This is a genomic window from Flavobacterium labens, assembly GCF_048286755.1.
In the GTDB taxonomy this organism is placed as follows: domain Bacteria; phylum Bacteroidota; class Bacteroidia; order Flavobacteriales; family Flavobacteriaceae; genus Flavobacterium.
On the sequence record NZ_JBLVPL010000002.1, the window covers coordinates 461,372 to 519,042 of the forward strand.

Genomic DNA, 57,671 nt, shown 5'->3' on the forward strand with positions numbered 1-57,671 from the left:
AAGACATCGATGAAGCAAGAAGAATTGCTGAAGATGTGAAGAACACGATAAGAGTGATAAGTTAATTAAAAGATTGAAAAAATTAAAGATTGATAAATTCAGAACATTAACTAAATTGAATTTCTCAAAAATCTTAAAATACTTAAATCTTTAAATCTTTAAATAAAAAACAATGAAAGTAGCCGTAATAATGGGAAGCATATCCGATATGCCAATCATGCAAGAAGCCATCGATATCCTAAAAGCATTCGAAATAGAAATTGAAGTCGATATCGTTTCAGCCCACAGAACTCCCGAAAAATTATTTGATTTCAGCAACAATGCACACACTCGTGGCATTTCTATAGTAATTGCTGGTGCCGGCGGTGCTGCACATTTACCGGGAATGGTCGCTTCAATGTCTCCACTTCCTGTAATTGGCGTGCCCATAAAATCAAGTAATTCAATCGATGGCTGGGATAGCGTTTTATCTATTCTTCAAATGCCAGGCGGAGTTCCAGTTGCAACAGTTGCACTTAACGGGGCGAAAAATGCAGGAATTCTTGCCGCTCAAATCATAGGAAGTCACGACAAAAGTGTGATGGAGAAAATAATTAAGTACAAAACAGGATTGAAAGAAGCCGTCAACATCGCTTCTGAAAGTCTAAATAAATAAAAAAAAGCTCCATTATGGAGCTTTTTTTTATTTATTTAGTTCTTGAAACAGTTATTCAGCATTAACTACAATTTCAAGAATTCCTTCAAATTCTGATGCAATGATATCGTCCTTGCTCATCCAATATTCAGAAGTCATAATCGTATAATTCACATTATCCGTAGTCTTAACATCCCATAAAATATCTTCGGCTTCTGGAAAAGGCGCGTTTTCCGTCATTTGGCTGTCAAATAGTCTTTTGATCAAATTACTACCAGACAATCCGTTGTTTAATAATTTTAAAATACTTTCTTTAGTCAATTCATTTTCATTTTCACCTTCTGCTGGCGCAAAACTACATTCGATAATCGTCGCTTTTGCATTTGGAAAAGTACCATTGTATGCTTTGAAAAGCAATTGATTAATATGATACAAAGTCGAGTGCAATCCTATTTCCGGATATTCTTCACATACTTTATCCAAAAACATATCATTTGAAATTTGCTGAATCTGACCGTCATTCAAATCTTCTGACAACTTATATTCTAATACGACAACAGCCGCGTCTCTGGGCTCAAAATCAGAAATTGCCATAAACAACAATTCTCTTAAACTGGCAGCATCTGCGTCCGCAGCATCCGGATAATCGAATTTTTCCAATAGCTTTATATAATCTTCACTTGTCCAATATTCTTCAACCTCATCAACAGTATTCGCTCTATTTATTGTAATTTGATAATTCATCTTTTCTTTTAATTTATTATATTTTTTCTGATTCGTCTTTTATAAAACCAATCATTTTTTTACAATTTAAGGCTTTATTACTGCCTAACGAAATAAATAACATTTAAATAACACTTTAGAATCCACTATTTTGATCCAAATCAATTCCCTCGACAACCCCATTTTTTTTATTAAATCCGTACCTTTGATTTCTTAAAACATCGAATTATTTTTATTACAAAATACAAATGAGCATCCTAACACACCATTTCAATACAAAGTACAATACTGCGCCTTTTTCGAAAATTAAAAACGAAGATTTTCTTCCTGCTTTTCAAAAAGGTATCGAATTGGCAAAAGCCGAAATCGATGCTATTGTACGAAATCCTATAAAACCAACTTTCGAAAACACGATTGAAGCATTAGCGTTCAGCGGCGATGTTTTGGACAGAATTTCAAGTATCTTTTTCAACTTGAATTCAGCAGAAACTAATGATGAAATTCAGAAAATCGCTCAGGAAGTTTCACCTTTGCTCTCTGAATTCGGAAACGATGTTCGTCTTAATCCGGATTTATTCGCTCGAGTAAAAACGGTTTATGAGCAACGAGAAAAACTAAATCTCAATCCGGAGCAAACCACGCTTTTGGACAAAAAATACAAAAGCTTCTCCAGAAACGGAGCCAATTTGCCGGAAGACAAAAAGAATCAATTGCGAGAAATCGACAAAGAATTATCAAAATTAAGTTTGCAGTTTGGCGAAAATGTTTTAGCCGAGACCCAAGCCTATGAATTGCATATTACAAATGAATCCGATTTAGCCGGTTTACCCGAAGGAACTATCGAAGCCGCTCGCTCGTTGGCTAAAAGCCAAGAAAAGGAAGGTTGGATTTTCACTTTGGATTATCCAAGCTATGTTCCGTTTGTGACCTATGCTGATAATCGCGAATTACGCAAGAAAATGGCAATCGCTTTTGGCGCCAAAGGTTTTCAAAACAATGAATTTGACAACCAAGAAATTGTACTTAAAATCGCAAAATTGCGTTTTGACAGAGCACAAGTTTTAGGTTATGCTACTCATGCTCATTTTGTGCTTGAAGAACGAATGGCAGAAAGTCCAGAGAAAGTAAAAACATTTTCGAATGATTTATTAGAAAAAGCCAAACCGGCTGCTTTGAAAGAATTTGCACAATTGACTGCTTTCGCAAAAGAGTTACACGGAATCGAGCAACTCGAAAAATGGGATGGCGCCTATTATTCCGAAAAATTGAAGCAGCAATTATTCAATTTGGACGATGAAATATTAAAACCGTATTTTCAATTAGAAAAAGTTTTGGACGGTGCTTTTGCAGTAGCGCAAAAATTATTTGGAATTACTTTCGAAGAAATTTTTGACGTAGATAAATACCACGAAGAAGTAAAAACATACGCAGTAAAAGATGAAGAAGACCAACTGGTTGCTGTTTTTTATGCTGATTTTTTTCCAAGAAAAGGCAAACGCAACGGTGCTTGGATGACGTCTTTTAAATCACAATACATCAAAAAGGGAATCAACGAAAGACCGCATATTTCAATTGTGTGCAATTTCACGAAACCTACCGAAACAAAACCATCATTATTAACTTTCAACGAAGTAACGACTTTGTTTCATGAATTTGGTCATGCTTTACATGGCATGTTAGCTAACACAACTTATCCAAGTTTATCCGGAACAAGTGTATATTGGGATTTTGTGGAATTACCAAGTCAGATTCTGGAAAATTGGTGCTACGAACCGGAAGCATTGGCTTTATTCGCATATCATTATGAAACCGGCGAAATGATTCCGATGGAATTAGTCCATAAAATCAAAGAAAGTGCGAGTTTCCAAGAAGGAATAGCAACGATGCGCCAATTGAGTTTTGGATTATTGGATATGGGATGGCACGCACAAGACCCTTCGAATATCAAAGACATCAAAGTTTTTGAAACCGAACAGTTCGCCGCGACACAATTGTACCCTGAAGTAAAAGAAAATGCGATGAGTACTTCTTTTTCACACATATTTCAAGGCGGTTATTCATCCGGTTATTACAGCTACAAATGGGCTGAAGTTCTAGATGCAGATGCTTTTGAATATTTTCAGGAATGCGGCATTTTCAATAAAGAAGTTTCAACAAAATTTAAGGAGAACGTACTTTCAAAAGGCGGAACCGAACATCCAATGATTTTGTACAAACGTTTTAGAGGACAAGAACCAAAACCGGAAGCGCTATTAAGAAGAGCGGGATTGCTTTAGAAACATATTTTTTGGAAACCCGAAGTAACAGACTTCGGGTTTTTTAATAAACTTACAATACCGTTACAAAAATTTAAACCCAACAAAAAAAATGAGTTTCTTAAAAGCCGAATGGAATAATTTAGCAATGATTAATTATGAAGTCAATCCCGAAATCCTGCAAAAGTATGTTCCTGCAGGAACGGAAATAGATTTCTGGAACGGCAAATGTTATGTTAGTTTTATTGGATTCCTATTTGAAAATGTTCGTGTTTTGGGAATGAAAATACCGTTTCACTCTGATTTTGAAGAGGTAAATCTTAGGTTTTATGTGCGACGATTTGAAAACGGAGCTTGGAAAAGAGGTGCCGTTTTTATCAGCGAAATTGTTCCAAAGTATGCAATTTCATTTGTGGCCAATACCTTTTACAATGAGCATTACCGAACTTTGCCCATGAAACATACTTTGAAAGTAAATGAAAACTCCCGAGAATTTATATATCAATGGAAAGTGAATAACAATTGGAATACCATACAGGTAGAAACTAATAAAAACCCTACTGCAATTGAACCTGATTCTGAAGCTGAGTTTATCACGGAGCATTATTTTGGCTATACCAAAATCAACGAAAACGAAACTTTTGAATACCAAGTCACGCATCCCAGATGGCAACAATATGAAGTAACCAACAACGAATCTATTATTGATTTTGAAGGAGTTTATGGAAAAGAATTTGCTTTTATTAAGGACTTAAAACCAACATCCGTATTTCTGGCCATAGGCTCGAAAATCACTATTGAAGACAAACGAAAAATAAAAATTTAATGACCAGAATAAAAATTCGGACTAAAATAAATGCACCCATACAAACAGTTTTTGACAATTCCAGGGACATCGATGTACACCAAGAATCTGCCAGTCGTACAAACGAAATCGCTATTGATGGCGTTACATCTGGATTGATAAACTACCTCGAAACGGTTACATGGCGTGGGAAACATTTTGGTTTTTATCTGACACACAAAAGTAGAATAACAGCGATGAACCTGTATGATTATTTTGTAGATGAAATGGAGGAAGGGAAATTCAAATCCTTTCGTCATGAACATATTTTTTACGAAAAAAACGGATTAACCGTTATGAAAGACAAAATACATTACGAAGTACCATATGGTTTTTTTGGAGAATTATTTGATTTCTTGTTTTTGAAAAATCACATGATTAATTTTATTCTCGAAAGAAATAAAACACTGAAAGCTTTATCAGAAAATGAGAAGCAATAACCACCAAAAAATCGGCACACTCTCTACCCAAAAAGAAGTGTAATATTTTGTCCGTTTTTCATTAGCAAAAAGGATAAAACACGAAATGACAATCACTAAAATCAAGTTGATAATCAATTGATTTTTGTCAAAATTACTTTTAAAAATTTCCAAAAAATAAAATGGAACTAAAAGTAGTAATCCTACTATTTTAGTGCATTTCACTCCTATTTGTTGCGGCACAGTTTTTAAATGCGGATCGTCTTTCGCTAAATCAATAATCTCAAAAATGAGAATCAACACAAAAATTAAGATAAAGCGCTGTATGCATTTTAAGTAAAAGTCTGAAGTAATTGGGACATTCGCATTAAAAATCGGCAAAACCAACGTAACTCCTACCCAACACAATGCTACAATATAAATTTTAACACCAGCCCAGTTTCTTGCATTTTTCTTATTTGGAAAAAAGGAAAGTGTATACAATAATGTAATACTCAAAAAAACTACTGCAACTATTTGAGTTGTCCTTTGGAGTTGAAAAAAATAATATCCGACCAAAAAAAGAGCAAAAAAACTAAATAAAGCAATCGTTTTTAACTCCTTGCGCATTTGTAATCTTTGAACTCTGGCCAGCGCATCATATTTTACAAAATTATATCCTACAATTGTTCCAAAAAAAGCAAAGTTAGCAACTGGCTCATCAATAGAAATGTGGAACATATGTTGCGTCATTCTCACCAAGGCATAACAAGACAAACCCACGTGAATGCTACTATTAATATAAAAATCGAATATTAGTTTCAAAAACCTCATTAGACAAAATTAATCAAAGTGTTAACAAGAATGGCTTTTAGTTGAAAAATTCACAGAAAATCAAGTTAAAAAAGTCTTTTAATAGCAGATTAATATTTATTTTTACAATCTTTTAAAACAAGAAACACACAACCCATTTTATATATAATGAAAACAGACGCTTTTGCATTAAGACACATTGGCCCAAGAGAAAATGATCTAGAACATATGTTGAAGACAATTGGGGCAGCAACACTTGACCAATTGATCCATGAAACTATCCCAAGTGATATTCGTTTAAAATCTGATTTGGACTTGGAACCTGCAATGACTGAATATGAGTTTGCAAATCACATTCAGAAATTAGGGAATAAAAATAAAGTTTTTCAATCGTACATTGGTTTAGGGTACAATGCAGCAATTATTCCTGCAGTAATCCAACGAAATGTATTTGAAAACCCAGGATGGTACACTGCTTACACACCGTATCAAGCCGAGATTGCTCAAGGACGTTTAGAAGCAATTTTGAATTTCCAAACCATGGTTATCGAATTAACAGGGATGGAAATCGCTAATGCCTCTTTATTAGATGAAGGAACTGCTGCTGCTGAAGCAATGGCGTTACTTTTTGACGTTCGTTCACGTGACCAAAAGAAAAACAATATTAATAAATTCTTCGTTTCAGAAGAAATATTACCACAAACTTTATCGGTTTTACAAACACGTTCTACACCAATTGGGGTTGAATTAGTAATAGGAAACCATGAAACATTCGATTTTTCATCAGACTATTTTGGAGCAATCCTTCAATATCCTGGAAAATTTGGACAAGTTCATGATTATACCGATTTTATTGCTAAAGCAGCTGCAAACGAAATAAAAGTAGCCGTTGCTGCAGATATTTTAAGTTTAGCAAAACTGACTCCTCCGGGAGAAATGGGTGCTGCAGTAGTTCTTGGAACAACACAACGTTTCGGAATTCCGTTAGGTTATGGTGGTCCACACGCCGCTTTTTTTGCTACAAAAGAAGAATACAAAAGAAGTATGCCAGGAAGAATCATCGGTGTAACTGTTGATACTGACGGAAATCGTGCTTTGCGTATGGCATTACAAACACGCGAGCAACACATTAAACGTGATAAAGCAACTTCAAATATTTGTACTGCACAAGTTTTATTATCCGTTATGGCAGGAATGTATGCCGTTTATCATGGTCCAAAAGGATTGCAATATATCGCTGACAAAGTCCATGCATCTGCAGCAACATTGGCAAATGCATTAGAAAAATTAGGCTTACAACAAACCAATACCGCTTTTTTTGACACTATTGTTGTTAAAGCTGATGCCCAAAAAGTAAAAGTGATTGCTGAACAAAACGAAATCAACTTTTACTACATCGATGAGAATACCGTTTCAATTTCATTAAACGAAACAACAAGTATTGCCGATTTAAATAAAATTGTAACCGTTTTCGCTTCCGCAAAAGGTACTCAAGCAACTACAATTGAAGGTTTATCAGAAACGAATCATTTCCCGGAAACGATAAACAGAACTTCAACGTTCTTACAACATGATGTTTTCAACAAGCACCATTCAGAAACCGCTTTGATGCGTTACATCAAAATGCTGGAAAGAAAAGATTTAGCGTTGAATCACTCCATGATTTCATTGGGTTCTTGTACGATGAAACTAAATGCAGCTTCAGAAATGCTGCCTCTAAGTATGGCTCAGTGGAATAATATTCACCCGTTTGCTCCACTTGATCAAGCACAAGGATACCAAGAAATGTTAGCTAAACTAGAGCAACAATTAAATGTTATTACTGGTTTTGCAGGGACAACATTACAACCTAATTCAGGTGCTCAAGGAGAATATGCCGGATTAATGGTTATTCGCGCGTACCACCAATCTAGAGGAGATCACCATAGAAACATTGCTTTAATTCCATCATCAGCTCACGGAACAAATCCAGCTTCGGCAGCTATGGCAGGAATGAAAGTTGTGGTTACTAAAACATTGGAAAACGGAAATATTGACGTTGAGGATTTACGCGAAAAAGCAATTCTTCACAAAGACAATCTTTCTTGTTTGATGGTTACCTATCCATCGACTCACGGTGTTTTTGAAAGTGCCATTAAAGAAATCACACAATTAATCCACGATAATGGTGGACAAGTATATATGGATGGTGCAAATATGAATGCACAAGTTGGATTAACAAATCCTGCAACTATTGGTGCTGATGTTTGTCACTTGAACTTACACAAAACATTCGCTATTCCTCATGGAGGTGGTGGACCTGGTGTAGGACCAATATGTGTTGCTCCACAATTAGTTCCATTTTTACCTACAAATCCTGTAATCCCAACTGGTGGAGAAAGCGCTATTACTGCAATTTCTGCCGCACCTTGGGGTTCTGCTTTGGTTTGTTTGATATCGTACGGTTACATCTGCATGCTTGGTGCTGAAGGTGTGAAAAAATCTACTGAATATGCGATTTTAAATGCAAACTATATTAAAGAGAAACTAAACGGTCACTATGATACGTTGTATTCTGGAGAAATGGGTCGTGCGGCACATGAAATGATTTTGGAATGTCGTCCATTTAAAGAAAAAGGAATTGAAGTAACTGATATAGCAAAACGTTTGATGGATTATGGTTTCCATGCTCCTACAGTTTCGTTCCCCGTTGCCGGAACTTTAATGATTGAACCTACTGAAAGTGAAAACTTAGAAGAGTTAGATCGTTTTTGTGATGCTATGATAGCCATCAGAAAAGAAATTGAAGCCGCTACTTTAGACAATCCAAATAATGTACTAAAAAATGCTCCACATACTTTGATGATGGTAACCACTGATAATTGGAATTTCCCATACACTCGTGAAGCAGCAGCATTTCCATTAGAATACATTGCCGAAAATAAATTCTGGCCTACCGTTCGCAGAGCAGATGAAGCGTATGGCGATAGAAATTTAGTTTGTTCTTGCGCGCCAATTGAAGCGTACATGGAAAGTTAATTTTTGAATATGTTTAAAAAAAATGTCTCGAGAAATCGGGACATTTTTTTTGTTTTTAAAATTTTACAACCTTCAGAAAATAATTTAATCCAAATTCTCGAAATATCAATTTTATCAATTACAAGAATTACGAAATAAATATCGCATCATTTTTTACGATTCGTAATAAAATAATCAATATTTTTGCCAATAAATTATTATTTCACAATTATATGCATGCATAGTAAATTTTGTGAGTCTACTAATTTATTTATCATTAAATTAGCGTGAATTTTTGGAAAAACAACCCGATGAAAATAAAAATAACTGGAATAGGAAGTTATATTCCTGAGAAAAAAGTAAGCAATACTGACTTTAGTGAACATGTTTTTTTGAATGAAGACGGAACAGCTTTTGGTTACCCTAATGAAGTAGTCATAAATAAATTTAAAGGAATTACTGGTATAGAACACAGACGCTATGCCGAAGATCAATACACCTCATCTGATTTAGCTTTCTTTGCATCTCAAAAAGCAATAGAAAATGCTGGGATTGATAAGGAAACAATTGACTACATTATCTTTGCTCATAATTTTGGCGATGTAAAATGCGGAACAAATCAATCCGATATGATTCCTAGTTTAGCCACACGTGTTAAAAATAAACTACAAATAAAGAATCCAAAATGCGTTGCTTACGATATCCTCTTTGGATGTCCGGGTTGGATTGAAGGTGTACTTCAAGCCAACGCATTTATAAAATCGGGAATGGCAAAACGATGTCTGGTAATTGGAGCTGAAACGCTCTCGAGAGTAGTTGATGCGCATGACAGGGATTCGATGATTTATTCGGATGGTGCTGGTGCTTCTATCATTGAAGCTTCTGATGACGAAACTGGAATGCTGGCTTACGAAAGTGCGACTTATGCTAATGATGAAGCTAATTACTTGTTTTTTGGAAAATCATACAACCCAGATTTAGACCCAGACATTCGTTACATAAAAATGTATGGGCGCAAAATCTATGAATTTGCATTAAGCCAAGTTCCTGCAGCAATGAAAAGTTGCCTGGATAAAAGCGGATTAGGTATTGATGATGTAAAAAAGATTCTTATTCATCAAGCCAATGAAAAAATGGATGAAGCCATAATTCAACGTTTTTACAAATTATACGACAGACCCGTCCCAAAAGACATCATGCCCATGAGTATCCATGAACTGGGAAATAGCAGCGTAGCCACCGTTCCCACTCTTTTTGATCTATTAATTCGCGGACAAATAGAAAATCAATCCATACAAAAAGGAGATGTTCTTATCTTTGCATCCGTGGGAGCAGGAATGAACATCAACGCATTTGTTTACAGATATTAATCATTCGAGGAACACAACAATCAGGAGCTAATCCGGCTGTACACTACAATTCCTCACTTCAAAACTTGTTTTTCTAAGGTACAAGAAAGCTTCTTTCAGTCGCTTTTTGTACCTTGAAAAACTACATTTTAAAGCTCCGGGATTTTCATTCCCATCCGGGCTAAAAAACAATGCCCAAAAACACATTTATTACTATATTTGTGCCTTCGTGCCCTAGTGGCAAAATCAAAAAAACATGTACGAAAAAACGTTTCCCAATAAAAGATTCAAACATACTTTAGAATTTCTAAAAAAACACGTCTCAATTTCAGAGACGATATTGGATTTAGGTGTAGAAAATCCTTTCTCTAAAATCATGAAATCTGAAGGATTTGCAGTTACAAATACAACTGGAGAAGACTTAGACAAAGACCAATCCGTATTTTCAACAGAAAAAAAAGATGTGGTAACCGCTTTCGAAATCTTTGAACATTTATTGAATCCCTATACTATTTTAAGCGAAATAAAATCGGATAAACTTTTTATCTCTATCCCAATGCGTTTGTGGTTTTCACCAGCTTATAGAAGTAAAACCGATATGTGGGACAGACATTACCATGAATTTGAAGATTGGCAATTGGACTGGTTATTGGAAAAAACAGGCTGGAAAATAATCGACCGTGACAAATGGACAAATCCCGTAAAGAAATTTGGCCTACGTCCCTTATTAAGAAAGTTCACCAACCGATATTATATTGTTTACGCTGAAAAAATAAAATAATGAATTATTACATTGTTATTCCGGCTCATAACGAAGAAGCTTTCATCGCTTTAACTTTAGATTCTTTGATTTCTCAAACTGTTTTACCAAAAAAAGTAGTGATTGTCAATGATAACTCTACGGATAAAACTGCCGAAATCGTTACGGCTTACGCCAAAGAAAATCCGTTTATCTCTTTAGTAAACAAAACTTCAAGGGCGATACATTTACCGGGAAGTAAAGTTATACAGGCTTTTCATAAAGGATTCGAAACATTGGACGATGAGTATGACGTTATCGTAAAACTAGATGCCGACTTAATTCTACCCAACAATTATTTTGAAACTATTTTAAACATTTTCGAAAAAGATGCAACGATAGGAATGGCTGGCGGATTTGCCTACATTGAAAAAAATGGCGAATGGATTCTGGAAAATCTAACCGATAAAGACCACATTCGTGGCGCATTCAAAGCGTATAGAAAAGCATGCTTCCAACAACTAGGAAATTTAAAACCAGCTATGGGTTGGGACACCGTTGATGAATTATTATCAAAATTTTACGGATGGAAAGTAGTTACTGATGCCTCACTAATCGTAAAACACCTAAAACCAACTGGTGCTAATTACAACAAAACTGCCCGTTATAAACAAGGAGAAGCGTTTTATACTTTAGGCTACGGATTTTTAATCACTTCCATAGCTTCGGCAAAACTGGCGATGATGAAAAAGAAACCATTACTCTTTTTAGATTATATCAAAGGTTTTTGGAAAGCAAAAGCAGCTAAAACACCATTATTGGTAACAACAGAACAAGCTAAATTCATTCGCAAGTATCGTTTGAAGAAAATGAAAGAAAAAATTTTCTAACGAAAACTACGAACGCAAAACTTATAACTCATAACTATTTTTGTAATTTAGCCCATATTCACAAAACTATGATGCTCATTCGATATATAACGCAGATAGGAAGATACTTCTTAATGCTAAAAGAAATTTTCAATAAACAGACAAAATGGTCTGTGATGAAAAATCTAATTTTTAAGGAAATAGACGATTTAATTATTGGCTCCCTTGGTATTGTAGCATTCATTTCTTTCTTTGTTGGAGGCGTTGTTGCCATACAAACCGCATTAAACCTGACCAATCCATTAATACCAAAATACCTTATTGGGTTTGCTACAAGACAATCTGTAATATTAGAATTTGCTCCTACGTTCATCTCGGTGATTATGGCAGGAAAAATGGGTTCTTTTATTACGTCAAGCATTGGAACCATGCGAGTTACAGAACAAATTGACGCTCTTGAAGTGATGGGAGTAAACTCGCTAAACTATTTAGTTTTCCCTAAAATAATTGCCTTACTTCTTTATCCTTTTGTTATTGGAATCAGTATGTTTCTTGGTGTTTTGGGCGGCTGGATGGCTGGAGTTTATGGTGGATTTACTTCCAGCGATGAATTTATAAATGGCGCACAATTGGATTTTATTCCATTTCATATCGTTTATGCTTTTCTTAAAACTTTAATTTTTGCTATGTTATTAGCAACTATTCCTTCTTTTCACGGATATTATATGAAAGGTGGTGCACTCGAAGTAGGACGCGCAAGTACGGTATCCTTTGTTTGGACATCAGTTACCATAATTACTTTTAATTATATATTAACTCAATTGTTACTTGGCTCATGATAGAAGTAAAAAACATAGAAAAATCATTTGGCGGTATCAAAATTCTTAAAGGTGTTTCCACTATTTTTGAAACAGGAAAAACGAATTTAATTATTGGACAAAGTGGATCTGGAAAAACAGTTCTGCTTAAAAGTCTTTTAGGAATACACACTCCAGAATCTGGAACCATTTCATTTGACGGAAGAATTTATTCTGAATTAAATCCGGATGAAAAACGAGATCTACGTACTGAAATAGGAATGGTTTTTCAAGGAAGTGCCTTGTTTGATTCCATGACAGTTGCCGAAAACGTAGGCTTCCCGTTGAAAATGTTTACCAAAGACAATAATTCAAAAATTCAGGAACGCGTAGACTTTGTATTAAAAAGAGTCAACCTTACTGACGCCCATAAAAAACTACCTTCGGAAATTTCAGGAGGAATGCAAAAACGAGTTGCGATTGCGCGTGCGATTGTAAACAACCCAAAATACCTATTTTGCGATGAACCAAACTCTGGTTTAGACCCAAACACGGCTATTTTAATTGATAATCTTATCAAAGAAATCACTGAAGAATATAATATCACGACAGTAATAAATACGCATGATATGAACTCTGTGATGGAAATAGGAGAGAAAATTTTATTCTTAAAAGATGGTTTAAAAGCTTGGGAAGGAACCAAAGAAGAAATTTTCAGAACCGATAATGAGGCTGTTGTTGCCTTTGTTTATTCTTCTAATTTGTTCAAAAAAGTAAGAGAAGCGTATTTGAAAGAATAGAAGGCTAACTTGATTTCAACAATTCTACCTCAGCATTAGGATTGAATAAATAAGTCTTTCCGGAACTCATTTCCAAGCATTCAAAACGCTTGGTTCTTATCGCTATTTTCTTGAAAATCTTTCCGTTTTGTATTCGAAAAACACTGCCGTACGGAATTTCAAAAACATAATTCTTATCATTTTGCTGATCAAATTGTTTCAAGGCTAATGCCAAAGTAGCATCTGTATCGCTGCTGGCTGTGGGATTTTTGAAATGCCTCGCTAATAAAGGCAACAAGTGATTCGGGAAAATTTCTGGTCGAATGTAAGGAATCATCAACCGTTGAAAAGAATATTTCCACTCGTTTCCATGAGGTTTAATGTTTCTTCCAAATTTTTCAAACGCCACTAAATGCGAGATTTCATGAATCAACGTAATCAAGAACTTGTATTTATTTAGATTTGAATTCACCGTGATTTCATGCTTCCCATTCAACCCTTTTCGATAATCACCATGACGCGTCTGACGCTCGTTTACAATCTTAAGATGCACTTGATTGGCAACAATAAGTTCGAAAACGGGTTTTACCGCATGCTCTGGAATGTATCTGGCTAAGGTTTCGCTCAAAGTAATTATGAATTAAGGATTCGTAGAAGAAACTTGCAATACTTTACCGTTGAAATATTTATTTCCAGTCAAAGTGAAATCATAAATATAATTTGCCATTTCGCCCGCAGTTATTGGAGCTTGATAGCCTGGAAAAGCTTCAGCCAGCATTTCTGTTTGCACGGAACCCAAAGCTAAAACATTGAAAGAAATCCCACGCTCTTTGTATTCTTCAGCTAACAATTCAGACAAAGTAATAACTGCACCTTTACTCGAGCTATACGCTGCCAATCCAGCAAACTTTAAACTTCCTTGAATGCCACCCATAGAACTTATTGTTACTACGTGGCTTCCTTTTTGTAAATAAGGCAGGCAAATTCGAGTCAAATTAGCAACTCCAAAAACATTGACTTTATAGATATTTTCAAAATCTTCCTGAGTGGTTTCTGAAAAAGGTTTTAGCAATAAACTTCCTGCGTTATGAATGACTGCGTCTATTTGTTTCCAAGACTTGGAAAGGAAATCGCTTACTTTCAATAATTCGGATTCAGCAGATAAATCAACTGAAAGACAGGTGATATTTTCGTTACCCAACAAAGCTTGAGGAATTTTTCTGGAAATGGCTAACACTTGGTGTCCCTCATTGGCAAATTGCAATGCCAACTCAAATCCTATACCTCTACTCGTTCCTGTGATGATGATATTTTTCATAGAGCAAAAATAAACAAAAACCATAAAAAACTAATGCTTTACGCAAAGGATTGTTGTCACAATAAAAATTAAAGATTCCTATAATTTTGCTTATTTTTGGTAAATCAAATTAACACCTGAATTTTCATAAAATGACAGAAAGCATACAATTCGAAACTGCAAAAATGAATGACATCGATGGTGTATTGGCATTACAGGAATTGTATCTTGTAGCTAATTTATCCGAAGAAGAAAAAGCTTCCGGGTTTGTTACCACGCCATTTACTATTGAGCAACTAACCGAAGTCATCAATGAAAATAACTTATTTGTTGCCAAAGACAATAACAAAATCATTGCTTATATTTTTGCAGGAAGTTGGGATTTTTTCAAACAATGGCCTATTTTCAATTACATGAGTTCATTGTTTCCGGAACTAACCTTTTTAGATTTTGACATCACCACCACCAATAGTTTTCAATACGGCCCCATTTGCATTCACAAGGAATATCGTGGCAAGGGATTGATCACACCACTGTTTGAATTCATGAGAACACACATGTTGCAAAAATATCCATTGGCCTTGACATTTATCAACAAAGTAAATATCCCGTCTACAAAAGCGCATACCGAAAAACTAAAATGGATCATTATTGGGGATTTTCAATTCAACAATAATGAATACTTCATTTTGGCTTACGATATGAAAAAGGCAGTTTCTTCAACTACTTGAGCATTATGATTTCTTGTGTTGGCGAATTTGCCATTTGCGTTACAGCCGGTAGTAATTCCTGAATAAACGAAGTCATGTGCGGAATATCCATCGCTTTGAAATCATCAGAAACATGATGGTAGAATTCAAAATTTTCAAAATCAAACGTACTCACAGATTGACAAGGTACTTTGAAAACATCATAAAAAGAGAAGTTGTCTGATCTGTAAAACAATTGATATTCGGCTTCTTTTGGAAGAAAACCAATCGTATTTTTCCCGGTATATCCATTGATTTTATCTGCCATATTAGATTTCTCAAAACCGGTTATATAGGCTAGGAAATCTCTTTTCATAGGTACACCAATCATTTCAATATTGAACTGAGCATACAATTTAAAATCTTGTGTTTTTAGTTTTTTGGCTAAATGTTTAGAACCTAACAAACCTTTTTCTTCTCCTGAAAAAAATACAAAAAGAATACTGCGTTTATTGTTTTTAGCGGTACTGAAATATTTCGCCATTTCAGCAACTGCAGTAGTTCCTGAGGCATCATCATTGGCTCCATTGTTTATGAAATCTCCATTCACCCCTTTTTTATCCAAACCAATATGATCGTAATGTGCACTTAGAATTATAAATTCATTTTTAAGAACTGGGTCATTTCCTTCAACAATACCTACAACATTGAAGGCAGTTTCCTTAAAAGTTGATAACGTATCGCGATACGATTTGAAATACGGTTTTACATTATTATCCCTGAAAATTTGTTCTAAATAATCAGCAGCTTTTACCATTCCTGCTTTTCCGGTTTCCCGTCCTTCCAGTTCATCCAAAGCTAAATATTTCAATGTTTCGGCAACATTTTCTTCTTTCACTTTATATTCAATATCAACTGTTTTTAATTGCGTCTCACTAGTTGTTTGGGCAATTACAACTGAATTTGATAAGCAACCAAAGAAAACTAAAGAAAGAGATAGGAATGCTTTTTTCATGACATTGAGGTTTCTATTTTATAATATGGCTTTATTTCGATAATATTTCTTGTACACTTTAACCATTTGAACAAAAGCTAAAATCACAAAAAATGACGGAATTATTACGGGCATTACATATTTAGAAAAACTGGTTGTGTTTTGAGATAAGGTATTCAAAATCAAAACTAGAGTTAGCATCCCAAAAAATGTACCCATCAAAGTCCCTGAAACATAATACAGTTTTAGCTTTTTTACAATGGAAATATAATTCCCATTCATCAAATAAAGATTCCAACCGGTCCAAAACGGCAATTGAAGAAAATTGATACAATTCAAAAACACACCGATAAGGAAAGGAGAATACATTGCATATTTCTCCAAAACCCCTTGTTCTTCAACTGTTTGATTGGAATTAGCATAAAAAGAATACCCTAAAATTAACAGAAAGAAAACGGCAAAAAAATCAATAATTTTCATAAGTTTTTTATTATTGACTAATTGCTTTGCGAAAACTAAAGTGAAATAAATCACAAACATCTCCACGAAAATTACTCCTAATAAAAAGAATACCAGACTGTTCATTCCTAGCTTTGAATAGATTTCAAAACCTACAACATTCAAATATCCTAACGGTATCGAACCGATAAAACTCACTAAAAAACCAACGAAAATGTTTTTTAATGCCTTCATAATTTTAGAAATTTACAATTCTATTGCTTTGTTCCAAATGCATTCTGTATTCCTTCATCCCATCTTTATGTTGTAAATATGGAGCGCCATTTTTATGGTTTGCCACACTTATTTCATACATATACGTAATGTGACGCGCAAGTTCTTTCCATGCAAAAAACAAAGAATGTTTTGGGTCATAAATATGTGTAGGCTCACTTGCAGCACCATTCAGTTCCACAACTGAAAAATGTAATCCTTGTTCTAATTCTTCAATTGTATTATACATCACATCCAATCTACCAAAGTAGAAACCTGGAATTTGCAGACACATTTCGTTGATGGTTTGTGTTAATTTGGGTGTAATCCAATGACTTCCATCAATGAATTTTGCACCTCGTGCATGATTTCCATAAGGCACCAAATTTAATTTTTCCCCTTTAGGAAGAATATCGAGTAGTTTTTTTCCGTATTCCTGTTTCAAAACCTTTAATTGCAGTTCGTACCGAGGATTTTCTTTGATTAATTCCTCTACGGTAGAGAATCCGTTTCCGGTAATAATCAAAAATTCTTTGGAAACTATTCCTGTAATTCTGCCCACTTTTTCATGAGGATAACGCACATAAAAAATTCCAACTTCATTATCAAACGGAATTAAATCCTGCACTACATAATCGAAATTTGCTTTTTCAGCATATTCTTTTAAATCTTGAACGGCATTGATTTTTTTGACCCCAGACCCTCGCAGTCCAATATCTGGTTTTGCAATCAAGGGATATTTTATTTTTGATACTTGAATCGTATTTAAAATTTCTTCAAGAGTGGTTCCTTCTTTTATTAATTCTGTTTTTGGGTAATACTGTTGTGGAATCAAATTGTAGATTTCTTTTTTGGACTCCATCATAAAACCGCCATTTTTTATGGTTGGATTAGAGGCATTGAAGAAAAAAATAGATTTTGCTTTGATGGAATAATAGGACCAAAGAAAATAAATTGGAATATAAACAATCTGGAAAGGCCAATATTCCCAATGGGTAATTTTATGAAAAAATAGTTTCAAATTAAGTTCTTTAAACGGTGATAAATGAGGTCGAAAAATCCTGTTGCGCAATCAAATCGTAATGCAATATAGCTACTTTATTTTTTTCAATAACCGCTTGCGTGATACTTAACGTTTTAATCTCGTCATTTCTATTAATGACCAAGCCATTTTCATCATTTCCTTCTTCGGTATAGCGATGAAAATCGTGCATTTTTGATTCGGAAATTTCAGAATTTCCATCCATAAAAGTATGAAACCAGTCGGCACGCTTTTCACGAATCGATGAGGAATACAAAGTCGATGAAGACCAAATATGATTTTGATGAATATTCAAAGGAGTTGTTCGCTTTTCTATTCCGTTCCAGCGCAATTGAAAAAGAGCGTTATCTTGAAATAAAACTAACGTAAAAGGTTCTATATTTTCCAAATCAATTTCGCTCCAGAAATCCTTTGGCGATAAGCTGCTGATCATATCTAAAACAATCAAGCCACGGCTTTTTCGATACGGTAGCTGTACTTCATGCTTTTCATCGGCACCATTTAAAAGCACCAAAATTACTCCATCTGCATTAGCAACAAACCAAGTTCCTCCTGCTTTTGGATCCTTTGGAAAAATAAGATTTTTTCCATTTACGGTATAACTTCTTGGTGGTATTGCACTCGGTCTTACTGTTTTTTCATCCCGATTTGAAGTAATGATAATTCTATCATTCGTTTTAACAAAACTTACTGTGCACATTGATTTCTATATTCTATGGTAGATCGAGCAACACCAAAATTAGGATCAATTGTTACTGTTTCACATTGCAAAATAGCTACTTTTATAAGCGCCTGATGGTGAATACAATGCTCCAAATTATATAGTAATTCTCTAAAGTAATTGCTTTCAATTCGAATTTCCTCTCCATCAATAATTTGCAACAACTCGATATTCTTATTTTTTTTATCTAAATTTTGTTGAATCAAGACGATGTTTTCAATGGCAAAAGCAGTATCCTTTTGAATACGAATATTTCTTTCTCTTTTGTCATAATTCACAATGCCTAAATCATATTGATTTTCTAAGCACTGAAACATTTCAATAATATGCCTTGTATGCTCACCAATAGTTGCATTACTTAATTCCGCACAAGAATTTGAATATTCATTTTGTGACAATTGCTTCAGCAAATCAATCAGTTCGTTTAAACTATTATTAATAGAAGGTATTAGCATATTTAAGTTTTAATTCAACAAATTCATCACTTTAGTTCTATCCTTAAAAACCAAAGTAATACAACAAAGAAAGGTAATTAGTGCCAAAATAAAAAGTGTACCACCATCATTTTTTACTTCAATCTCAAGCACAAACAGATGAGCAAAAATCGCACCAACCATGATGCCGCAACCCATTATAGCACCAAACAACGAAGTTCTTGGTATTAAAATCAAAATTACCGTAATCAACTCGGCAATTCCAGTACCAATTCTTCCATACGGTTCTATTCCCAAAGCCGAAAAAATATAAACCGATTCTTCACTAGCCGTAAATTTAAAATATAGTGTTTGCACTAAAATTACTGCTACCGTAAGTCTCAGCAACCAGAAAAACAGAGATAGTTTCATTATTTCTATTTTTTTATTTAACTATTTTATTCCAGTTTGTATCAGCCTTCATCATCAATCCAGATTCATTCTTGTTCCAGCTTTTCAATGTATTATTAAAGAAAGCATTGTAAAACAAATACAATTTTCCATTACTGATTTTGAAAGTCTCCGGATTTACTGACACTTTTTCATTAGAGTCGCCCATTGCAAAAGCGCACCAACCTCCATATTGCGGTTCAAATTTTGAAGGATTCTTCAAGAAATATTCTTTATTAACTGGCATCGAAAAATAATAAACCACGCCTTCATGCAATGCTGTTATTTCTTTTTTCCCTTTGACAGCTTTTCCTTGTTTGAAATAAGCCACAGGATCATATCCTTGAATAGCCACATTTTTTTCAAGATTAAAATGAGTTAGACGCTTGCTTTCTTTTTGTGCAAAGCCAGAAAGAGCAAACAATACAATTAGAACAAACAGTAGCTTTTTCATGATTATTTATTTAAAGATTTTGCAACAGCAATCAACAAATCATTTGAAATTCTATTTTTGAAATTTGGGGCGATGTGTTCAAATTCAATTTCAGCATTTACATTTAAAATAAACACCGCCGGAACAGGCAAAAAAGAATTATTCATACCATCAGAACCTTTAGCTATTGTAGCCTTATAATTTTCTGGAGCTTGAAATGCAATACCAACGGATTTCGATAATTTGCCTATGCTGTCAGATAATAATAAATAATTTAATTTTTCTTTATCATCTGTAACCTTCAAGTTTGCTGGAGCATCAGGACTTATAGCAATGATTTGATATCCTAAAGCTAGTAATTCTTTTTCGGCTTCAGCTAACGCTGCTAAATGAGCGTTACAATACGGGCACCAACCGCCACGGTAAAAAACTAAAACCGTCCTTTTTTTACTGATTAATTCCATTAAATCAACATCTGTATTATCTACAGATTTTAAAGTGATTGAAGGAATTTTTTCTCCAATAAGTAATGGAGCGATTTCTATTGCCTGTTTTGGTAAGTCATTTTGAGCATGAACTGATAATCCAATTGCAAATAAAGCCAGATAAATTATTTTTTTCATAGTGTTACATTTTGAAGTTGTAAAACTACTGTGCTATTTCGAAATGATTTGTCGGCTATGTTACAGTTCTACAAAAATAATTATAATTTACTGATGTCTGTTATAATGATTTCTTTCCTGTTGTAAATAATTGCACCATGCGTTTCCATTTCATTGAGTAATTGAGTAGCAGTTTGTCTCGAAGTACAAATAATTTGTGCAATATCGTTTTGGGTTAGGTAATTTTCAATAACCACGGTATTTTCAGTTCGTACCCCTTCTTTCTCCGCCCAATCTTTTAAGAATTGAAACAATCTTGTTTTAGCATCCTTAGAAATCAGATTAGAATAACTGTTCTTAATGCGTTTCATCTTTAGACCTACAAACTTGGTGTACGACAATGCCAGACTTGGATTTCTAAGTAATAAATCTTCAAAATCCGACATTAGAAAACTACAAATAGCCACATCATCAGAAAGCACTTTTGCATATTCATTGGACTGGCTGTCTGCTTCCAAAGTCAGTTCCCCAAATAAATCTCCTTTTTGAATAATATCTTTTATAGTCTCGTTTCCGTCTTCATCAACTGCAACAATCTTTATGTTTCCCTTTTTCAGTAAAAAAATTCTTGGTAAATCCGATGAAGAAAAATAAATAATTTCGCCTTTCTGCGCTTTTTTAAAACCGGTAATAATACACAATTGTCTGATTTGCCCAAAACTCAACGTTCTAAACAATTTGTGATCGCGCAAATACCAATATTTTAAATCTTCGTACATAAAAATTATTTTAGTAAATGTATTAAAAAAACAAAGCCCTTTCTAACCGAAATTAGAAAGGGCTTAAACAACTATTTTGTTCTCTTTACGAAACCAATCCTCTTGAAATCACAATTCGTTGAATTTCAGAAGTCCCTTCATAAATTTGCGTGATTTTAGAGTCGCGCATCATACGTTCCACATGATATTCAGCTACGTAACCATTTCCACCGTGAATTTGAACGGCTTCATTGGCCACTTCTAAAGCGATTTCTGACGCATATAGTTTTGCCATTGCTCCAGAGTGCGCAATATCCTTACCTTCATCTTTTTCGCAAGCCGCTTTCATTACCAATAATTTTGCGGCAGTAACTTTTACATACATATCAGCCAGTTTGAAAGCAATCGCTTGATGATTGAAAATTTCTTTTCCAAATGCTTTTCTCTCGTGCGAATATTTTAGTGCAATTTCATAAGCACCTGTCGCAATTCCTAACGCTTGTGATGCAATTCCAATTCTTCCGCCATTTAGCACATTCATTGCAAAAGCAAATCCAAATCCATCGGCACCAATTCTATTTTCTTTAGGAACTTTTACATCAGTGAACATTAAAGAATGCGTATCGCTTCCACGAATTCCCATTTTTCTTTCTTTTGGTCCAATATCAAATCCAGCCCAACCTTTTTCTACGATAAAAGCATTGATTCCTTTGTGTCCTTTTTCAATATCAGTTTGAGCAATTACAATGTACGTTGAAGCGGTTGATCCGTTTGTTATCCAGTTTTTAGTTCCATTTAATAAATAATGATCCCCTTTGTCTATCGCTGTTGTTTTTTGCGAAGTAGCGTCACTTCCCGCTTCAGGCTCTGACAAGCAAAATGCTCCAATCACTTCTCCTTTTGCAAGTGGCACTAAGTATTTCATTTTTTGCTCTTCATTGCAATATTTTTCAAGACCTGCACAAACCAAAGAGTTGTTTACAGACATGATTACAGCCGCAGAAGCATCAACTTTTGCAATTTCCGTCATTGCCAAAACATAGGAAATACTGTCTAAACCAGATCCACCATATTTAGGATCTACCATCATTCCCATAAAACCTAAATCGGCCATCATTTTCACTTGCTCCGTTGGGAATTTTGAATGTTCATCACGTTCAATAACACCCGGTAATAATTCTGCTACAGCAAAATCTTTAGCGGCTTGCTGAATCATTAAATGTTCTTCGGTTAGATTAAAATCCATATTTTTATTGTAAATTAAATGTTCTTAAATTTGTGCTCAAAAGTAATTATTAAATATCAGATTTCAAACGATTTCGTAAATTTAGCCTATGTTTAAAGAAAAGTATACCACAATAGGGGTCATGTCCGGAACTTCGCTGGACGGCGTAGATTTGGCACACATTGTTTTTACTGTAAAAAACAATAAATGGGAATTTCAAATTCTAGAATCTGAAACTATTTCTTATACAACAGATTGGTTAAACAAATTAAAAATAGCCGTCGATTTTTCTGAAGGGCAACTCGAAAAATTAAACCAAGACTATACGCAACATCTTGCTTCGATTATTTTAAGTTTTATCGAAAAATACTACATAAAAAATCTCGATGCCGTTTGTTCCCATGGCCATACTATTCTGCATCAGCCCCAAAACGGATTCACACTTCAAATTGGTAATTTGCCTGAAATCGCGGCTGTAATTAATCAAACCGTAGTTTGTAATTTTAGGGTTCAGGATGTGCAACTTGGCGGACAAGGTGCGCCTTTGGTTCCTATTGGCGACCGAATTTTATTTTCTGAATACGATTATTGCATGAATTTAGGTGGTTTTTCGAATGTATCTTTTGAAAAAAACAAAGAGCGAATCGCCTTTGATATTTCGCCTGTAAATACCGTTTTGAATTTTTATGCCAATCAATTGGGATTGGATTATGATGACAAAGGCAATATTTCGAGAACTGGAATTTGTAACGAAAATTTATTACAGGAATTAAACACTTTGGATTTCTACCAAAAGAAACATCCTAAATCATTGGGTTTCGAATTTGTAAAAGAAACAATTTTGCCTATTATCGAAAGCCACTCCATTTCCCTTGAAGATAAACTGCACACATTCACGGAACACGTGGCTTTGCAAATTGCTTTGGCTTTGCCCAATAAAAACGGAAGTCTTTTTATATCCGGCGGTGGCGCTTACAATGATTTTCTTATCGAGAGAATTCAGTACCATTTACCCGAAATGAAAATTATAATTCCGTCTGCAAAGATTCTGGAATTCAAAGAAGCGTTAATTTTTGCACTACTCGGCGTTTTAAAATTACGTGGAGAAATCAATGTTTTGAGTAGCGTTACAGGCGCAAGAATAGATCATAGCTCTGGAATGATTTATTATCCAAAATAAAATTAAAAATACATATTTCACATTATTCTATTTTTTATATTTGCCAAAATTAAACATATCGCAACAAATGAAAGATTTATTAAAGAAATTCGAAAATAAAGAACCTGAGATAGTTTTCCATTGGAAAGATGCTGAAACAGAAGCTGAAGGATGGACAGTCATCAATTCGCTACGTGGTGGTGCTGCCGGTGGTGGAACACGAATGAGAAAAGGGTTGGATATGAATGAAGTTTTGTCTTTGGCAAAAACCATGGAAGTGAAATTTTCAGTTTCTGGACCTGCTATTGGCGGAGCAAAATCTGGAATTAATTTTGATCCGAACGATCCAAGAAAAAAAGGCGTTTTACAACGTTGGTATAAAGCCGTTTCTCCATTATTGAAAAGTTACTACGGTACCGGTGGTGATTTGAACGTAGATGAAATTCACGAAGTAATCCCAATGACAGAAGAGTGTGGTGTTTGGCATCCACAAGAAGGCGTTTTCAACGGTCATTTCAAACCGACCGAAGCAGATAAAATCAATAGAATTGGGCAATTGCGTCAAGGTGTGGTGAAAGTGATTGAAAATCCAAAATTCTCACCTGATGTTTCCAGAAAATATACTGTTGCCGATATGATTACTGGTTATGGCGTTGCCGAAGCCGTTCGTAATTACTACACAATTTATGGTGGAGATGTAAAAGGAAAGAAAGCAATCGTACAAGGTTTTGGAAATGTAGGATCAGCTGCTGCTTTTTACTTAGCCGAAATGGGTGCTAAAGTAATTGGTATTATCGACAGAGATGGTGGATTAATCAACGAAGAAGGATTCACTTTTGAAGAAATAAGAGCTTTATTTCTTGCCAAAGACGGGAACAAACTGGTTGCCGAAAACATGATTCCTTTTGAAGAAATCAATCAAAAAATATGGACCATTGGTGCTGAAATATTCACTCCATGTGCCGCTTCCAGATTAGTAACTCAATCGCAAATTGACAGTTTAATCGCTAATGGTCTTGAAGTAATTTCTTGTGGTGCGAATGTTCCTTTTGCAGACACAGCAATCTTTTTTGGTCCAATTATGGAAGATGTAGATCATAAAGTGAGTTTAATTCCTGATTTTATTTCTAATTGTGGTATGGCTCGTGTTTTTGCTTACTTCATGGAAAAGAAAGTACAAATGACAGACGAAGCTATCTTCCAAGACACTTCAGAAATTATCAAAAAAGCAATTGAAAAAGCACATGCTTTAAACCCAAGTAAAACAAATATTAGTGCTACTGCTTTTGAAATCGCATTAAAACAACTTACTTAAAATAAAATAGTACTATTTCTATTTATCGGAACTGGGATTAAGCAGATTTAAAATCTATTTAATCCCTTTTCTTATTTCTAGTTTTAAATAAAAGCAAACTTATTTATATTCTGTCCGTAGCTTTTTACTCTTGACAATTTTTAGTACTTTTCAACGTTTTTTAGTAATACACTTTTTTAAATTTAAAATACAAATGAGTTCCACCATTTCATCAGATCAAAAGAAATCCTTAGCACTATCCATTCTTTTGTATGCGACAATGTTGTTAATTTTATTTTTCATCCGATTTTGGCCTCCTGCAAACATGGATGAACTTGCCGGTGGTGGAGGTGGCGGTGGCGTTACGGTAAATTTTGGCGACAGCGATTTCGGTTCGGGCGCGAATTATAAAAGCGAAGTTTTGGAAGTAAAAAACCAAACCAAACAAACGCCTGCAAAATCAACTCCAGAGGAAGCTATTTTATCTCAGGAAAACAGTACCGAAGAAAGTGTTGTGATTCCGACGAAAGAAAAAACTAAAAAACCAACAGTCGTTGTAAAAGAAGAAACGAAACCAGTGGTTGTAAAACCTAAAGTTTCTAACAATACAAATGATGCTTTATCCAGCATATTAAAAGGTTCCAATAAAGGTGGTGATGGTGATGACAAAGCCGCCGGAAACAAAGGGAAATCTAACGGAAGCTTGAGTTCTAACGGTTATTATGGAACTGGTGGTTCTGGTGGAGGAACAGGTGGCGGAAATGGTACTGGAACCGGAATAGGAACTGGCAGCGGTTATGGCTCCGGAAGCGGTGGCGGAACCGGAAGTGGTTCTGGCGGAGGAGTTGGATATTCTTTAGGAAACAGAAAAGCACTCTCTAAACCCGCACCAAAATATACGTGTAATGAACAAGGAAAAGTTGTTGTAGAAGTTTCTGTAGACAGAACCGGAAGAACCGTAAATGCAGTTGCCGGCGTAAAAGGAACAACGAATACTGCAAAATGTTTGTTAGACCAAGCCCGAATTGCAGCAATGAACACTAGATGGGATGCCAGTAGCGATGCACCGGAAAAGCAAGTCGGTAAGATTGTTTACAATTTCAATTTGAATTAAAAATTATATATTACTAAATAAAAAATGCCTCGATAATTCGAGGCATTTTTTATTTTTAAATCAGTTCAACTAGCACGATTATTTTGTAAAAACTCTTAATAACTTTTACTTTGGAGAAGTAGCTATTACAAACTTCAGATTGTTCTTCACTCCTATTTGCAGTACGTCAACTAAATCCTGTACTTGTAAATTGAACGGAATGCGAACAATAACCGTTTGGTCTTTCGATGAATCCATCTTAGACATCAAAGTTGTTTCGAGTTCTTCAAATGAAACAGGTTGCTTGTCGATATAGAATTTTTTATCTTCTGTGACAGATAAACTAATGTATTGCTTATTTGTTTTCTCATTGGACTGTGCTTTTGGCAACGTCATCTTGATAACATTAGGATTAGCCAACGTTGAAATAATCAAGAAAAACAACAACAGGAAAAACATAATATCACTCAATGAAGAAGTCGCGACCTCGGCATGAAATCTTCTTTTTCTTTTTATAGACATATTATGATCTTTGAATAATATTTACAAATTCTAATATTTGTTTTTGAATTTTTAAAGCAAAATTATCAATTTTGCCGTTTAATAAATGGTATCCGCTATAGGCAATAATACCAACGATTAATCCAGCACCACTACTGATCATTTTCTCATATAATCCTCCAGAAATATTACCGATACTAATATTTTCAGTTACCGAAATACTATAAAATATTTTAATAACTCCAGAAATAGTTCCAATAAATCCGAGTGTAGGCGCAATTCCGGCAATAAGTCCCAAATGACCTAAATGCTTTTCCATTCCTCCTATTTCGATATCTGCAGCACGATCCATATTGGATTCAATTTCAATGATGGGTCTACCAATAACCAGAATTCCTTCTTTGATGATATTTCCTGAAGCTGTACTATTTCTTTCAGCAATAGAACGAGCCAAATCGAGATTTCCTGAATTTAAATTATCGCGTACATCACGCATCAAAAGACTATCAATTTTTGATGCTTTGTTGATATACAAATAGCGTTCAATAATCAAATAAAAAGTGTAAAACAATAGAATCCCGATTGGAATAAGCCACACACCACCTTTTAAAAGGAATCCTAAAGTGGATATTTCGGCATTTGGATCAATTTTTTCGATAACTACGTTTGAAGCAGCGTTGGTAATGGTGTCGGCCTGTAATTGTATAAAACTAAACATATAATATTATTGTATTTTAATCATTAATTCTAAAAATTATTTCAATTTTGCACTAAAGATACTTTTCGATGTACTATTAAACTAAAAAAATCGAAAAATATTTTAAACAACTACTATTTTATTACAAAAATGAACTACCAGGAAACCATAAATTGGATGTTTAACCAGCTCCCGATGTACCAACTTCAGGGCGCTTCGGCGTATAAAAAAGATTTAACTAACACGCATTTGCTACTAGCGCATCTTGAAAATCCACAGGAAAAATTAAAATGCATTCATGTTGCAGGAACTAACGGAAAAGGTTCCAGTTCACATATGTTAGCATCGATTCTTCAGGAAGCGGGTTATAAAGTTGGATTGTACACTTCACCCCATTTAAAGGATTTTAGGGAACGTATAAAAATTAACGGAAAGGATATTTCCGAGGAATTTGTTACTGATTTCACCAATGAACACAAAAGTTTTTTCGAATCGAATGACATGAGTTTTTTCGAAATGACCGTTGGTTTAGCCTTCGATTATTTTGCAAAAGAAAAAGTAGACATCGCCGTTATAGAAGTGGGAATGGGCGGAAGATTAGATGCTACCAATATCATTACGCCATTAGTTTCGGTGATCACCAATATAGGACTGGATCACATGCAATTTTTAGGCAACACACTTGAATCAATCGCTTTTGAAAAAGCAGGAATAATAAAGCCAAATATTCCCATAATTATTGGCGAATATACTCCTGAAACCAAACCTGTTTTTTTGGCTAAAGCCAAAGAATGTAATTCGGAAATCTATTTTGCTGCTGATTTGATTTTAGAAACCTATTCTTCTGACTTAATTGGCGATTATCAAATTCATAACAAAAAAACTGTTTTACAAACTGTCAAAGTTTTAAATGTACAGAACGAATTTAAAATCACTTCCCAAAATGTAAAATCCGGCTTATTGAATGTGGTAAAAAATACCGGACTTCAAGGTAGATGGCAGCAATTAAGAGAATATCCAAAAGTTATTTGCGACACGGCACACAATAAAAACGGGCTAGAAATTGTTTTGAATCAAATCCAAAAAGAAGATTTTGATACTTTACATATTGTTTTGGGAGTTGTAAATGACAAAGATTTAGATGAAATCCTACCTTTGTTCTCTAAAAAAGCAATCTATTATTTCTGTAAGCCAAATATTCCTCGCGGCCTGGATGTTCTAATTTTAAAACAAAAAGCGGCTAGCTTCGACTTAAAAGGAGAAGTATACAATTCTGTTTCAGAAGCTTATCAAAAAGCACTGGAAAATGCAGAGACCAATGACTTCATATACATTGGCGGAAGTACATTTGTTGTCGCAGAAATATTATAATTTTTTTGCTTTTTGCTTGCAAATCTAGAAAAGTGGCGTATATTTGCACACGCAATAACGGAAACGAAAGTAACCAAATTGTTTAGGGCGATTAGCTCAGCTGGTTCAGAGCACCTCGTTTACACCGAGGGGGTCGGGGGTTCGAACCCCTCATCGCCCACAAAAAACTCCATTAGAAATAATGGAGTTTTTTTATGTCTAATAGTTTATGGAACACATTACTTACATCCTATTTAGCGGAATTAAAAATAGATATTATATTGGTTTAGGATCAAGTTCAAATATTTGATCAGTAGTAAAAGTTGGGGGTTATGCAAAAAGTTTAGACAACCTAAACAAGAAAAAAAAGACACGCAAAAAACTCCTTAATTTCTTAAGGAGTTTTTATGTTTATTTTTAAGATTACCAACCTTGAGTCAATCCATTCTTAACGACTTCTTCATATTTTTCTTTATCGAAACTATATAAATTTGGCGCTTTATGCGCGACATTACTTTTCTTTTCGTCCAGCTTTGTTAAAATGCCTATTGCCGTTATCTTACGTAAAAAATTTCTTCGGTCTAGTTTTCTGCCTAAAATGGTTTCATATAATTTTTGTAATTCCGGAATAGTAAATTTTTCAGGAAGTAAATTATAACCTACCGGCATTAGATTCAATTCCATTCGAAGGGTTTCTAATGCTTTGTCTAAAATTTCCTTATGATCTAAAACTAATTCAGGAACAGCATTATGATCGATCCACTCTACAATTTCATTTTTCCCGTCAGGCTGTGGAACTGTTTGTAAAAAATCGACTAAGGCATAATAACCAACCGTTACAAAACGGCTAGCATACCATTTCCCCTCGTCTAAAGGTATTCCGTAAAAATCTAAAACAGAATTACTAACATCAACATTACACCTTCTGGCTGCTCCAAAGGTGGAAAACTGCCTCAGAAAAATCCCTTTCAACCCTGTTCTACCATGTAAAACAGTGACAGCGGCCTCATCAATACCTTCATTTACAGACACAAAACCTCCTGGCAAAGCCCATTTATCACTGTACTTTGTTTTTATCAATAACACTTTGAGCTGATTGTCATGAAATCCGAAAATCACACAATCTATTGATAAACCTGGCTGATAGTCTTCCTTGTTATCTAAAATGGTTTTTAACATGTGATTTATTCTAGTAATTATACACCCTTTGAAAGACGCAATTTAGTTCATTTTTTTAAGAAAATAAAAGAAGGCCTAATTTTGAAAAACCGCCATACTTTGCTTTTGGTTTAAACCCAAAAAAATATTTCGGCAAAGAAACAAATCCATTTGACAAGAAAACACATTTAGACAAAAAAATAATAAAAAAAATCATTTATGAAAAAAAATTGTGAAATTTTATAGTAAATGCATTGTGAATCAAAAAAAGATGTACATTGCGTCAAAATAACACATAAGATTAGTTATTTAAAATAGTTACCAAAAAACAACCAAACTAAAGACTATGAAAAAAATCATTTTACTACTTATTGGACTTACATTGTCATCACAATCATATGCCCAAGCAGTAGATTACCGCGCTAAAGCAAAAAAATTAGTTTCACAAATGACCTTAGAAGAAAAAGCTTCTTTGTGTTCCGGTGAAACAGCGTGGTCAACAAAAGCAATTACCAGATTAGGCATTCCATCCATTTTTATGACTGATGGACCGCATGGTTTACGCAAAGCAGAAGGTTTCGATTTTACTAATAGTGTTCCTTCTACTTGCTTTCCAACAGCATCAGCACTTGCTTCTTCTTGGAATCCAGCATTGGCGCAAAAAATGGGTGAAGCCTTAGGAGTTGAATCTCAAGCTAACGATGTTCAAATATTATTAGGACCTGGAGTAAATATGAAGCGTTCGCCTCTTGGAGGAAGAAACTTCGAATATTTTTCTGAAGATCCAGTTTTAGCCGGAAAAATTGCTATTGGTTTTATAAATGGAGTCCAAAGTCAAGGTGTAGGAACTTCCATGAAACACTTTGCGGCAAACAGTCAGGAAGCAGAACGTATGTCTAATAGTTCTAATGTTGACGAACGTACTTTAAACGAAATCTATTTTCCAGCATTTGAAATGGCCGTAAAAGAAGCACAACCTTGGACAGTAATGTGTTCGTACAATAAACTTAACGGAACATATGCTTCTGAAAATTCTTATTTATTGAATCAAATGCTAAAAGAAAAATGGGGCTTACAAGGTTTTGTAGTTTCTGATTGGGGTGCAGTAAACGAAAGAGCTTTAGGAGTTAATTCCGGAATGCATTTAGAAATGCCTGCTAGTGGTGGTTTCAATGATAAAAAGATTGTTGAAGCAGTAAAAAAAGGAACTTTGGCGGAAGCCAGATTGGATGAAATCGTAACAGATTTACTTGCCATTACTTTAAAAGCAAAAGACAGCCACAAAAAAGGAATTGTTGTAGACAAAGTAAAACACAATGAATTGGCCAGACAAGTAAGTGGCGAATGTATTGTTTTATTGAAAAACGACAATGCGATTTTACCGCTAAAATCAGCTTTAAAAAAGATAGCTATTGTTGGTGATTTTGCAAAAAACCCACGTTATCAAGGAGCAGGAAGTTCACAAGTGCGACCTACACAAATAGTAAATGCACTGAATGAATTGCAAAAAATGGCAAAAGAAACTCAATTTTCGTTTTCAACTGGGTACAATACTGCAGGTGAAACGGATGATGCTAAAATTGCTGAAGCAGTTCAAAATACAAAAAATTCAGAATTAGTAATTGTTTTTGCAGGTTTACCAGACAGTTATGAATCAGAAGGTTTTGACAGAAACAACATGGACTTGCCTGCGGGTCACAACAAATTGATTTCAGAAGTAGCAAAAGTTAACAAAAACATTGTAGTAGTATTGATGAATGGCGCTGCTGTTTCTATGCCATGGAAAAACGATGTTGCTGCAATCGTTGAAGCGTATCTTGGAGGTCAAGCCGGTGGTGGTGCAATTGCTGATGTATTGACTGGAAAAATAAATCCTTCCGGAAAATTATCTGAAACTTTTCCTGCTCGTTTGGAAGACACTCCAACTGCAATGGATTTCCCATCAAAAGATGGAAATGCAAATTATGGTGAAGGTATTTTTATAGGCTACCGTTATTATGACAAAAAGAAAATCGAACCTAACTTTCCTTTTGGATACGGTTTGAGTTACACCTCTTTTTCGTACTCTGACATTAAAGCCAATACTACAACAGCTAAAGATTCTGATGCAATCACCATATCTGTAAAAGTAAAAAATACAGGTAAAATTGCGGGTAAAGAAGTCGTTCAGCTGTATGTTCATGAACAAGAAAGCGAAGTGGCAAGACCAGAAAACGAGCTAAAACACTTTGAAAAAGTAGCATTGCTAGCCGGAGAAGAAAAAACAGTTACATTTCAATTGACTTCACGTGATTTTGCTTATTTTGATTCAAAATCTCATGATTGGGCAATAAAATCAGGAAACTTTGACATCCTTATTGGAAGTTCCTCTCGTGATTTACCCTTAAAACAAACCATAGCTATTGAATCTACAAAAGCTGCAAAAATAGTGCTGACACGTGAATCATTATTTAAAGAATTCAAAAAATCCCCAAACAGTCAAGCGATATATGAACAACTAGTTCAAAGTTTCACTGGTGCGAATAAAAAACCAGAAACAGAAGATGAGAAAAAAGCAGCTTCATTTTTAGAAGCAATGTTAGCCGATATGCCAATTAACAAATTCCTTTTATTATCTGGAGGGAAATTCACGGAAGAAAATCTGGATGGTATTTTGAAAGCTGTCAACCAGAATTAAAGATTGTTATTAATTGTTGTTAAAAAAGTATTGAAAAAGAATTTAATTGGATATCGTCTATAGAGCACATCTAAATTAAATTCTCTCTTATCAAGTCTATTTCCCTAATTAAATACCATAACTACAAGTTCGTTAGGAAATAGATGTAGAGTCAATACTTTTTTTATCTAAAACTCAACTAAATCGACAGTATTCTTTGAAGTACTGCCGATTGAGTTTTTTTTATTTTACTAATTCAAAAGTCGTTTTCAAACGAATATCTGCAGAGGACGATCCAATCATTAAATCAAAATCTCCAGGCTCAGCAATCCATTGTAATGCGGTATTGTAAAAAGATACTTTTTCTTTGTCAATGATAAACTTCACCACTTTAGTTTCTCCAGCATTCAGTTTTATCTTTTGAAAATCTTTCAACTCAATTATTGGTCGAACCACAGATCCAACTTTGTCTCTCAAATACAGCTGAACCACTTCCTCACCTGCTACTTTTCCTGAGTTTTTTACATTTAATGAAACAGTAATCTTTTCAGTATTTTTAATTTTATTTTTAGATAATTTCAAATCTGAATATTCGAAACTAGTATAACTCAATCCATAGCCAAAAGGAAATCTAGGACTATTTTTTAAATCCGTATACGCCGAAACATAATTAAAAGCTGTTTCATTTGGAGCTGGTCTTCCTGTATTAAAATGATTGTAATAAATAGGAATTTGCCCTTCTTCCCTTGGAAAAGACATTGGCAATTTCCCCGAAGGATTGTAATCGCCAAACAAAACATCAGCAATGGCGTTTCCTGCTTCACTTCCTAACCACCATGTGTAAGCAATTGCAGGAACATTGTCTGCAGTCCAATTAAAAACAAGCGGTCTTCCGGCGTTAATTAAAACTACAATCGGTTTTCCAGTTGCTTGAATCGCTTTTACCAATTCTTCCTGAACTCCAGGCAGATGAATATTACTGCGACTTTTAGCTTCGCCACTCATATCTGCTCTTTCGCCAATACTCAAAATCACAACATCAGCTTGATTAGCAACAGCAATTGCTTCCGCAAAACCATCTTTGTTATCCCCTTCGATTTCACACCCTTTGGCGTAAAGCAACTTAGTTGAATTCCCTACTTTATTTTGTACACCTTCCCACTGCGAAACAACTTGTTTGTCATAATCCAGTTCTGGTAATTCCACTGCCCAAAAACCCATATTTTGTTTGTGTTCTTTAACCAAAGGACCAATAAAAGCAATCGTTTTTGTGTCTTTGGAAAGCGGTAAAATGTTTTTTTCATTCTTCAACAATACGATACTTTTTGCTGCAATATCTCTGGCTGCTTTTCTGTGCTCCGGATTGTTCAACGCAGCTTGTTCTCTCTCCGGATTGGAGTATTTATAAGGATTATCAAAAAGTCCTAATTCAAATTTTTTGCGTAAAATTCTTTTTACAGCATCATCAATCAAAGCAATTTGCACTTTATTTTCTTTAACTAATTCCGCTAAATAATATGGATATGCATTGCTTTCCATATCCATATCACTTCCTGCAGTTATGGCTTGTAATGCGGCTTCTTTATTGTCTTTTGAAAATCCGTGATTGACCATTTCTCCTATTGAACCCCAATCAGAAACAACGAAACCTTGAAAGTTCCATTTCCCTTTCAGAATGTCTCTTTGCAGGTATTTATTTCCGGTAGCCGGAATTCCGTTAATATCATTAAACGAATTCATAAATGTTGCGGCACCCGCATCCAAAGCTGCTTTGAAAGGAGGCAAATACGTTTCCCAAAGCATTCTTTCGCTCATATCAACTGAGTTGTAATCTCTCCCGCCAACAGCTGCTCCATAGGCTGCAAAATGTTTCACGCAAGCCATTACCGAATTGACATCTCCCAAATTTCCTTGAAAACCTTTGACTCTGGCGTAAGCAATTCTCGAACCTAAATAAGTATCTTCTCCAGCACCTTCCATCACTCGTCCCCAACGCGGATCACGAGCAATATCAACCATGGGCGCAAATGTCCAATGAATTCCACTTGCTGATGCTTCAACAGCAGCAATTCTTGCCGAAAGTTCCATCGCTTCTAAATCCCAACTCGCAGCTTCAGCCAAAGGAAGTGGAAAAGTAGTTTTGTATCCATGCACTACATCCTGACCAAATAACAACGGAATCTTCAATCGGGATTGCATCGCTAATTCTTGATACTGTCGTGTATATTTAGTTCCTAAAACATTCAACATTGAGCCAATTAAACCTTTTTTAATTTCGGTTTCTTTATTTGGATTTATCGTTATAGGTCCTGTCGCCTGATTATTTCCCGTATATTGATTGAGTTGTCCAATTTTCTCTTCGAGTGTCATTTGCTTTAGCAAAGCATTCACTTTTTGGTCAATTGTTTTTTGTTGGGAAAACCCAAGAAAACAAACCAATAAAAGAATTGTAGTTCCTATTTTTTTCATTTCAAATTTCTTTGTTGTTTCAGTAGCTATTAAAAATAGCATGAAACGAGTTTATAGTTTTGGATGTCTTTTATTTTTTTGACTTTTTAAATTCCAAAAAGTTCAAATTAAAATTTCCTTTTTCGAAACGCACTTTTACTTTATTCGTTCCTTGTTGTAAAACTACATTTTTTAAGGTCACGGTTTTCCAATTATTTATCACACCTGATGATGGAATTGTTATTGTTTCAGAAATTCTCCCGTTTTTATCTTCTAAATAAAGTTTTCCACCTGCCGCATTACTTGCATAGCGAACAGCAACATCAAAAGTAGTTTTGGATTTTACCTCAACGGTGTATTGCAACCATTCACCATCCTCAATAAAAGCTACTTGGAATCCATTTGAAATAACATCCGTACACGACTCAATATCAACACCATCATTTCGCATCATTCCGCCTTTGTTCCATTTGGTAAATTTAGTCCCATCATAATTCGCGATATCTTTATCCAAATAAGCAAATCCGTTTTGTCCTAAATCATATTCTGTTGCGAATACTTTCCCGGGCAAAGAATGGTTTTTATATTTCTTAGTTTCCGTAGTTTGGATTTGTCTGAACATCGCATCTATTACATCATATCTGATGGTCAGGTTTTTCATTTTGAAATTTTCAGCAATTTGCATTAATGCTTTTTTGGCAAAATCAACCGTAGGCTTAGCGCTTTCATTATTCCAATATTTCAACAATTGATCGTATTCAGGCGTTTTTGTAACCGAAGTAACTCCCGCTAAATTTTCGATTTTTTTCATAGGCCAAAAAGCCCAACCAATGTTATTTGTCTCCACTAAAGAGATAGCTTCCTTAAACCAAACATTAGAGTTTTCTCCACTTTCTCCCAACCAAATTGGTACATTGTATTGCGTTCTGTAATCCAGCATTTTTTGTATCGAAGCCACATCGTTTTGATTCCAATATTTATGAAAACTCAATGCCATATTTTCATCCCAAAGCGGAAACATGCCATTGTAATTATTCCCCCAACAATTCCCTTCAATGAAAATTAAATGATTTTTATCGATGGCCCGAATGGCATTTGTGCCTCTAACCTGCAAAGCTCTTAAAGGCGAATTTGAAGTTTCATCGCAACCATTTTGATTCGTTCCCGTAAAATTCCAATTGGGCTCATTGATAATATCATACGCTCCTATCCAAGGATTGTCTCTGTAACGCTCTGCTAATTTTTTCCAAAGCTCAACCATTTTATCCTGGTTGGCGGTACTTTCCCAAAGTGATGGTTTTGCAGGATTATAATCAGATATATTGGCATCTTTTCCTTGGCCACCCGGAGCTGCATGCAAATCCAAAATCAAATATATTTTATTGGCAGCACACCATTTCAATAACTCATCGGTCATTTTGAAACCTTCTTCTAGCCAAGTATTCTGACCAGAAACTGCTTCTTCTTCAAGAGGTAATGTATATAAATTGTAATGCATCGGTAAGCGAACGGAATTGAATCCCCAAGCCGCCAATGAATCAACATCTCTCTTAGTTATTCCATTTGCTTTATAAGCATCATAAAATTCTTCGGTGTTTTTAGCACCAATTATATCCGCTATTTTTTGTTTAATCACATGTTGAGGACCTGCAAATGAACCGGTTTGAAGCATATATCCTTCTTGAACCATCCATCCGCCCAATCCCAAACCGCGCAACACAATATTTTTACCATTTCCATCGACAATTTCTTGTCCATTTCTATGTAAAAAACCCTGTCCAAACGAGGCAATTGAAAAAGAAATAAAGGCTATTAAAACTGTTTTTTTCATACAATTAGTTTTATAAAAACAGTTTATAAATTAATATACTAATGTTTGAATCCCGTGAGCAGGAATTACAACAACTGTTTTCTCAGTGGCAATAATTAAATTATACGTCACGCTTTTATCACTTTGATTCATCACCACAGTAACCATTTTTCCATCTTTATTCAGGAATGACGTACTTATCAAACTGCTTCGGCTTACCGCTGTGCTGACTCTTTTAGCATCTGGTCGAATGAATTTTGAGAAATGCCCAATATAATAATACGAGGGTGTATAGATTAATTCTCCCGAATTGGTATCGGCATGAATAGGTGCAAAACAAAAATTCCCTACGTGATTTGGCCCACCGTTTTGGTCTAAAAGGATGTTCCAATCTGTCCAACCCACAGTTCCATTATTAAAATCGTTAATCATAGACGTTCCATATCGTTCTCCGTTTGCCCAGAATTGATATTTCTTAGCATCAAATTTTTCGACACAACCTTCTGTAAATAATAAATTTTTAGACGGGTAGGCTTCGTGTACTTTTCGAACATTATCAAACATTGGTTCTCCTCCAGCCCAAGTTTCGTACCAATGAAATCCCATTCCCCAAGCATATTTTGAAGCTTCCGGATCTGAGAAAATAACATTCGCTCGCTGGTTCATCAAATCACGGTTGTGATCCCAAACCACAATTTTTTTATCTCCTAAACCTTCTTTTTTCATTGTTGGTCCCAGAAAATTTTTCAAAAAATCTCTTTCAGCTTCCGCAGAATATACGCATGATTCCCAAGTTTGCGTTGCCATAGGTTCGTTTTGAACAGTTAATCCCCAAATTGGCATTCCTTCTTTTTCATACGCTTTGATAAATTTTGTGTAATAATTTGCCCAAGACTGGTAATATTCCGGAAGTAAAGTTCCTCCTTTTAGCATGCTACCGTTACTTTTCATAAAAGCAGGTGGGCTCCAAGGCGAAACATAAAGCAATAATTTCCCGCCAGCCGTTTTTATGGCTTCTTTAAGCATTGGAATACGATATTGTCTGTCGTGATCAATGTTGAACGTTTTTAAATCCTTGTCTCCGTCTTTGATATAGGTATAACTTCCGCTAGAAAAATCAGAACTGTGGATAGTGGTTCTCAATAAGGAATACCCAATTCCTTTTTCTTTATTATAGTAGGCGTTCAAAAGTTCCTGTTGTTTCTCTTTGCTCAATTTTGCAAAAACCTCAGCGCTGGCATCGGTTATTGCTCCACCAATTCCCATGAAATTTTGGAATGTTTTTTTAGGCTCCACAAAAACAGAAATCTCTGTTTCCAAAGGTTGTTTTGAACTACTAAAACTCAATTTATCGGTTTGTGTCAATCGTAACTTTGTGTTTTCTGCTGTAGTATAAACGGTAATCGTTTTATCTTTAGTAGAAAAAGACACTTGTTTTGTTTTATTTTTTTGCTGCGAAAAAGCCAAAAAAGTCACTGCTAAAAGGGCTACTGTCGTTATTCTTTTCATGATAGAAATTATTATGCTATTGTTATTTTACCAGATATACGTTCCTACTGAACCTGCTTCCAGTGAAGTTGTTATCCAATTTCCATTGTATTTAATGTTAAAAATTTCGGAAGTGTTTCCGTCATTTTCAACAATTAAAACTTTTTTTCCACTAGGCGTTTTAAAAGCCACATTATTCAAATTTCCACTAAAGTTACTCGAAATTCTCACAGAACCTGCAGGAACAAATTTAGAAGCATGAGCAATGATATAATATCCTACATTTCTTGTAAAACTATCACTGCTGTTAATCGTCAATGCGCCTTTGCAAGTAGTACAACCTCCCGGAGTATTTGGTCCAAAAGAAGCGTTATTGGCTAAGTTCCATTCTAATGCTGTTTTACTCCAATTGCGCATCGAACCTATAATTACATTTTTTACATGCCATTTCAAATCACCTTCAAAACTTCCTGTAGAAGACGTGTATTGCTCCGTGAAATAGATGTTTTTATTGGGAAAAGCACTGTGAACTGTAGACAAGGCACTGATATCTCCTTCGTACAAATGAAAGGCAGAACCATCAACGTAGGGATTCGCTCCTGGATCATTCAACACTGCGATAGGATATTCGGGTTTGTTGCAATTATGGTCATACGCTACAATTTTGGTTGCCAAATTTGCAGCTTTGAAAGCTGGCCCTAAATGATTTTTTATAAAATCAGCCTGATGCAATGCAATCATCAACATACTTGGATTATTGCCGGGATGCAATGGTTCGTTTTGTGGCGTAACAGCATCAATGGTAATTCCTTCGGCTTTCATTGTTTGAATGTATTTCACAAAATATTTTGCATAAACTGCGTAATATTCGGGCTTTAAGCTTCCGCCAACAAAACCATTATTATCTTTCATCCAGACTGGTGGCGACCATGGAGTTGCCATAATTTTAATATTTGGATTGATTGCTACAATTTCTTTTAGCATTGGAATCAAATCCGTTTTATCTGGTGCCAAACTAAAATTATCCAGATTTAAATCCTTTTGTCCGCTTGGCAAATCGTTATAAGTAAATGGCGCAGCATTCAAATCTGACGCGCCAATACTAATTCTTAAATAACTAATGGAAATTGAATTAGCATCAGAGCCAAATAATTCTTTTAATAATTCTTGTCTCTTTTGTGTGTTTAATTGATTGATAACCTGAGCGCTTCCTCCCGTTAAAGTATATCCGAAACCATCGATTGTTTGAAACGTTTTAGCATCATCGATCTCAATATTAGCATAGGTATTATAGGTTGTATTAAATGAAAGAATTGATGTTTGCTTTTGAAGTGTTACGCTTTGATTGCCTTTTGTCAACCAAAAATCCATTTCATTTGTCACTGCTGCAGGCGGATTTGGCGTTGGCTTTGGAGCCGGATCGGCAAGATCTCCAGACGGAGAACATTTTGACATAAGCAGCGTCAGGGTTAATACAACTAAAAATTTCATAGTGTTTTTTATAGTGTTCATAATTTATTTAAAGTTTATTTCAACATAAACCGGCAAATGATCTGATGGATATTTCAAGTCTTTTGAATCGCTCAAAACGGCATATTTTTTTACTTTCAAAATACTATTCTTGGAAATAAAAATATAATCTATCAATTTAGTTACAGGTTCGTTGTGTTTAAAATTGTTGAATGTACCATAAGGGCCAAAAGGTTTTTCTATCGAAACTTCTCTGGTATCATCCATTGCCTTTTTAAGCAGTATTATTCTGTCTTCTTGCGGTTCTGAATTTAAATCACCCATGAGAATTACAGGATACTTTTTTGTGTTTAGCTTCTTTATTTTCGAAAGAATTAATTGGATTCCTTTGGTTCTGGCCTCTTCGCCAATGTGATCCAAATGGGTATTAAAAACCCAAAAGAGTTGTTTTGTTTTCAAATCCTTGAACAGCGCATACGTACAAACTCTATTATAGGCAGCGTCCCAACCTTTTGAAATTGTATTTGGCGTTTCAGAAAGCCAGAATGTATTGCTTTCTTTAACTGCAAATCTTTCTTTTTTATAAAAAATATTGGACGATTCTCCCTGCCCAATTCCGTCTCTTCCAACACCTACATTATTATATTCCGGAAGTGATGTTGCAATATCAATAACCTGATTGGGTTTTGCTTCTTGGACTCCAAAAATATCAGGATTGTAAAATTGAATTTGAGAAGTGAAATAATCTTTACGAAAGCTCCAAGCATTAGCTCCGTCACTGACAACATCTAAGCGAATATTATACGTCATCACTTTCAATGTTTGCGCATTGGAAAAAGCTCCCATTAGCAGAAAACCTACCGAAACAATTATTTTTTTTACCTGATTCATTTATACTGTTTTTTTGATGAATTTACATTTGATACCAAAAATAACACTTCATTAGAGCTTCTATCCAACTTACAAACAGAAGCCCCTAATGAAAACCTAACTAAACAAAAACACAATTAATTATAAACCCTAATATAATCTACCTCAAAAGTAGAAGCAGTAAAATTAGGATCTATTGCTCCACCAAAATTTCCTCCTATTGCATTGTTTATGATCAAGAAAAAATTCTGATTAAAAGGAAGACTAGCCGAGTTTATAAAGGTATAAAATAACTGACTATCAACGTAAAACTTAATGGATGTAGCTGACCAATCTATCGAATAAACATGAAACTCAGTTGAAGCATTAGGGACCATAACCGTACTTGTATCAGGTGTATTCCCTGAACGTCCTGGAGAATGCAAGGATCCATGAACCCTGTTTTGGCTGTTGCCAACATGTTCCATAATATCTACTTCTCCACATGCAGGCCAACCAGCTGTACTTATGTTACTTCCTAACATCCATAAAGCAGACCAAGTTCCAGCACCCAAAGCCAGTTTAGCTCTAATTTCCACTCTTCCGTATTTGAACGAAAATTTATCTTTTGTAAGAATTCGAGCCGAAGTATAATTACTTCCACTGAAACTTTCTTTTAGCGTTTTAATTTTTAACAAACCATCCTGAACAATTACGTTTTCCGGTCTGTTTGTGTAGTACTGAGATTCGTTATTTCCCCAGCCACCAGCGCCTAAATCATAACCCCATTTTGAACTATCGGGAGCGCCATTTACATTAAACTCATCTGACCAAACTAAAGCAGAGCCTACGAAAACCGTTACTGAAATAGTGGAAGAAACAAATTGTCCTGAATTATATGCTGACACATATATAACATAGGTATTAGTACCTGCTGTTGTATAGGTATAAGTAAAACTTCCATTTGTTAACTCTTTAGTTTCTCCATTACCAAGTGAAATTTTATAGGAAGTGGCATTAGTTGCACTGAGGTTAAAATTTACTGTTCCGCTTCCATCGCCATTTGGATTTTGTGTTGTTACTCCAACTACTGTCGCTGAAACCGAAAGATTTGAAGGTGCAGTTACAGTTCCGTCTTCACTATTATTGCTACCACTGCATGAAAACAACATAAAAAAATTAGCCAAAGCCAATAAAAACATATAATTCTTATTTTTCGAAAATTGAAGTACTCGATTATTCCTCATCCTTTAAAAGCTTTTTATGATTAATGCTTAAAATAAAGCTCAAAACTTTTAATTGTTCTGAGCTTTATTTTATGATTTATTATAGTGCCGGTTTCAATTTTAGATACCAAGCATTTCCAGTTTCGGTTCCTTGTACACGAACATATAGATAAGTTGGTGTTATAACCAAAATTTCATATTCTTTTTGAACTGCTCCATATCCTATGAAAGTATCAACGCCAGACAATAAAATACTGGTTTGAGTCGAAGTCGAATTATCAGCATTAGTTATTACTACCGGTGCGCCCGATGATGCTGGTATAAAACTAAAAGCAGAAGTTCCACCGCCGTAATTATAACATCCTTCAGCTCCTGAACCCGGAATACCCGGAAGAGTTGTTAATGAACCTGTTTTTGTAAATGCGCCGTCTGGAGTAGCAACTTTCAAGGAGTATGTTCCCGAGGAAGCAACTTTAGCAAAAGTAAAAGTGGCTGTGTAAAAACAATTTGCAGAAGCTACTTTTTCATTAACACCTCCAGCCCACCATTCTGGTCTGATCGAAGCAACGTTCCAAGGACCTACACCAAGATGACCTGCTACACTTTTATCTACTACCCAAGTTTTTGAAGCATTATTCGTTAATGCAGTAACAATTTCCGGAGCAACAGTAAAATCACTTCTTACGGTAACATCTTTAGTAACATTCGTAGAAGATCCTCCTTTGCCATAAGCTACAACAGTTATTCTATACGTGTTTACGCCAACAGAAGTGTATTTTTTAGTAGTCATACCCGTTGGTAAATACACTAAATCTAATGGAGTATTGGCATCGTAATCAATTTTATACGAAAGAGCATTGTCTCCTGTTACAGTAATTTTTACACTTCCCGAACCATCACCGTTTGGATGCGTTGCATCTACACCGACAACCTCAGTATTTATTACAACATTTGCAGGTGCAGATAATTCGCCCAAACTATATTCTTCTTCGTTGCAGCTAATAAATGTTAGCGCTACTATGAAAAGCCCTAAAATGTATTTGATATTTGTTTTCATATTTTTTTTTAATTAGTTAATCTAATATTGTCTATATAAATTACTTCTCCTGATCCTTTTGCTGAATCATCGTATCTAAATACAAGTTGAGTAAATTTGGCATTAGCCGGAATTGCTGCAATTGTACTGAAATCAAAGACTAATTCTTGCCAAGAATTGGCTACAGTATTAGCTACTTTTAAAACAGCAACACCATTAGCAGGTGTTCCGCCAACAGCCCATTCTAATTCTACATTTAGACTTTTACCAACTTCTGTAGCATACATCAGTAATTTGATTTTATTTCCCGTTGCAAAATCTATTGGAGAATCTAAAGGAGAATAGGTTCCACTCCAAGTTTCTGCTCCGGTAGTTTTTGTATATTTCCAAACAGTCGCGCTAGTGTTTAATCCTGTTGGAAAAGGATTTGCTACTACTGCTGTTGAAATTCCGCCAAAAGTTCCACCAACTCCATAATTTTGAGTCGCTAATTCATATGTGATTGGTAACCCGTAAGCATTGTAAATAATTGTTGGTGTCGTTTTTTCTGTTTTGGCAGCACCACCGCTTAACGCAACAACTTTTACATTATAAGTTCCGGCAACTGCATAATCATGAGAAACCTCTCCATCAGTAGCTAATGGTGTACCTACTTCATTAGTAACATCCCCAAAATAAACTAAATACGATTTTGCATAATCTGCTTTAGCTTTTACTTTTAAATTGTGAATGTTTTTATTTAAAGTAACAGCTAACTTTTCAGGTGCTCTATACACAACATCTAACGGAAATGTTTGTTCAGTTGTCGCTCTAGAAATTGATGTAGCGGTAATTTTTACCGTATATTTTCCTTCTGGATAAACATGGGTTGTACTAGCTCCGGGTTGCACTGTAACTGATGATGTAGTTCCGTGACCATATTCTACTTTGAAAGAAATTGCTCCATCTGCTGTTGGTGTTATTATTACTTTTCCTGAATTATCAGTACTGATATCAAATATCTTATTGAGATTAGCAGATGATTCTGTTCCTAAAAGAGCCGTATCATCGCTGATTCCTTCCACGGTACAACTTATAGCTACAAGAAGTACTAGTATAAAGCTGAAAATTAATTTTATCTTTTTCATAATTTTATCTTTTATTAATTATAGCCAGGGTTTTGTTTCAATTTGGTTCCTTGAAGTTCTCTTATTGGTATAGGAAAAATTTCATCTTTACCAGCAACAAAACCTCTGTTTGATAACTTTGTAGCTGCATCACCCCATCGAACAAGATCAAAAAATCGGTGTCCTTCACCAGCAAGTTCCATTCTTCTTTCATTTTTAATGGCTGCAAGTGTAACCGGAATAGAAGGCAAACCAACTCTTAATCTAACTGCATCAAGTAACGCTTGAGCTCTTGCTCCTGAGCCTAATGCTTCCGCTTCCATCAAATACGTATCCGCTAATCTAATGATATACGAATTTTGTCTGTAATTCAATTCTGCGGCTCCACCACCAGTTCTTACATCTTCTTTTCGAGGAAGAAATTTGTTTAAGAAATATCCTGTATCTTGATATCCACCAATATAATCTGCTTTACCAGCAGCTTTCAGAGCTTTCAAATCTAATATTGTAGCTCCAAATCTTGGATCTAACTTAATGGCATCATATAAATCTTGAGTAACAACATTAAAACTCCATCCTGATGGTAAATCTGGTGCCGTAGAACCTGATGGTCTTGAATAACTTCTAGGACCTACCATAACATTCAATGAATTCCCTTCGTCTCTACCTGAACCCCAGAAACCCCAATCAGAATTACCGGCACTAGTATGAGAAACTTCAATAAGTGACTCTTTATTAAACTTATTGGAAACTACCCATAGGTCATTATAATTAGTCAACAATTTGTTGCCATATTGATTTGTTCCGCCCGGTGTACCATTTACCAAAGCAAGAATTGCTGCTGCTTCGGTTTTTTTACCTTCTTGTAAATACACTTTTCCAAGCAAGGCTTGTGCGGCACCTTTTGTAAGACGTCCAGATTCTGTATCAGCAGGAACTGTTGTCGGCAAAGTGGCTATTGCATCAATCAAATCTTTCTCTATTTGACCATAGACTGCTTCTGATGTCGCTTGTTCAACTTCATACATATTAGTAGCTGTCAAAGGATCCAATAACAATGGAACATTCTTAAACAATCTTACCAAGTTGAAGTAATACATGGCTCTCAATGCTTTTGATTCTCCTGAAAACCGCGCTTTCACATCATCTGGCATTGCAACACCCGGTAATTTTAATAGTAAAGTGTTTGCTCTAAAAATTCCTTGGTAATGATCATTCCAAAAACTTCCCGGAACAGTTGTAGCAGTAAGTGCGTGTGTAGAAAAACCTTGAATTCCTGCTCCATCTGTAGAACCTCCTCCACCAGCAAAATGATCATCAGAACCAGCATTCATCATTCCTATCATGTTATCAAATCCACCTGTGTTTTTTCTAATCGCATCATATACTCCTACTAGAGCGGCTGTTGCTTGATCTTGATTTGCATAATAATTATCCGAAAGAAAAGAGCCTTTAGGTGTTACATCTACAAATTCTTCTGTACAGGAACCGAATGAAACCACAGCTGCTGCAATAAATAAATATTTAAATTTTATCGTTTTCATAATTCTTGATTGTATTAAAATTGTAAATTAGCTCCAAGCATAAATGTTCTTGCTTGTGGATAAATCCCTTTGTCTATCCCGAATACACCTCCACCAATTTCAGGGTCGTAACCCGTATATTTAGTTATAGTCAATAAGTTCTCGGCAGTTAAATAAAAGCGTACTTTATTGGCTCCTATTTTACTTACTACACTACTAGGCAATGAATATCCAAGTTGAACTAACTTCAGTCTAAGATAATCTCCGTCTTCTAAATAAAAATCTGACATTTTCCCAAAATTCCCATTAGTATCATTATTGGTCAATCTAGGATAATCATTTGAAGTTCCTTCACCTGTCCATCTGCTTAAAGCAATTGTTTGATAGTTTGCATTTCCTACATCCAGTCTACGCAAACCTTGGAAAATTTTATTTCCTGCTGCTCCCTGAGCAAATGCCATTAAATCGAAGCTTTTATAATCTAAATTTAATGTCAAACCAAAAGTGTATTTTGGAATATTACTTCCTAAAAATTGTTTGTCATCATCTCCAATTGAACCATTGCCATCTGTATCAACCCAACGGAAGTCCCCAGGACGTGCACTTGGCTGAATTAAACCTCCTGATAAATTTGTATAAGCATTAATTTCAGCTTGATTTTGAAAAATACCTGCTGTTCTAAATCCGTAAAATGAGTTATACGATTGTCCTACTTGTGTTCTTGTTACTGCTCCCATAGATTGAAAAGAAGCGTCTCCTGAAATATAATCGGAATCGGCTGCCAGGTAAGTCACTTTGTTTTCTAAGTATGCAACATTACCATTTGCAGAAAAATTAAAGTCACCAAAAGTCTTTTTATACCCTAATTCAACCTCAATACCTTTATTATCCATATCAGCTACATTCCCTATTGGACTTGCAGTAACACCTACATAACCTGGAATATTTATTGGACGCAAAATACCTTTGGTTGATTTTTTGTATAAATCTACAGTAAGGCTTATGTCATTAAAAAATTTCGATTCAAAACCAACATTTGCCTGAGAAGTTTCCTCCCATCTCAAATCCGGATTATCAAGTGTAAGATTAGCATAACCAGTAGTAATAGCTCCTGCGTTACCAAAAGAATAATTATAACCACCTTCAACTAGAGAAAGATATCTAAAATCTGGAATGGCATCATTCCCAACAACTCCATATCCACCTCTTATTTTAAAAGTATTAATTACTTTGCTTTCTTTCCAAAAATCCTCTTTGGTTAAAACCCATCCTAAATTAAACGAAGGAAATACCCCAAATTTATTATTGGCTCCAAAGCGGCTTGAACCATCACGACGAATAATCCCTGTAAATAAATATTTTTCCTTAAAATCGTAATTTACACGTGAAAACAATGATGTCAATTTATGTTCAGTCATATCAAATGTATAACTGCTTCTATCCGATTGGGGTATATCAAAGTTGAAAGATGCATCTTGATAATTAGTTACCGGTAATCCAAACAATGTAGCGCCAAGACCTCCACCAATATTATCAACATAAGATCCTTGACCTAATAAAACCGTTAAGTTATGATCCCCAAATTTATTTGTATATGTCAATATGTTTTCAACATTCCATGCAAAACTCTTATTTTCATATTTACTGTAGTTATTTTTAAGCACGTTTGAAGTAGCACTCAAATAGAAAACAGGTGTAAATCCTTGACCTCCCCATGTTGCTAGTTTTGCACCAAAAGTTGATCTCACTTTAATATGACTTGTTATAGCCGCTTCAATATATGCGTTACCCACAATATCATCTGACGTTCCATAACTTCCTAATCTAGTTTTGGCATAAGCCAAAGGATTCGTCATTTCTTGACCAACCAGACTTGAGATTCCATAAGGATTTCCATTTGCATCACGAATGACAGGATTAGTGCTGTAAGGCGCATTATTCGCTTTTACAGGATCTGTTTCTATCAAAGGAGTAGTTGGATCTAAGTTGATTGCTGAACTTAACGGCCCACCAAATTCACTGTTTGTGTTTCCAATACCAATTGTTTTTTGTCTCGAAAAACCTAAAGTTTGTCCGAAAGTAAATATTTTTGATATTTTATGTGTCGAGTTTAAACGGAAATTCTTTTTGCTGTAATTTGATATTTCTGTTGAAACAATTCCTTCTTGTTCTTGAAGTCCAAAAGAAGCATAAAAATTAGAAACATCAGTTCCTCCACTAATACTCAATTCGTGAGAATAACGGAAAGCACTTGTGTTGAAAATTGCTTTTTGCCAATCTGTACCAACACCTAAAGCAGATAAATTAGGAAATATAGCAGGTCCACCGGCAGCAACTGATTTTTCATTTAACAAAGCACCATATTGTGTGGCATTCAGTAAATTTAAAGTCTTTTCTGGTGATGAAATCCCTGAAAAACCATTGTAGTTCACCGAAATTTTTCCTGATTTTCCTTTTTTGGTTGTCACCAATATTACTCCTGTTGCAGCACGAGTACCATAAATTGCAGCTGAAGCAGCATCCTTAAGCACCTCAATCGACTCTATGTCTGATTGATTAAGGAATCCTATTCCTCCACCATCTACAACTACACCGTCAACAACCCAAAGTGGATTATTACCTCCATCACCAAAAGTAGTTACCCCTCTGACACGGATTGTGGATGCAGAACCAGGCTGCCCAGAACTGGCAGCAATAGTAACCCCGGAAACTCTACCTTGTAAAGCTTGCTCGATACGACCATTTGGTACTTTCTCAAGATCTTTTGCTTTCACACTGGATATTGCTCCAGTAACAACACTTTTCTTTTGAGTTCCGTAACCTACAACGACAACTTCTTGTAAGCTTTCTGTTGAAGGTTTAAGTCTAACATCAATTTTGGCCCTTCCATTGACTAGCTCTTTTATTGTTGTATATCCTACATAACTAAATTCTAAAGTACTTTTAGCATCGGCGTTAATTTGATAATTTCCATCAAAATCGGTTGCTACAGCTTTCGATGTTCCCTTAATTAAAATAGAGACTCCTGGGATTGGAAGCCCATTTTCATCGTATACTTTTCCGTTTACAGTAACATCTTGTGCTTGTGCGTAAACTGAGAATAGAATAGATAAAAGACAAAAAACAAACAGTTTTGTAAATTTCATATTTCTAAAAATTTTGGTTAATTAATTAGTAATTTGAAGCAATATTATCACTATTTTTTCTATATTCATTTTAATTATTTACTACAAAAACACATTAAACGCTTTTTTAATACTTTACAAAAACACATCAAAAAAATTATAAATACCTATATATAAATAGTTTATATATTTTTTTACATTGTTATTTAAATGTTAATTAAAATAAAAACCACTACATTTATAAAATAAAGCGATATTGCGTTTTTTTTATAGAATTAGATGGAAAACAATCTAAGAACCATCATCTTATAAATAAAAAATATTATCTTTTTTCAATAAAAATTAACTCATCAGCTTAGACTTCAATTATGAAATTTATCAAACTGCATATTCTAATTTTTCTGATTATATCATCCTTAACAACCATTTATGGACAGGTAAAAAACATTGGCTTGCCAGAAATCAGAAATTATAAAAGAACAGACTATAAAGGAGGCACTCAAAACTGGAACATAGATCAAGATAAAAATGGTAATTTATATTTTGCCAATAACAATGGTCTTTTTCAATTTGATGGATCATCATGGAAGAAGTACAGCCTTCCAAATGCATCAGCTATCAGATGCTTAAAAATTGATGATTCGGGGAAAATTTTTGTAGGAGGCTATGATGAATTTGGATATTTCAAGGCTAATTCTAAAGGAAAACTAGTTTATTTTTCAGTTTCAAAACTGATAAATAATGACAACATCAAAGCAATTGACTTCATCTGGAAAATTCACATTCATAAAGGAGAAGTAATTTTCCAATCTTTTACAAGAGCCTATATTTTCAAAAACCAGAAACTTAAATTACTTGAGTCTCCCAACAGATTTCAGTTTTCATTTCAGGTAAAAGACCAACTTTATTTTCAGGATATTTCTGCAGGAATATTAGAATATAAAAACGGAAAATTATTTCCGTTAAAAGGAACTACCGCTTTAAACACTACAGAAATCTGGGGTATGTTTCCAATGCCAGAAAATAAAATTCTTATTACCACTTTAGACAAAGGACTTTTTATATACGATCATGAAAAAATCACTTCTTGGGATACTGAAGCCAATTATTTTATCAAAAAGAATAGTTCCCTTGGAGGCGTAATTATAAAAGATACATTTATCATTCTGAATTCGGTATTAGATGGTATGATCATCTGCGACTTCAACGGAAATATAATTCAGCACATCAACCATAAAAAGGGACTTCAAAACAATACCGTACTAACTTCATTTATTGATAACAAAAACAATCTTTGGCTTGGACTAGACAATGGAATTGCCTTTATCAATGAAAACTCTCCGTTTACCTATTTTGGATTCAGTTACGATTTAAGTACCGTTTATGCTTCTGTATCTTATAAAGGAAATCTTTATGTAGCTACTAATCAAGGTCTTTTTTACCATTCTTGGAACAACAGCATTAAAGAGGATGCTTTTAAACTTGTCGAAGGAACTACTGGTCAGGCTTGGAACATTCAAGTGATAGACGACCAACTAATTTGCGCTCACAATAGAGGAGCATTGTTAGTTTCTGGAGGAAAAGTTATTAAAACATTAGACAATAAGGGCCATTTTGGCTTTAAGCCAATTCCTAATCGCCCTAATTACTTAATAGGATCTACATACAGTGGATTTACCATATTTGAAAAAACAGTTAGCGGATTATCCTATAAAAATCGAGTAGAAGGATTTGACCTATCTGCCAATACGTTTGAAATAGACGAACATAATTTATGGTTAATAAAGGATAATTTAATCTATCAATTAAAGCTCTCTGATGATTTAAACAAATTTAAATCTATAAAAACACATAAAAATCTATCAAACTTAGTTAAAGGAATAGGAAGTTTGCAACGAATGAAAAACAACTTATACTTTCAAACTAATAATCGTTTTTATAAATATTCACAAGAGCAAGATTTGTTTTTTGAAGATAAAAAAATCAGTGCAATATTCAAAGACCTTCCACAAATACATTCTATAACCCAAGATAATTATGGTAATATCTGGTATGTTTTTAGTGAGTCATTAGGCGTTTTAATGAAGCAGAAAAGTGGCGGTTATAAAAATACAATTGCTCCCTTTTCCAGTTTAACCGGCAATCTCGTAAACAACTACATATCTATAAACACGATTAATCCTGAAAATATATTAATTGGTTTAACCGATGGTTTAGCACATTATAACTCCAAACTACAAAATTATTCAGCATCAAAACCAATGGCATTTATACGAAGTTTTTCATATCCTGGAGATACTATAATATTAGGAAATGGATCCAATAAAATTGAGATGCTTAAAATACCTTATTCAGCAAATCGAGTGAAATTTACATTCTCGTCACCAACTTATGAAAATCTGGAAAATGTAGAATTCTCTTATCAATTGGAAGGTTTTGATGATCGTTGGAGCACGTGGTCTTCTATTTCAATTAAAGAATACACCAACTTAAGAGAGGGTGATTATAAAATGAAATTAAAAGTGAGGAATAGTCATGGAATTCAATCAGAAGAAGCTATTGCTACTTTTACCGTTTCTCCGCCTTGGTACAGGCATTTTTTAGCATATTTATTTTATATTCTACTAGTAGTCGCCTCTGTATTTTTCATTCGAAACAGAGTGAAAATGAAAATTAGAAAAAACAAATATTACGAAACTATTGAACAGCGAAGACTTTATTTAGAGAAAGAATCTAAAATAAGACAGGAACAATATGAACTGGAAAAAGAAATTGAAAAATTGAAAAGTGACAAGCTACAAATTAAGATTTTAGCAAAGGATAAAGAATTAGTCAACAACTCGCTGCAAGTAGTCAAGAAAAACAAAATCCTAAATGGCATCATTTATAAATTAAAAGACATCAATGTTGAATCCTTTGATGATTCTACCAAATTCCAATTTACAAAATTGAATAAAAGCATCACCAAAGAGGTTAATGCGGACAAGAGCTGGAAAGACTTGGAGAAACACATTAAGAATGTCCATTTTGATTTCCTCAAGAGATTAAAAGAAAAATATCCTACAATATCTCCCCGAGAATTAGATTTGTCGACCTATTTATTAATGAATATGTCAACGAAAGAGATTGCCGAAATCATGAATATCTCAAACGGAGGAGTAGAACTTGCACGCTACCGATTGAGAAAAAAACTAGGACTCAACAAAAAAGAAAACCTAATTGGATTTCTAATGAGTATTTAATAAAACTAAAAATGCCATCATAGTTTATTATGATGGCATTCCTATTATAAAACAACTTGTCTTGTTTAAAGAAAATCTAAAGTTCGCTCCAATGCCATTCCTCTCGAACCTTTTATCAAAATAGTACTAGTATCAAATTCAGTCGTTGCTAAATCATTCGAAAACTCTTCAAATGTATTATAGAACCAAAAGTTGTTTTTTTTCTTTTTATTGGCATAAAATGCTGAACCGATAAAATAACATTTCACTTTATCTTCATTCAAAAGCAGGTCAACTATTGCTTTATGTTCCTGCTGACTTTCCGCTCCTAACTCAAACATATCACCCAAAATCATCACCTTATTTAGACTTTCTAACTGGAGGAAATTTTCAATAGCTACAGCCATACTACTTGGATTTGCATTATAGGCATCCAAAATAATTTGGTTAGTTCCTTTTGTCAACAACTGCGATCTGTTATTTTCAGGTACATAACTTTCTAAAGCTTCTTTTATCGCAACATCATCAATTCTAAAATACTTTCCAATAGTAAGAGCGGCATTAATGTTATTGGCATTATACAAGCCTATTAAATGCGTTGAAATAGTCAAATTAGAATAGTTTATCGCAACAAATGGATTTGCTTTAACAGAAGTAATATTTACATCTACATTTGTTTTATTTACACCAAAAGAATAAGCCTTTAACATCCTTGACTTTTCAACTTGAATTGGATCTTCTAAGTTTATGAAAGCTAGTTTATAATTTGCCGAAAGGTACTGATACATTTCGCTTTTTCCTTCAATCACTCCCTCAACGCCACCAAAACCTTCTAAATGTGCTTTACCAAAATTAGTAATGTAGCCATAATCCGGTTTTGCTAATTCACATAGAAATTCAATTTCTTTTTTGTGATTAGCTCCCATTTCAACTATCCCAATTTCTGTTTCTGAATTAAACGAAAGCAATGTCAATGGAACTCCAATGTGATTGTTTAGGTTTCCTACAGTTGCTTTGGTATTGAATTTTTTAGAAAGAACGACATGAATCAGTTCTTTGGTCGTTGTTTTACCATTACTTCCGGTAAGCGCTATTATAGGCAGTTTCAAATATTCCCGATGAAATTTAGCCAGATTCTGCAATGCTGTTAAACTGTCATCGACTAAGATAGTTCTGTGGTCAATAAAATAAGATTCGTCATCGATTATCACATAAGAAGCACCTTTATCTAATGCCTCTTTAGCAAATGTATTTGCATCAAAACGCTCCCCTTTTATGGCGACAAATAAGGAATATAACTCAATCTTGCGGGTATCCATCGAAACCGATTTACATTTTAAAAATAAACTATGAATGTAATTAATATCCATTTGAAACGATTTAAAAAAATAAAAGCCCTAATCAAAGGGCTTTTATTTTTATTTTATAAAAAATTTAATTTCTAGCTGATTTTTTCTTATCTGCTTTAGGACCTACTCTAGACATTGCACATCTAAAACCGATGTAATCTGTAGCCATATCTTGAGGAAAATACCTTCTTTGCGCAGGATCTAACCAATAAGCTCTATCTCTCCAAGAACCACCTTTATAAACTCTGACTTCATCATTTATTAAAGTTGTTCTCTTACTTGATTTATCATATTTTCTAACCATTTTACCTAAACTATCTGTGGTAACATTATGTTTAGGAGAGTTATACATGATTTTCTCATTTTTTTGTTTTTCAGTGTCAGATTCAGAAGATCCAAAGTTATAATATCTTGTAGATTGTTTATCACCATCTCTGTAATTAGTATTATCACTTTTATCAAAATTCTGTCTCAAATACGTCTCTTTTTCATCAACAGGAACTTGAGCAATTTGACCTGGGAATTTTCTGGCAACTATTCTACCATTACTTAAAGTATCAAATTTCATATTCTCTTTAGTAACAATTTCAACCTTACCGTCTGCACCAATTTTGTTTTTAGTGTATTGATTTCCTCTAAAATAGTTAAAATCATTCGCTTCGTTATCAATTATTGGTCTGTAAACATCTTGCACCCATTCGGCAACATTCCCAGCCATATCATACAATCCAAAATCATTTGCAGGATATTTTTTAACTTCATTTGTGATATCTGCACCATCATCTGACCAGCCTGCAATTCCACCGTAATCTCCATTACCTTGTTTGAAATTGGCTAACTGATCTCCTTTACTTTGTCTTTTACCTGAACGGGTATAACCACCAGACCAAGGGTATTTTTTCTGACCTTTATAGATATTGTACTCTCTTTGTCCTACATCAGCTGCAGCTGCATATTCCCATTCTGCTTCAGTTGGAAGTCTGTATTCAGGAAGAAGTATTCCAGAAGAGCGTTGTGCATAAACATTTTTAGGCTCAATAACTTTACCGTCTTTTCCAGCTTTAGGAGTTTTTTTACCTCCATTTTTTCCTTTTAATACAATTTCTTCATTTCCTCCGTAAGCCAAAGTAGGCGAATTCAAATAAGTTTCAGTATCAAAATTACTATCAGCAGTTACATCTAATGTTTTCGCATTCTTTTTAAGGTACCCGTTTTTTTCTAGAAGCGCTTCATTTACACGTTGTGTTCTCCAGTTACTAAATTCAACTGCTTGAATCCAATTTACACCAACAACAGGGTATTCAGCATAAGACGGATGTCTTAAATAATTATTAGTCATCGTTTCATTGTAACCCAATCTATTTCTCCAAACTAACGTATCAGGTGAAGCTCCTTCGTATATGTTTTTATAAATCTCTTCAGTGGGTGGGTAAACACTTTTCAACCAATCTAAATAATCTAAATACATAGAGTTAGTAACCTCGGTCTCATCCATGTAAAAAGACTGAACGTGTTGTTGTGTTGGCGTATTATTCCAATCATGCATTACATCATCCTCTACTTTACCCATAGTAAATGTACCACCTTCAACAAAAACCAAACCTGGTCCTGCTTGTTGTTTTTTACTTGAACCTGCTTTTTTGCTGTCCATATTCCAACCGGTTGCTCTTGAGGTATTTTTGGAGCTAGACTTTTTACTGCAACTGGAAAAACCAATTACTAATATGATTGAGATCAACAACCGTAAGCCCATAATTTTGTTTGCTTTCATACTCTTTAGTAGGTAATAATTTAAGTGCCGCAATATAATAATTAACCATTAATCAACATCATACTTTTAAATAATTTTCGTAGACGCAACTTTAACAATAAATTATATATCAAAACGCAAATTTATAATATTTATTATTTAAATCACACGAAATGGTTTATTTTTACTGATAAATAATAACTCACTATTAATCACGTTAAAAAAACGATGAGAAAAATACTTTTGGTTTATTTAAGCCTGATTCCTTTTGTTTCTTTTGCTCAAATTAAAGGCAACGCAGTCATTGAATGGACAGACAAAAAAGAAATGTCCTACGGCGATTTCAAAGTCATTATACCTCAATTTTCTGAAAATAAGTTTCATTATGATGCTTCTCAAAAGGCATTGCTTTATACTTTAAAAATAAAAGAAGCAGTCTCTTTTATCGAAGGAAAAGTCACAATCACAAATATAACTTACGAAACAATCACAACTGATCAACTTGGCGATTTGGATTCTAAAAACATTCCTAAAACCATAAATTCAGATCTAAGAGTAAACATTTCAAGAGACACCAAAGAAGCTTTCATTACGCTATCACCTATAATTAAAGACGACTTCGGATTCAAACGAATCACGTCTTTTTCCTATGAAGTGGAAAACAACAGCAATAGAATTTCACAATCCAACAAAAGTGCCAACACAAATAGCATCGTCAATTCTGTTTTAGCAACAGGCAACTGGTATCAATTTTACATTGAAAAATCCGGTGTATATAAAATCACTAAAACTTTTTTACAACAATTAGGATTAGACGTAAATACATTAGACCCCCGAAAAATAAAAATATATGGTAATGGCGGACGAATGCTTCCGTTATCAAACAGTGTTTTTTATCTAAATGACCTAACCGAAAATGCAATTCAAATTGATGGTGAAGCTGACGGAATTTTCAACAACGACGACTTCATTCTTTTTTATGGCGAAGGAGTTGATACTTGGAATGCCGAAAGTCTGACCTTTACTAATTTGTACGATACTAAATCCTATTACTACATTACTGTTCAGGGCACCGATGGAAAAAGAATCAGTCCTATGACTCAACCTTCAGGAAACAGTACTTTAACCGTAACTTCTTTTGACGATCATCAATACCACGAAGTAGACCTTTTTAATATAGCGCGATTAGGTCGTCAATGGTTTGGCGAATCATTTGAAGTCAAAGACGAACAGGAATTTGATTTTACTTTCCCTAATATTGACTCTGCAACTCCTGTAAAACTGATGCTAACCGCTGCTTCAGCTGCATTCACTCCTACTTCTTTGAATGCGACTGCAAACGGAACAGCAGCCGGAACTATTTCTTTCCCTGCTTTAAACAACAATACCGAAACGGAGTTTTATTTAGGCTCTTTACCAAACAACACCAATTTCAGCGGTACAGAAAACATAAAAATAAAATTGAAATACAATAATAACGGTGTTCCAGGTTCCAAAGGTTTTCTTGACAACATCAGACTTATCGCCAAACGAAAACTGCAAGGCTACGGAAAACAATTTCATTTTCAATACGACCAATCCAGTTCAAATTTTGGGATAGTGAATTACAGCATCTCAAACACAGCAACTATTCCACAAATCTGGGATGTTACTGATATTTATAATGTAACCAAAATCGAAAATTCCAATCAGAGTACATTAAATTTTAAAGCTAACTTAGGGGAACTTAGAAAGTATATCGCTTTAGATGATTCTGATTATTACACTCCTTTAAAAGGGTCCAGATCTAAAATCGCAAATCAAAATTTAAAGGGAACATTATTTAGAAACGGACAAGGTCAATTTCAAGACATCGATTACGTGATTATAACACCTACCTTTCTAGCTACTCAAGCTGAAAAACTAGCTACTTTCCATCGCACCCAATCCGGTTTAAATGTAAAAGTAATTCCTTTAGAATCCATATATCAAGAATTTTCATCCGGAAAACAAGATGTTGCTGCAATACGAAATTGCATCAAATACATCTACGAAAATGCTTCTGCACCGGAGAAAAGAGTAAAATTTGTCAATCTTTTTGGTGATGCCTCATATGATTTTAAAAACAGAATCTCAAATAACACTAATATTGTACCTATTTATCACGCTTTAAACAGCAGCACAACTGGCGAATCATCCTTTGCCTCAGATGATTTTTTTGGACTGATGGACCCAACAGAAGGAAATGTTGTGTCGTATTTTGGAGGAATAGATATTGCAGTAGGCAGAATGTTAGTCAATGATGCTAAACAGGCTGATGAAATGGTAAATAAAGTAATAGAATATCATGATCTAAAATCCTACGGAAGCTGGAGAAACAACTTCGCATTAGTTTCTGATGATTCAGACATCCTATCTGATGCCAGTTTACAAAACAGGCAAAACATCCTTGCAAACACAATTACTACAGAGAAACCATTTCTGAATGTGAATAAAATTCTGTTAGATTCTTATGTCCAAGAAGCATCTGCAGGAGGTTCAAGATACCCAAAAGCTAGAACGGACTTCTTCAATTCTTTCGAAAAAGGGGCTTTGGTATTTAATTATTTAGGACATGGCGGCGAAGATGGCTTATCAAGCGAACGCATTTGGGAAAAATCAGACGGACAAAACTTAAGCAATCAATATAAGTATCCTTTATTCATAACTATTACTTGTGAATTTTCCCGTTTTGACAATCCTTTAAGACCAACTGCTGGAGAATATACTTATTGGAACCCAAAAGGCGGTGCAATAGCAATGATTACTACCATTCGTTCTATTGGGCAATTCAGCGCAGAAAATTTCAATG

48 protein-coding genes and 1 tRNA gene (2 of these 49 running past the window's edge) are annotated in these 57,671 nt (G+C 34.6%); 20 read left to right on the forward strand and 29 right to left on the reverse strand.

Going from position 1 to position 57,671, the window contains the following annotated elements; genetic code table 11:
- Nucleotides 1–65, forward strand: partial view of a 5-(carboxyamino)imidazole ribonucleotide synthase gene (locus ACNQF8_RS08665; RefSeq protein WP_417952030.1) — the final stretch only. Its footprint begins 1,087 nt before the window's first position; 65 of the gene's 1,152 nt are visible here — the last part of the coding sequence; its start codon lies off the left edge, out of view; its stop codon occupies nt 63–65.
- Nucleotides 66–172: 107 nt separating this feature from the next.
- Nucleotides 173–655 (forward strand): 5-(carboxyamino)imidazole ribonucleotide mutase, encoded by a 483-nt coding sequence (gene purE, locus ACNQF8_RS08670; RefSeq protein ID WP_417953247.1) that lies wholly within the window; start codon nt 173–175, stop codon nt 653–655.
- Between the two features lie 51 nt (nt 656–706).
- Here the strand turns inward: purE and ACNQF8_RS08675 are convergent, their stop codons facing one another.
- Nucleotides 707–1,378, reverse strand: a complete 672-nt coding sequence (locus tag ACNQF8_RS08675; protein WP_417953248.1) for a hypothetical protein — start codon at nt 1,376–1,378, stop codon at nt 707–709.
- 227 nt (nt 1,379–1,605) lie between these two features.
- Here ACNQF8_RS08675 and ACNQF8_RS08680 point away from each other — a divergent pair, with 227 nt between their 5' ends.
- From ACNQF8_RS08680 to ACNQF8_RS08690, 3 genes are all read left to right on the forward strand, one after another.
- Entirely contained in the window at nt 1,606–3,633 is a 2,028-nt protein-coding gene (locus tag ACNQF8_RS08680; protein ID WP_417953249.1) for a M3 family metallopeptidase, read from the forward strand.
- A gap of 91 nt (nt 3,634–3,724) precedes the next feature.
- A complete protein-coding gene (locus ACNQF8_RS08685) occupies nt 3,725–4,438 on the forward strand; it encodes a YqjF family protein (RefSeq protein ID WP_417952034.1) in 714 nt (237 codons plus the stop codon).
- Nucleotides 4,438–4,896 carry an SRPBCC family protein gene (locus ACNQF8_RS08690; RefSeq protein ID WP_417952035.1) on the forward strand — a complete coding sequence of 153 codons (459 nt, stop codon included), beginning with the start codon at nt 4,438–4,440 and terminating at the stop codon, nt 4,894–4,896. Before ACNQF8_RS08685 ends, ACNQF8_RS08690 begins: the two co-directional genes overlap by 1 nt.
- On the opposite strand, the gene ACNQF8_RS08695 is transcribed toward ACNQF8_RS08690, so the two are convergent.
- On the reverse strand, nt 4,876–5,688 hold the full coding sequence (locus tag ACNQF8_RS08695; protein WP_417953250.1) for a UbiA prenyltransferase family protein: 813 nt from the start codon (nt 5,686–5,688) through the stop codon (nt 4,876–4,878). The two genes, ACNQF8_RS08690 and ACNQF8_RS08695, sit on opposite strands and share 21 nt — an antisense overlap.
- A gap of 147 nt (nt 5,689–5,835) precedes the next feature.
- Here ACNQF8_RS08695 and gcvP point away from each other — a divergent pair, with 147 nt between their 5' ends.
- From gcvP to ACNQF8_RS08725, 6 genes are all read left to right on the forward strand, one after another.
- Complete coding sequence (gene gcvP / locus ACNQF8_RS08700; RefSeq protein ID WP_417953251.1) at nt 5,836–8,685, forward strand: aminomethyl-transferring glycine dehydrogenase; 2,850 nt, start codon at nt 5,836–5,838, stop codon at nt 8,683–8,685.
- 290 nt (nt 8,686–8,975) lie between these two features.
- A complete protein-coding gene (locus tag ACNQF8_RS08705; protein WP_417952038.1) occupies nt 8,976–10,034 on the forward strand; it encodes a 3-oxoacyl-ACP synthase III family protein in 1,059 nt (352 codons plus the stop codon).
- A 235-nt stretch (nt 10,035–10,269) separates the two neighbouring features.
- Entirely contained in the window at nt 10,270–10,794 is a 525-nt protein-coding gene (locus tag ACNQF8_RS08710) for a methyltransferase (RefSeq protein ID WP_417952039.1), read from the forward strand.
- Entirely contained in the window at nt 10,794–11,642 is an 849-nt protein-coding gene (locus ACNQF8_RS08715; RefSeq protein WP_417952040.1) for a glycosyltransferase family 2 protein, read from the forward strand. The genes ACNQF8_RS08710 and ACNQF8_RS08715 overlap by 1 nt, the downstream gene beginning before the upstream one ends.
- 68 nt (nt 11,643–11,710) lie before the next feature.
- A complete protein-coding gene (locus ACNQF8_RS08720) occupies nt 11,711–12,460 on the forward strand; it encodes an MlaE family ABC transporter permease (RefSeq protein ID WP_315211282.1) in 750 nt (249 codons plus the stop codon).
- On the forward strand, nt 12,457–13,218 hold the full coding sequence (locus ACNQF8_RS08725) for an ABC transporter ATP-binding protein (RefSeq protein ID WP_099713472.1): 762 nt from the start codon (nt 12,457–12,459) through the stop codon (nt 13,216–13,218). Before ACNQF8_RS08720 ends, ACNQF8_RS08725 begins: the two co-directional genes overlap by 4 nt.
- Before the next feature lie 4 nt (nt 13,219–13,222).
- Here the strand turns inward: ACNQF8_RS08725 and ACNQF8_RS08730 are convergent, their stop codons facing one another.
- Nucleotides 13,223–13,825: a SprT-like domain-containing protein gene (locus ACNQF8_RS08730; RefSeq protein WP_113636767.1), complete on the reverse strand. Its 603-nt coding sequence runs from the start codon at nt 13,823–13,825 to the stop codon at nt 13,223–13,225.
- A gap of 12 nt (nt 13,826–13,837) precedes the next feature.
- A complete protein-coding gene (locus ACNQF8_RS08735) occupies nt 13,838–14,515 on the reverse strand; it encodes an SDR family NAD(P)-dependent oxidoreductase (RefSeq protein WP_417952041.1) in 678 nt (225 codons plus the stop codon).
- 131 nt (nt 14,516–14,646) lie between these two features.
- Here ACNQF8_RS08735 and ACNQF8_RS08740 point away from each other — a divergent pair, with 131 nt between their 5' ends.
- Nucleotides 14,647–15,225 carry a GNAT family acetyltransferase gene (locus tag ACNQF8_RS08740; RefSeq protein ID WP_417952042.1) on the forward strand — a complete coding sequence of 193 codons (579 nt, stop codon included), beginning with the start codon at nt 14,647–14,649 and terminating at the stop codon, nt 15,223–15,225.
- Here ACNQF8_RS08740 and ACNQF8_RS08745 read toward each other — a convergent pair.
- The 10 genes from ACNQF8_RS08745 to ACNQF8_RS08790 form a co-directional block, all read right to left on the reverse strand.
- Entirely contained in the window at nt 15,218–16,198 is a 981-nt protein-coding gene (locus tag ACNQF8_RS08745) for a M20/M25/M40 family metallo-hydrolase (protein WP_417953252.1), read from the reverse strand. The two genes, ACNQF8_RS08740 and ACNQF8_RS08745, sit on opposite strands and share 8 nt — an antisense overlap.
- Before the next feature lie 18 nt (nt 16,199–16,216).
- The gene (locus ACNQF8_RS08750) at nt 16,217–16,870 is read right to left on the reverse strand and encodes a hypothetical protein (protein ID WP_417952044.1); all 654 of its coding nucleotides are present in this window, start codon (nt 16,868–16,870) and stop codon (nt 16,217–16,219) included.
- Nucleotides 16,871–16,874: 4 nt separating this feature from the next.
- Nucleotides 16,875–17,909: a D-alanine--D-alanine ligase gene (locus tag ACNQF8_RS08755; protein ID WP_417952045.1), complete on the reverse strand. Its 1,035-nt coding sequence runs from the start codon at nt 17,907–17,909 to the stop codon at nt 16,875–16,877.
- A gap of 10 nt (nt 17,910–17,919) precedes the next feature.
- Nucleotides 17,920–18,630 carry an NRDE family protein gene (locus tag ACNQF8_RS08760; protein ID WP_417953253.1) on the reverse strand — a complete coding sequence of 237 codons (711 nt, stop codon included), beginning with the start codon at nt 18,628–18,630 and terminating at the stop codon, nt 17,920–17,922.
- Nucleotides 18,618–19,106, reverse strand: coding sequence for a DinB family protein (locus ACNQF8_RS08765; RefSeq protein ID WP_417952047.1), 489 nt, complete (start codon nt 19,104–19,106; stop codon nt 18,618–18,620). Before ACNQF8_RS08765 ends, ACNQF8_RS08760 begins: the two co-directional genes overlap by 13 nt.
- 9 nt (nt 19,107–19,115) lie before the next feature.
- Nucleotides 19,116–19,496, reverse strand: a complete 381-nt coding sequence (locus ACNQF8_RS08770; protein WP_417952048.1) for a DoxX family protein — start codon at nt 19,494–19,496, stop codon at nt 19,116–19,118.
- 13 nt (nt 19,497–19,509) lie between these two features.
- Nucleotides 19,510–19,968, reverse strand: coding sequence for a YHS domain-containing (seleno)protein (locus ACNQF8_RS08775; RefSeq protein ID WP_417952049.1), 459 nt, complete (start codon nt 19,966–19,968; stop codon nt 19,510–19,512).
- A gap of 2 nt (nt 19,969–19,970) precedes the next feature.
- Nucleotides 19,971–20,570, reverse strand: coding sequence for a peroxiredoxin-like family protein (locus ACNQF8_RS08780; protein ID WP_417952050.1), 600 nt, complete (start codon nt 20,568–20,570; stop codon nt 19,971–19,973).
- An 80-nt stretch (nt 20,571–20,650) separates the two neighbouring features.
- Nucleotides 20,651–21,328 (reverse strand): Crp/Fnr family transcriptional regulator, encoded by a 678-nt coding sequence (locus tag ACNQF8_RS08785; RefSeq protein WP_417953254.1) that lies wholly within the window; start codon nt 21,326–21,328, stop codon nt 20,651–20,653.
- An 85-nt stretch (nt 21,329–21,413) separates the two neighbouring features.
- Nucleotides 21,414–22,553: an acyl-CoA dehydrogenase family protein gene (locus tag ACNQF8_RS08790; protein WP_417953255.1), complete on the reverse strand. Its 1,140-nt coding sequence runs from the start codon at nt 22,551–22,553 to the stop codon at nt 21,414–21,416.
- A gap of 88 nt (nt 22,554–22,641) precedes the next feature.
- Between ACNQF8_RS08790 and ACNQF8_RS08795 the strand changes: the two genes are divergently transcribed.
- The 3 genes from ACNQF8_RS08795 to ACNQF8_RS08805 all read left to right on the forward strand — a co-directional run bounded on the left by ACNQF8_RS08795 (nt 22,642) and on the right by ACNQF8_RS08805 (nt 26,099).
- Nucleotides 22,642–23,712 (forward strand): anhydro-N-acetylmuramic acid kinase, encoded by a 1,071-nt coding sequence (locus tag ACNQF8_RS08795; RefSeq protein WP_417953256.1) that lies wholly within the window; start codon nt 22,642–22,644, stop codon nt 23,710–23,712.
- Nucleotides 23,713–23,779: 67 nt separating this feature from the next.
- On the forward strand, nt 23,780–25,006 hold the full coding sequence (locus ACNQF8_RS08800) for a Glu/Leu/Phe/Val dehydrogenase dimerization domain-containing protein (protein WP_417953257.1): 1,227 nt from the start codon (nt 23,780–23,782) through the stop codon (nt 25,004–25,006).
- A 193-nt stretch (nt 25,007–25,199) separates the two neighbouring features.
- Nucleotides 25,200–26,099 (forward strand): energy transducer TonB, encoded by a 900-nt coding sequence (locus ACNQF8_RS08805; protein WP_417953258.1) that lies wholly within the window; start codon nt 25,200–25,202, stop codon nt 26,097–26,099.
- A 105-nt stretch (nt 26,100–26,204) separates the two neighbouring features.
- On the opposite strand, the gene ACNQF8_RS08810 is transcribed toward ACNQF8_RS08805, so the two are convergent.
- Both ACNQF8_RS08810 and ACNQF8_RS08815 read right to left on the reverse strand, forming a co-directional pair.
- Nucleotides 26,205–26,600 (reverse strand): ExbD/TolR family protein, encoded by a 396-nt coding sequence (locus tag ACNQF8_RS08810; RefSeq protein ID WP_099713490.1) that lies wholly within the window; start codon nt 26,598–26,600, stop codon nt 26,205–26,207.
- A 1-nt stretch (nt 26,601) separates the two neighbouring features.
- Complete coding sequence (locus ACNQF8_RS08815; RefSeq protein ID WP_417952056.1) at nt 26,602–27,297, reverse strand: MotA/TolQ/ExbB proton channel family protein; 696 nt, start codon at nt 27,295–27,297, stop codon at nt 26,602–26,604.
- A gap of 129 nt (nt 27,298–27,426) precedes the next feature.
- On the opposite strand from ACNQF8_RS08815, the gene ACNQF8_RS08820 reads away from it, so the two are divergent.
- Nucleotides 27,427–28,647, forward strand: coding sequence for a bifunctional folylpolyglutamate synthase/dihydrofolate synthase (locus ACNQF8_RS08820; protein WP_417953259.1), 1,221 nt, complete (start codon nt 27,427–27,429; stop codon nt 28,645–28,647).
- An 85-nt stretch (nt 28,648–28,732) separates the two neighbouring features.
- Nucleotides 28,733–28,807: transfer RNA gene (locus ACNQF8_RS08825), tRNA-Val, on the forward strand.
- Between the two features lie 242 nt (nt 28,808–29,049).
- On the opposite strand, the gene ACNQF8_RS08830 is transcribed toward ACNQF8_RS08825, so the two are convergent.
- Nucleotides 29,050–29,805, reverse strand: coding sequence for an NUDIX hydrolase (locus ACNQF8_RS08830; RefSeq protein ID WP_315210859.1), 756 nt, complete (start codon nt 29,803–29,805; stop codon nt 29,050–29,052).
- A 325-nt stretch (nt 29,806–30,130) separates the two neighbouring features.
- Here ACNQF8_RS08830 and ACNQF8_RS08835 point away from each other — a divergent pair, with 325 nt between their 5' ends.
- Complete coding sequence (locus ACNQF8_RS08835) at nt 30,131–32,461, forward strand: glycoside hydrolase family 3 C-terminal domain-containing protein (protein ID WP_417953260.1); 2,331 nt, start codon at nt 30,131–30,133, stop codon at nt 32,459–32,461.
- 222 nt (nt 32,462–32,683) lie between these two features.
- On the opposite strand, the gene ACNQF8_RS08840 is transcribed toward ACNQF8_RS08835, so the two are convergent.
- The 10 genes from ACNQF8_RS08840 to ACNQF8_RS08885 all read right to left on the reverse strand — a co-directional run bounded on the left by ACNQF8_RS08840 (nt 32,684) and on the right by ACNQF8_RS08885 (nt 48,542).
- Nucleotides 32,684–34,909, reverse strand: coding sequence for a glycoside hydrolase family 3 N-terminal domain-containing protein (locus ACNQF8_RS08840; RefSeq protein WP_417953279.1), 2,226 nt, complete (start codon nt 34,907–34,909; stop codon nt 32,684–32,686).
- 70 nt (nt 34,910–34,979) lie between these two features.
- The gene (locus ACNQF8_RS08845; RefSeq protein ID WP_417952059.1) at nt 34,980–36,719 is read right to left on the reverse strand and encodes a cellulase family glycosylhydrolase; all 1,740 of its coding nucleotides are present in this window, start codon (nt 36,717–36,719) and stop codon (nt 34,980–34,982) included.
- Nucleotides 36,720–36,749: 30 nt separating this feature from the next.
- The gene (locus tag ACNQF8_RS08850; RefSeq protein ID WP_417952060.1) at nt 36,750–38,207 is read right to left on the reverse strand and encodes a glycoside hydrolase family 30 protein; all 1,458 of its coding nucleotides are present in this window, start codon (nt 38,205–38,207) and stop codon (nt 36,750–36,752) included.
- A gap of 27 nt (nt 38,208–38,234) precedes the next feature.
- Complete coding sequence (locus tag ACNQF8_RS08855) at nt 38,235–39,698, reverse strand: glycoside hydrolase family 30 protein (RefSeq protein ID WP_417953261.1); 1,464 nt, start codon at nt 39,696–39,698, stop codon at nt 38,235–38,237.
- A 3-nt stretch (nt 39,699–39,701) separates the two neighbouring features.
- Entirely contained in the window at nt 39,702–40,547 is an 846-nt protein-coding gene (locus ACNQF8_RS08860; protein WP_417952062.1) for an endonuclease/exonuclease/phosphatase family protein, read from the reverse strand.
- A 116-nt stretch (nt 40,548–40,663) separates the two neighbouring features.
- Nucleotides 40,664–41,752, reverse strand: coding sequence for a family 16 glycosylhydrolase (locus tag ACNQF8_RS08865; protein ID WP_417953262.1), 1,089 nt, complete (start codon nt 41,750–41,752; stop codon nt 40,664–40,666).
- A 79-nt stretch (nt 41,753–41,831) separates the two neighbouring features.
- A complete protein-coding gene (locus ACNQF8_RS08870) occupies nt 41,832–42,788 on the reverse strand; it encodes a hypothetical protein (protein ID WP_417953263.1) in 957 nt (318 codons plus the stop codon).
- Between the two features lie 8 nt (nt 42,789–42,796).
- Entirely contained in the window at nt 42,797–43,894 is a 1,098-nt protein-coding gene (locus ACNQF8_RS08875; protein WP_417953264.1) for a hypothetical protein, read from the reverse strand.
- 14 nt (nt 43,895–43,908) lie between these two features.
- The gene (locus tag ACNQF8_RS08880) at nt 43,909–45,417 is read right to left on the reverse strand and encodes a RagB/SusD family nutrient uptake outer membrane protein (RefSeq protein ID WP_417953265.1); all 1,509 of its coding nucleotides are present in this window, start codon (nt 45,415–45,417) and stop codon (nt 43,909–43,911) included.
- A 14-nt stretch (nt 45,418–45,431) separates the two neighbouring features.
- On the reverse strand, nt 45,432–48,542 hold the full coding sequence (locus ACNQF8_RS08885) for a SusC/RagA family TonB-linked outer membrane protein (protein WP_417953266.1): 3,111 nt from the start codon (nt 48,540–48,542) through the stop codon (nt 45,432–45,434).
- Nucleotides 48,543–48,889: 347 nt separating this feature from the next.
- Between ACNQF8_RS08885 and ACNQF8_RS08890 the strand changes: the two genes are divergently transcribed.
- Nucleotides 48,890–51,763, forward strand: coding sequence for a triple tyrosine motif-containing protein (locus ACNQF8_RS08890; RefSeq protein WP_417953267.1), 2,874 nt, complete (start codon nt 48,890–48,892; stop codon nt 51,761–51,763).
- A 65-nt stretch (nt 51,764–51,828) separates the two neighbouring features.
- Here the strand turns inward: ACNQF8_RS08890 and ACNQF8_RS08895 are convergent, their stop codons facing one another.
- Both ACNQF8_RS08895 and gldJ read right to left on the reverse strand, forming a co-directional pair.
- Complete coding sequence (locus tag ACNQF8_RS08895) at nt 51,829–53,112, reverse strand: UDP-N-acetylmuramoyl-tripeptide--D-alanyl-D-alanine ligase (RefSeq protein WP_417952069.1); 1,284 nt, start codon at nt 53,110–53,112, stop codon at nt 51,829–51,831.
- Between the two features lie 64 nt (nt 53,113–53,176).
- Complete coding sequence (gldJ, locus tag ACNQF8_RS08900; protein WP_417953268.1) at nt 53,177–54,862, reverse strand: gliding motility lipoprotein GldJ; 1,686 nt, start codon at nt 54,860–54,862, stop codon at nt 53,177–53,179.
- Between the two features lie 207 nt (nt 54,863–55,069).
- Between gldJ and porU the strand changes: the two genes are divergently transcribed.
- Nucleotides 55,070–57,671, forward strand: the 5' portion of a protein-coding gene (gene porU, locus ACNQF8_RS08905) for a type IX secretion system sortase PorU (protein WP_417953269.1). It continues 1,235 nt past the right edge of the window; the window shows 2,602 of its 3,837 coding nt (coding positions 1–2,602); its start codon is at nt 55,070–55,072; its stop codon lies beyond the right edge, outside the window.

Bases quoted from the DNA above. Each gene is read 5' to 3' on its own strand.
- ACNQF8_RS08735 (WP_417952041.1), bottom strand. From the start codon at position 14,515: ATGAAAAATATCATCATCACAGGAACGAGTAGAGGTATAGGATTTGAG.
- ACNQF8_RS08815 (WP_417952056.1), bottom strand. From the start codon at position 27,297: ATGTTTAGTTTTATACAATTACAGGCCGACACCATTACCAACGCTGCT.
- ACNQF8_RS08750 (WP_417952044.1), bottom strand. From the start codon at position 16,870: ATGAAGGCATTAAAAAACATTTTCGTTGGTTTTTTAGTGAGTTTTATC.
- ACNQF8_RS08885 (WP_417953266.1), bottom strand. From the start codon at position 48,542: ATGAAATTTACAAAACTGTTTGTTTTTTGTCTTTTATCTATTCTATTC.
- ACNQF8_RS08760 (WP_417953253.1), bottom strand. From the start codon at position 18,630: ATGTGCACAGTAAGTTTTGTTAAAACGAATGATAGAATTATCATTACT.
- ACNQF8_RS08880 (WP_417953265.1), bottom strand. From the start codon at position 45,417: ATGAAAACGATAAAATTTAAATATTTATTTATTGCAGCAGCTGTGGTT.
- ACNQF8_RS08875 (WP_417953264.1), bottom strand. From the start codon at position 43,894: ATGAAAAAGATAAAATTAATTTTCAGCTTTATACTAGTACTTCTTGTA.
- ACNQF8_RS08765 (WP_417952047.1), bottom strand. From the start codon at position 19,106: ATGCTAATACCTTCTATTAATAATAGTTTAAACGAACTGATTGATTTG.
- ACNQF8_RS08870 (WP_417953263.1), bottom strand. From the start codon at position 42,788: ATGAAAACAAATATCAAATACATTTTAGGGCTTTTCATAGTAGCGCTA.
- ACNQF8_RS08725 (WP_099713472.1), top strand. From the start codon at position 12,457: ATGATAGAAGTAAAAAACATAGAAAAATCATTTGGCGGTATCAAAATT.
- ACNQF8_RS08855 (WP_417953261.1), bottom strand. From the start codon at position 39,698: ATGAACACTATAAAAAACACTATGAAATTTTTAGTTGTATTAACCCTG.
- ACNQF8_RS08835 (WP_417953260.1), top strand. From the start codon at position 30,131: ATGAAAAAAATCATTTTACTACTTATTGGACTTACATTGTCATCACAA.
- gcvP (WP_417953251.1), top strand. From the start codon at position 5,836: ATGAAAACAGACGCTTTTGCATTAAGACACATTGGCCCAAGAGAAAAT.
- ACNQF8_RS08685 (WP_417952034.1), top strand. From the start codon at position 3,725: ATGAGTTTCTTAAAAGCCGAATGGAATAATTTAGCAATGATTAATTAT.
- ACNQF8_RS08675 (WP_417953248.1), bottom strand. From the start codon at position 1,378: ATGAATTATCAAATTACAATAAATAGAGCGAATACTGTTGATGAGGTT.
- ACNQF8_RS08890 (WP_417953267.1), top strand. From the start codon at position 48,890: ATGAAATTTATCAAACTGCATATTCTAATTTTTCTGATTATATCATCC.
- ACNQF8_RS08720 (WP_315211282.1), top strand. From the start codon at position 11,711: ATGATGCTCATTCGATATATAACGCAGATAGGAAGATACTTCTTAATG.
- ACNQF8_RS08895 (WP_417952069.1), bottom strand. From the start codon at position 53,112: ATGGATATTAATTACATTCATAGTTTATTTTTAAAATGTAAATCGGTT.
- ACNQF8_RS08790 (WP_417953255.1), bottom strand. From the start codon at position 22,553: ATGGATTTTAATCTAACCGAAGAACATTTAATGATTCAGCAAGCCGCT.
- ACNQF8_RS08690 (WP_417952035.1), top strand. From the start codon at position 4,438: ATGACCAGAATAAAAATTCGGACTAAAATAAATGCACCCATACAAACA.
- ACNQF8_RS08800 (WP_417953257.1), top strand. From the start codon at position 23,780: ATGAAAGATTTATTAAAGAAATTCGAAAATAAAGAACCTGAGATAGTT.
- purE (WP_417953247.1), top strand. From the start codon at position 173: ATGAAAGTAGCCGTAATAATGGGAAGCATATCCGATATGCCAATCATG.
- ACNQF8_RS08745 (WP_417953252.1), bottom strand. From the start codon at position 16,198: ATGAAAAAAGCATTCCTATCTCTTTCTTTAGTTTTCTTTGGTTGCTTA.
- ACNQF8_RS08830 (WP_315210859.1), bottom strand. From the start codon at position 29,805: ATGTTAAAAACCATTTTAGATAACAAGGAAGACTATCAGCCAGGTTTA.
- gldJ (WP_417953268.1), bottom strand. From the start codon at position 54,862: ATGAAAGCAAACAAAATTATGGGCTTACGGTTGTTGATCTCAATCATA.
- ACNQF8_RS08740 (WP_417952042.1), top strand. From the start codon at position 14,647: ATGACAGAAAGCATACAATTCGAAACTGCAAAAATGAATGACATCGAT.
- ACNQF8_RS08795 (WP_417953256.1), top strand. From the start codon at position 22,642: ATGTTTAAAGAAAAGTATACCACAATAGGGGTCATGTCCGGAACTTCG.
- ACNQF8_RS08860 (WP_417952062.1), bottom strand. From the start codon at position 40,547: ATGAATCAGGTAAAAAAAATAATTGTTTCGGTAGGTTTTCTGCTAATG.
- ACNQF8_RS08705 (WP_417952038.1), top strand. From the start codon at position 8,976: ATGAAAATAAAAATAACTGGAATAGGAAGTTATATTCCTGAGAAAAAA.
- ACNQF8_RS08780 (WP_417952050.1), bottom strand. From the start codon at position 20,570: ATGAAAAAAATAATTTATCTGGCTTTATTTGCAATTGGATTATCAGTT.
- ACNQF8_RS08715 (WP_417952040.1), top strand. From the start codon at position 10,794: ATGAATTATTACATTGTTATTCCGGCTCATAACGAAGAAGCTTTCATC.
- ACNQF8_RS08770 (WP_417952048.1), bottom strand. From the start codon at position 19,496: ATGAAACTATCTCTGTTTTTCTGGTTGCTGAGACTTACGGTAGCAGTA.
- ACNQF8_RS08845 (WP_417952059.1), bottom strand. From the start codon at position 36,719: ATGAAAAAAACAGTTTTAATAGCCTTTATTTCTTTTTCAATTGCCTCG.
- ACNQF8_RS08680 (WP_417953249.1), top strand. From the start codon at position 1,606: ATGAGCATCCTAACACACCATTTCAATACAAAGTACAATACTGCGCCT.
- ACNQF8_RS08775 (WP_417952049.1), bottom strand. From the start codon at position 19,968: ATGAAAAAGCTACTGTTTGTTCTAATTGTATTGTTTGCTCTTTCTGGC.
- ACNQF8_RS08805 (WP_417953258.1), top strand. From the start codon at position 25,200: ATGAGTTCCACCATTTCATCAGATCAAAAGAAATCCTTAGCACTATCC.
- ACNQF8_RS08810 (WP_099713490.1), bottom strand. From the start codon at position 26,600: ATGTCTATAAAAAGAAAAAGAAGATTTCATGCCGAGGTCGCGACTTCT.
- ACNQF8_RS08865 (WP_417953262.1), bottom strand. From the start codon at position 41,752: ATGAGGAATAATCGAGTACTTCAATTTTCGAAAAATAAGAATTATATG.
- ACNQF8_RS08695 (WP_417953250.1), bottom strand. From the start codon at position 5,688: ATGAGGTTTTTGAAACTAATATTCGATTTTTATATTAATAGTAGCATT.
- ACNQF8_RS08785 (WP_417953254.1), bottom strand. From the start codon at position 21,328: ATGTACGAAGATTTAAAATATTGGTATTTGCGCGATCACAAATTGTTT.
- ACNQF8_RS08850 (WP_417952060.1), bottom strand. From the start codon at position 38,207: ATGAAAAGAATAACGACAGTAGCCCTTTTAGCAGTGACTTTTTTGGCT.
- ACNQF8_RS08710 (WP_417952039.1), top strand. From the start codon at position 10,270: ATGTACGAAAAAACGTTTCCCAATAAAAGATTCAAACATACTTTAGAA.
- ACNQF8_RS08820 (WP_417953259.1), top strand. From the start codon at position 27,427: ATGAACTACCAGGAAACCATAAATTGGATGTTTAACCAGCTCCCGATG.
- ACNQF8_RS08840 (WP_417953279.1), bottom strand. From the start codon at position 34,909: ATGAAAAAAATAGGAACTACAATTCTTTTATTGGTTTGTTTTCTTGGG.